General features: G+C 62.8%; 51 protein-coding genes, 1 tRNA gene and 3 pseudogenes (1 of these 55 running past the window's edge). 34 read left to right on the top strand and 21 right to left on the bottom strand.

Annotation, left to right across the window (positions count from 1 at the left end):
- On the bottom strand, window positions 1-413 hold the start of the coding sequence (gene parC / locus AC1D1N_RS28320; RefSeq protein WP_352589435.1) for a DNA topoisomerase IV subunit A. Its footprint begins 1,840 nt before the window's first position; 413 of the gene's 2,253 nt are visible here — the first part of the coding sequence; its start codon is at window positions 411-413; the stop codon falls past the left edge of the window.
- 404 nt (window positions 414-817) lie between these two features.
- Between parC and AC1D1N_RS28315 the strand changes: the two genes are divergently transcribed.
- Window positions 818-2,008, top strand: coding sequence for a hypothetical protein (locus AC1D1N_RS28315; protein WP_436259586.1), 1,191 nt, complete (start codon window positions 818-820; stop codon window positions 2,006-2,008).
- A gap of 117 nt (window positions 2,009-2,125) precedes the next feature.
- On the opposite strand, the gene aspS is transcribed toward AC1D1N_RS28315, so the two are convergent.
- The gene (aspS, locus tag AC1D1N_RS28310) at window positions 2,126-3,916 is read right to left on the bottom strand and encodes an aspartate--tRNA ligase (protein WP_477352627.1); all 1,791 of its coding nucleotides are present in this window, start codon (window positions 3,914-3,916) and stop codon (window positions 2,126-2,128) included.
- Window positions 3,917-4,140: 224 nt separating this feature from the next.
- Between aspS and AC1D1N_RS28305 the strand changes: the two genes are divergently transcribed.
- Complete coding sequence (locus tag AC1D1N_RS28305) at window positions 4,141-4,560, top strand: hemin receptor (protein WP_436259585.1); 420 nt, start codon at window positions 4,141-4,143, stop codon at window positions 4,558-4,560.
- A gap of 27 nt (window positions 4,561-4,587) precedes the next feature.
- Here AC1D1N_RS28305 and AC1D1N_RS28300 read toward each other — a convergent pair whose 3' ends face one another.
- A complete protein-coding gene (locus AC1D1N_RS28300; protein WP_436259584.1) occupies window positions 4,588-5,454 on the bottom strand; it encodes a LysR family transcriptional regulator in 867 nt (288 codons plus the stop codon).
- Between the two features lie 93 nt (window positions 5,455-5,547).
- Between AC1D1N_RS28300 and AC1D1N_RS28295 the strand changes: the two genes are divergently transcribed.
- Window positions 5,548-6,429 (top strand): DMT family transporter, encoded by an 882-nt coding sequence (locus AC1D1N_RS28295; protein ID WP_436259583.1) that lies wholly within the window; start codon window positions 5,548-5,550, stop codon window positions 6,427-6,429.
- Window positions 6,430-6,472: 43 nt separating this feature from the next.
- Here AC1D1N_RS28295 and AC1D1N_RS28290 read toward each other — a convergent pair whose 3' ends face one another.
- On the bottom strand, window positions 6,473-7,231 hold the full coding sequence (locus AC1D1N_RS28290; RefSeq protein WP_436259582.1) for a DeoR/GlpR family DNA-binding transcription regulator: 759 nt from the start codon (window positions 7,229-7,231) through the stop codon (window positions 6,473-6,475).
- A 113-nt stretch (window positions 7,232-7,344) separates the two neighbouring features.
- On the opposite strand from AC1D1N_RS28290, the gene AC1D1N_RS28285 reads away from it, so the two are divergent.
- The 3 genes from AC1D1N_RS28285 (at window position 7,345) to rnd (ending at window position 11,227) form a co-directional block, all read left to right on the top strand.
- Window positions 7,345-8,550 (top strand): MFS transporter, encoded by a 1,206-nt coding sequence (locus AC1D1N_RS28285; RefSeq protein ID WP_477352481.1) that lies wholly within the window; start codon window positions 7,345-7,347, stop codon window positions 8,548-8,550.
- Between the two features lie 206 nt (window positions 8,551-8,756).
- Window positions 8,757-10,001, top strand: a complete 1,245-nt coding sequence (locus AC1D1N_RS28280) for an MFS transporter (RefSeq protein WP_436259580.1) — start codon at window positions 8,757-8,759, stop codon at window positions 9,999-10,001.
- Between the two features lie 74 nt (window positions 10,002-10,075).
- Window positions 10,076-11,227, top strand: a complete 1,152-nt coding sequence (gene rnd, locus AC1D1N_RS28275) for a ribonuclease D (RefSeq protein WP_112563616.1) — start codon at window positions 10,076-10,078, stop codon at window positions 11,225-11,227.
- A gap of 14 nt (window positions 11,228-11,241) precedes the next feature.
- On the opposite strand, the gene AC1D1N_RS28270 is transcribed toward rnd, so the two are convergent.
- From AC1D1N_RS28270 to AC1D1N_RS28250, 5 genes are all read right to left on the bottom strand, one after another.
- Window positions 11,242-11,661 carry an MAPEG family protein gene (locus AC1D1N_RS28270; RefSeq protein ID WP_477352479.1) on the bottom strand — a complete coding sequence of 140 codons (420 nt, stop codon included), beginning with the start codon at window positions 11,659-11,661 and terminating at the stop codon, window positions 11,242-11,244.
- A 22-nt stretch (window positions 11,662-11,683) separates the two neighbouring features.
- Window positions 11,684-12,229, bottom strand: a complete 546-nt coding sequence (locus tag AC1D1N_RS28265) for a hypothetical protein (RefSeq protein WP_477352625.1) — start codon at window positions 12,227-12,229, stop codon at window positions 11,684-11,686.
- Window positions 12,230-12,284: 55 nt separating this feature from the next.
- On the bottom strand, window positions 12,285-13,787 hold the full coding sequence (gene guaB, locus AC1D1N_RS28260) for an IMP dehydrogenase (RefSeq protein ID WP_181060787.1): 1,503 nt from the start codon (window positions 13,785-13,787) through the stop codon (window positions 12,285-12,287).
- Between the two features lie 144 nt (window positions 13,788-13,931).
- Complete coding sequence (locus tag AC1D1N_RS28255) at window positions 13,932-14,387, bottom strand: PIN domain-containing protein (protein ID WP_477352477.1); 456 nt, start codon at window positions 14,385-14,387, stop codon at window positions 13,932-13,934.
- Complete coding sequence (locus AC1D1N_RS28250; RefSeq protein WP_477352623.1) at window positions 14,384-14,629, bottom strand: type II toxin-antitoxin system Phd/YefM family antitoxin; 246 nt, start codon at window positions 14,627-14,629, stop codon at window positions 14,384-14,386. The genes AC1D1N_RS28255 and AC1D1N_RS28250 overlap by 4 nt, the downstream gene beginning before the upstream one ends.
- 228 nt (window positions 14,630-14,857) lie before the next feature.
- Here AC1D1N_RS28250 and AC1D1N_RS28245 point away from each other — a divergent pair, with 228 nt between their 5' ends.
- Window positions 14,858-16,279 (top strand): MFS transporter, encoded by a 1,422-nt coding sequence (locus AC1D1N_RS28245; protein WP_477352475.1) that lies wholly within the window; start codon window positions 14,858-14,860, stop codon window positions 16,277-16,279.
- Between the two features lie 6 nt (window positions 16,280-16,285).
- Here AC1D1N_RS28245 and AC1D1N_RS28240 read toward each other — a convergent pair whose 3' ends face one another.
- Both AC1D1N_RS28240 and AC1D1N_RS28235 read right to left on the bottom strand, forming a co-directional pair.
- Entirely contained in the window at window positions 16,286-17,083 is a 798-nt protein-coding gene (locus AC1D1N_RS28240; protein WP_477352473.1) for an RlmE family RNA methyltransferase, read from the bottom strand.
- A complete protein-coding gene (locus tag AC1D1N_RS28235; protein WP_477352471.1) occupies window positions 17,080-18,420 on the bottom strand; it encodes a Ppx/GppA phosphatase family protein in 1,341 nt (446 codons plus the stop codon). Before AC1D1N_RS28235 ends, AC1D1N_RS28240 begins: the two co-directional genes overlap by 4 nt.
- 284 nt (window positions 18,421-18,704) lie before the next feature.
- Between AC1D1N_RS28235 and AC1D1N_RS28230 the strand changes: the two genes are divergently transcribed.
- Window positions 18,705-19,637, top strand: coding sequence for a lysylphosphatidylglycerol synthase domain-containing protein (locus AC1D1N_RS28230; protein WP_477352470.1), 933 nt, complete (start codon window positions 18,705-18,707; stop codon window positions 19,635-19,637).
- A gap of 135 nt (window positions 19,638-19,772) precedes the next feature.
- Window positions 19,773-19,846, top strand: a tRNA-Gln gene (locus AC1D1N_RS28225).
- 486 nt (window positions 19,847-20,332) lie between these two features.
- Here AC1D1N_RS28225 and AC1D1N_RS28220 read toward each other — a convergent pair.
- Window positions 20,333-21,109 (bottom strand): DpnI domain-containing protein, encoded by a 777-nt coding sequence (locus AC1D1N_RS28220; protein WP_112563543.1) that lies wholly within the window; start codon window positions 21,107-21,109, stop codon window positions 20,333-20,335.
- 354 nt (window positions 21,110-21,463) lie between these two features.
- Here AC1D1N_RS28220 and AC1D1N_RS28215 point away from each other — a divergent pair.
- A pseudogene (locus AC1D1N_RS28215) lies at window positions 21,464-21,763 on the top strand (hypothetical protein); the annotation flags it as partial.
- 321 nt (window positions 21,764-22,084) lie between these two features.
- On the top strand, window positions 22,085-22,615 hold the full coding sequence (locus AC1D1N_RS28210) for a J domain-containing protein (protein ID WP_112563544.1): 531 nt from the start codon (window positions 22,085-22,087) through the stop codon (window positions 22,613-22,615).
- 199 nt (window positions 22,616-22,814) lie between these two features.
- On the opposite strand, the gene AC1D1N_RS28205 is transcribed toward AC1D1N_RS28210, so the two are convergent.
- Window positions 22,815-23,963 carry a hypothetical protein gene (locus AC1D1N_RS28205; RefSeq protein ID WP_477352467.1) on the bottom strand — a complete coding sequence of 383 codons (1,149 nt, stop codon included), beginning with the start codon at window positions 23,961-23,963 and terminating at the stop codon, window positions 22,815-22,817.
- 191 nt (window positions 23,964-24,154) lie between these two features.
- Between AC1D1N_RS28205 and AC1D1N_RS28200 the strand changes: the two genes are divergently transcribed.
- The 7 genes from AC1D1N_RS28200 (at window position 24,155) to AC1D1N_RS28170 (ending at window position 33,185) form a co-directional block, all read left to right on the top strand.
- Window positions 24,155-24,784: a hypothetical protein gene (locus AC1D1N_RS28200; RefSeq protein WP_477352465.1), complete on the top strand. Its 630-nt coding sequence runs from the start codon at window positions 24,155-24,157 to the stop codon at window positions 24,782-24,784.
- Between the two features lie 95 nt (window positions 24,785-24,879).
- Window positions 24,880-25,176, top strand: a complete 297-nt coding sequence (locus AC1D1N_RS28195; RefSeq protein ID WP_477352463.1) for a hypothetical protein — start codon at window positions 24,880-24,882, stop codon at window positions 25,174-25,176.
- Between the two features lie 277 nt (window positions 25,177-25,453).
- A complete protein-coding gene (locus AC1D1N_RS28190) occupies window positions 25,454-25,957 on the top strand; it encodes a hypothetical protein (protein ID WP_477352461.1) in 504 nt (167 codons plus the stop codon).
- Between the two features lie 342 nt (window positions 25,958-26,299).
- The gene (locus AC1D1N_RS28185) at window positions 26,300-29,641 is read left to right on the top strand and encodes a M10 family metallopeptidase C-terminal domain-containing protein (RefSeq protein ID WP_477352459.1); all 3,342 of its coding nucleotides are present in this window, start codon (window positions 26,300-26,302) and stop codon (window positions 29,639-29,641) included.
- Window positions 29,642-29,714: 73 nt separating this feature from the next.
- Entirely contained in the window at window positions 29,715-30,107 is a 393-nt protein-coding gene (locus AC1D1N_RS28180) for a hypothetical protein (protein ID WP_477352457.1), read from the top strand.
- Window positions 30,108-30,141: 34 nt separating this feature from the next.
- Entirely contained in the window at window positions 30,142-31,878 is a 1,737-nt protein-coding gene (locus AC1D1N_RS28175; protein ID WP_477352455.1) for a type I secretion system permease/ATPase, read from the top strand.
- Window positions 31,875-33,185 carry an HlyD family type I secretion periplasmic adaptor subunit gene (locus AC1D1N_RS28170; protein ID WP_477352453.1) on the top strand — a complete coding sequence of 437 codons (1,311 nt, stop codon included), beginning with the start codon at window positions 31,875-31,877 and terminating at the stop codon, window positions 33,183-33,185. The genes AC1D1N_RS28175 and AC1D1N_RS28170 overlap by 4 nt, the downstream gene beginning before the upstream one ends.
- A 63-nt stretch (window positions 33,186-33,248) precedes the next feature.
- On the opposite strand, the pseudogene AC1D1N_RS28165 reads toward AC1D1N_RS28170, so the two are convergent.
- Window positions 33,249-33,470, bottom strand: a pseudogene (locus tag AC1D1N_RS28165) (aldehyde dehydrogenase family protein); the annotation flags it as partial.
- 163 nt (window positions 33,471-33,633) lie between these two features.
- Between AC1D1N_RS28165 and AC1D1N_RS28160 the strand changes: the two are divergent.
- Window positions 33,634-33,906, top strand: coding sequence for a hypothetical protein (locus AC1D1N_RS28160; protein WP_477352451.1), 273 nt, complete (start codon window positions 33,634-33,636; stop codon window positions 33,904-33,906).
- 76 nt (window positions 33,907-33,982) lie between these two features.
- On the opposite strand, the gene AC1D1N_RS28155 is transcribed toward AC1D1N_RS28160, so the two are convergent.
- From AC1D1N_RS28155 to AC1D1N_RS28145, 3 genes are all read right to left on the bottom strand, one after another.
- Window positions 33,983-35,416, bottom strand: coding sequence for an aldehyde dehydrogenase family protein (locus tag AC1D1N_RS28155; protein ID WP_477352449.1), 1,434 nt, complete (start codon window positions 35,414-35,416; stop codon window positions 33,983-33,985).
- Window positions 35,417-35,541: 125 nt separating this feature from the next.
- The gene (locus AC1D1N_RS28150) at window positions 35,542-35,925 is read right to left on the bottom strand and encodes an ACT domain-containing protein (protein WP_477352448.1); all 384 of its coding nucleotides are present in this window, start codon (window positions 35,923-35,925) and stop codon (window positions 35,542-35,544) included.
- Window positions 35,926-35,947: 22 nt separating this feature from the next.
- The gene (locus AC1D1N_RS28145; RefSeq protein ID WP_477352446.1) at window positions 35,948-36,409 is read right to left on the bottom strand and encodes a GNAT family N-acetyltransferase; all 462 of its coding nucleotides are present in this window, start codon (window positions 36,407-36,409) and stop codon (window positions 35,948-35,950) included.
- A 359-nt stretch (window positions 36,410-36,768) separates the two neighbouring features.
- On the opposite strand from AC1D1N_RS28145, the gene AC1D1N_RS28140 reads away from it, so the two are divergent.
- Window positions 36,769-37,845: a YeiH family protein gene (locus AC1D1N_RS28140; protein WP_477352444.1), complete on the top strand. Its 1,077-nt coding sequence runs from the start codon at window positions 36,769-36,771 to the stop codon at window positions 37,843-37,845.
- A 6-nt stretch (window positions 37,846-37,851) separates the two neighbouring features.
- On the opposite strand, the gene AC1D1N_RS28135 is transcribed toward AC1D1N_RS28140, so the two are convergent.
- Window positions 37,852-38,349 carry a GAF domain-containing protein gene (locus tag AC1D1N_RS28135; RefSeq protein ID WP_477352443.1) on the bottom strand — a complete coding sequence of 166 codons (498 nt, stop codon included), beginning with the start codon at window positions 38,347-38,349 and terminating at the stop codon, window positions 37,852-37,854.
- A 181-nt stretch (window positions 38,350-38,530) separates the two neighbouring features.
- Between AC1D1N_RS28135 and AC1D1N_RS28130 the strand changes: the two genes are divergently transcribed.
- The 6 genes from AC1D1N_RS28130 (at window position 38,531) to AC1D1N_RS28105 (ending at window position 46,495) form a co-directional block, all read left to right on the top strand.
- Window positions 38,531-39,427: a GlxA family transcriptional regulator gene (locus AC1D1N_RS28130; protein WP_477352621.1), complete on the top strand. Its 897-nt coding sequence runs from the start codon at window positions 38,531-38,533 to the stop codon at window positions 39,425-39,427.
- Window positions 39,428-39,531: 104 nt separating this feature from the next.
- Entirely contained in the window at window positions 39,532-40,836 is a 1,305-nt protein-coding gene (locus AC1D1N_RS28125) for a M24 family metallopeptidase (protein ID WP_477352441.1), read from the top strand.
- Window positions 40,837-41,173: 337 nt separating this feature from the next.
- On the top strand, window positions 41,174-41,851 hold the full coding sequence (locus tag AC1D1N_RS28120) for an isochorismatase family protein (RefSeq protein ID WP_477352439.1): 678 nt from the start codon (window positions 41,174-41,176) through the stop codon (window positions 41,849-41,851).
- An 8-nt stretch (window positions 41,852-41,859) separates the two neighbouring features.
- Complete coding sequence (locus AC1D1N_RS28115; RefSeq protein WP_477352437.1) at window positions 41,860-42,846, top strand: alpha/beta hydrolase; 987 nt, start codon at window positions 41,860-41,862, stop codon at window positions 42,844-42,846.
- Between the two features lie 197 nt (window positions 42,847-43,043).
- On the top strand, window positions 43,044-44,684 hold the full coding sequence (locus AC1D1N_RS28110) for an ABC transporter substrate-binding protein (RefSeq protein WP_477352435.1): 1,641 nt from the start codon (window positions 43,044-43,046) through the stop codon (window positions 44,682-44,684).
- A 125-nt stretch (window positions 44,685-44,809) separates the two neighbouring features.
- Window positions 44,810-46,495 carry a hypothetical protein gene (locus AC1D1N_RS28105; RefSeq protein WP_477352433.1) on the top strand — a complete coding sequence of 562 codons (1,686 nt, stop codon included), beginning with the start codon at window positions 44,810-44,812 and terminating at the stop codon, window positions 46,493-46,495.
- 27 nt (window positions 46,496-46,522) lie between these two features.
- Here AC1D1N_RS28105 and AC1D1N_RS28100 read toward each other — a convergent pair whose 3' ends face one another.
- A complete protein-coding gene (locus AC1D1N_RS28100) occupies window positions 46,523-47,305 on the bottom strand; it encodes a YciC family protein (RefSeq protein ID WP_477352431.1) in 783 nt (260 codons plus the stop codon).
- Window positions 47,306-47,594: 289 nt separating this feature from the next.
- Here AC1D1N_RS28100 and AC1D1N_RS28095 point away from each other — a divergent pair, with 289 nt between their 5' ends.
- Genes AC1D1N_RS28095 through AC1D1N_RS28070 form a run of 6 tightly spaced genes read left to right on the top strand, consistent with a single transcriptional unit; the run spans window position 47,595 to window position 53,542 of the window.
- On the top strand, window positions 47,595-48,227 hold the full coding sequence (locus AC1D1N_RS28095; protein ID WP_477352429.1) for a DUF4129 domain-containing protein: 633 nt from the start codon (window positions 47,595-47,597) through the stop codon (window positions 48,225-48,227).
- Complete coding sequence (locus tag AC1D1N_RS28090; RefSeq protein ID WP_477352427.1) at window positions 48,224-49,429, top strand: DUF4350 domain-containing protein; 1,206 nt, start codon at window positions 48,224-48,226, stop codon at window positions 49,427-49,429. Before AC1D1N_RS28095 ends, AC1D1N_RS28090 begins: the two co-directional genes overlap by 4 nt.
- Window positions 49,416-50,372 (top strand): AAA family ATPase, encoded by a 957-nt coding sequence (locus AC1D1N_RS28085; protein WP_112563586.1) that lies wholly within the window; start codon window positions 49,416-49,418, stop codon window positions 50,370-50,372. The genes AC1D1N_RS28090 and AC1D1N_RS28085 overlap by 14 nt, the downstream gene beginning before the upstream one ends.
- Entirely contained in the window at window positions 50,369-51,679 is a 1,311-nt protein-coding gene (locus AC1D1N_RS28080) for a DUF58 domain-containing protein (protein WP_203279009.1), read from the top strand. The genes AC1D1N_RS28085 and AC1D1N_RS28080 overlap by 4 nt, the downstream gene beginning before the upstream one ends.
- Window positions 51,676-52,695 carry a stage II sporulation protein M gene (locus AC1D1N_RS28075; RefSeq protein ID WP_477352425.1) on the top strand — a complete coding sequence of 340 codons (1,020 nt, stop codon included), beginning with the start codon at window positions 51,676-51,678 and terminating at the stop codon, window positions 52,693-52,695. Before AC1D1N_RS28080 ends, AC1D1N_RS28075 begins: the two co-directional genes overlap by 4 nt.
- Entirely contained in the window at window positions 52,682-53,542 is an 861-nt protein-coding gene (locus AC1D1N_RS28070) for an RDD family protein (RefSeq protein WP_477352423.1), read from the top strand. Before AC1D1N_RS28075 ends, AC1D1N_RS28070 begins: the two co-directional genes overlap by 14 nt.
- Before the next feature lie 247 nt (window positions 53,543-53,789).
- On the opposite strand, the gene AC1D1N_RS28065 is transcribed toward AC1D1N_RS28070, so the two are convergent.
- A complete protein-coding gene (locus tag AC1D1N_RS28065; protein ID WP_203279006.1) occupies window positions 53,790-54,476 on the bottom strand; it encodes a D-lyxose/D-mannose family sugar isomerase in 687 nt (228 codons plus the stop codon).
- A gap of 143 nt (window positions 54,477-54,619) precedes the next feature.
- On the opposite strand from AC1D1N_RS28065, the gene AC1D1N_RS28060 reads away from it, so the two are divergent.
- The gene (locus AC1D1N_RS28060; protein WP_477352421.1) at window positions 54,620-55,678 is read left to right on the top strand and encodes a D-TA family PLP-dependent enzyme; all 1,059 of its coding nucleotides are present in this window, start codon (window positions 54,620-54,622) and stop codon (window positions 55,676-55,678) included.
- A gap of 39 nt (window positions 55,679-55,717) precedes the next feature.
- Here the strand turns inward: AC1D1N_RS28060 and AC1D1N_RS28055 are convergent, their stop codons facing one another.
- A complete protein-coding gene (locus AC1D1N_RS28055) occupies window positions 55,718-56,470 on the bottom strand; it encodes a heme ABC transporter permease (protein ID WP_112563598.1) in 753 nt (250 codons plus the stop codon).
- A gap of 142 nt (window positions 56,471-56,612) precedes the next feature.
- Here AC1D1N_RS28055 and AC1D1N_RS28050 point away from each other — a divergent pair.
- Window positions 56,613-56,792: pseudogene (locus tag AC1D1N_RS28050) on the top strand (IS5/IS1182 family transposase); the annotation flags it as partial.

Below are 56,792 nucleotides of genomic sequence, written 5' to 3'. Positions count from 1 at the left end.
ACGTCGGTCATGCGCGCTTCGGTGTAGCGCATGGCGGCGGCGTTATCGCCGTCGATATTGCCGAAATTGCCCTGCCCGTCGACCAGCGGATAGCGCATGGAAAAGTCCTGCGCCAGGCGGACCAGCGCGTCGTAGATCGACTGGTCGCCATGCGGGTGGAACTTGCCCATCACCTCGCCGACAATGCGGGCGCATTTGGCAAAGCCCTGGTCGGGGTTGAGCCTGAGCAGCCGCATGGCGTGCATGATGCGGCGATGCACGGGCTTCAGCCCGTCGCGCACATCCGGCAGCGCCCGATGCATGATGGTCGACAGCGCATAGGCGAGATAACGCTCTTCCAGCGCCTTCTTCAGATCGACCGGTTCGATATGGTCACCACCGCCATCTTCAGGCGGCAAAAGCCTTTTTCCCATGCGGGTGGACTAGCCGAGCGGGTGATTCGCGGCAAGGCGGAGCTGCGGAAATCCGCAATTTGCGGCCCCCGGGCTGTGAAAGGCGGCTCAGTATCCGACGACGGGTGTGACGGACTTCATGTTCCAGCTTGCCGTCCCTGTGCAACAGCACCGGTAGCAGTGCTGTTGCCAACCAACATCAATCTGTTACACGCCCTCTCTAAGGCAGGAGACGGTATTCAGGGGAGCCCGACCTTCATGACATATTCACCGCATCGAGCGAAGGCTCCCGCTCCGGTTTGCCTTTCGCTGCGATTTTCGACAAATCTGCGGGATAGCGCCTTTTTCCCGTCCAGTTCGTCACGGAATGGTGATGGCGCAGAATTCAAGAAAACACTTTTCAGGACTCTCTCAGGGAACTCGCGATGACAATCCAACGCTCGACACTCAAGAAACTCGCTTTTTCGACCTTCTTGCTGACTCTGCCGCTCAATGCCGCCTTTGCGCAGGACGCGGCGGTTGCCGACCGGCTGAAGGCCGCACTTGCCGTCCAGGGCGTCGATATCACCTGGACCGGGGTTACCGGCGACAATTCCAGCATGGTCCTGCAGGGCGTGTCGGTCAAACCGGCGGCCGAAAAGGAAGCGCTGCCGATCGGCGACGTCAAGCTTGAAGGCGTGACCGAGGCCAATGGCGGTTTTGATGTCGCGACCATCACGACTTCGGCCTTCGAGCACAGCAAGGACGGTGTAACGCTTAACCTCACTCCCTTCGTGATTCATGACGCCAACATCCCGGCCGAGGGCGCTACGGGCCCGCTCGGCTCAATGATGATCTACAAGTCGGCCGAACTCGAAAACCTGACGGTCAAGGTTGCCGACAAGACTGCCTTCTCGGTGGATGGCGTTGCTGTCCAGATCACGCCCCCGGCCGACGGCAAGGCGATGGAATTTTCCGCAACCACGGAAAAGTTCAACGCCGACCTGACCCTGGTTGACGATGCAAAGTCCAAGGAAGCAATCAACGCCTTGGGCTACCAGAACATATCGGGCAACATCGAAATCGGCGGCACCTGGCAGCCGAGCGACGGCAAGATGGACCTGTCGAAATACGACATCTCGGTCGAGAATGCCGGCACGCTCGGCATGACCTTCGGCCTCGGCGGCTACACGGTCGACTTCGTCAAGTCGATGCAGGAGATGCAGAAGAAGATGGCGGCGCAGCCCGAAGGGGCCGACAACTCGGCGCAAGGCATGGCGTTGCTCGGCCTGTTGCAGCAGCTTTCCTTCAACAGCGCCTCGGTCCGCTTCGACGACGATTCGCTGACCGGCAAGGTGCTTGAGTATGTCGGCAAGCAGCAGGGCATGTCGGGCAAGGACATCGCCAACCAGGCCAAGGCGATCGTGCCGTTCGGCATGGCGCAGCTCAACAATCCCGAATTGACCGCCGAAGTGACGGCCGCTGTGAGCAAATACCTCGATGACCCGAAGAGCCTGGAGATTTCGGCCGAGCCGCCGGCAGCGGTGCCGTTCGCGCTGATCATGGCGGGTGCGATGTCCAACCCGCTCGACCTGCCGAAGACGCTCGGCGTCCATGTGACGGCCAACGAAGACTGATCGAGCGAAACGCTCAAAAGCAAAAAGCCCGGCAGCGATGCCGGGCTTTTTTGTTGGATTATCTATCCGAAAGAATCGGTTCCGGCGGTTTGTTAAAGAACCGCGGGAACTTCGCGATCAGGCGTCCTTCTTCACCGCCGCGACGCGCAGAGAGAGCTCGCGCAGTTGCTGGGGACTGGCTTCCGAAGGTGCGCTCATCAACAGGTCGTAGGCCTGCTGGTTCATCGGGAACATGGTAATCTCGCGCAGGTTCTTGGCGCCCACCAGAAGCATGACGACACGGTCGACGCCGGCCGCCATGCCGCCATGCGGCGGGGCGCCATACTGGAAGGCGCGATAGAGGCCGCCGAAGCGCTCCTCGACCGTGGCGCGATCCAGCCCGACCGTCTCGAACGCCTTGACCATGGTTTCGGGCAGATGGTTGCGGATACCGCCCGAGGCGATCTCGAAGCCGTTGCAGACCATGTCGTACTGGAAGGCCTTGATGCCGAGCAGGTCGTCGCCACCGAGCGCCTCGATACCGCCCTGCGGCATCGAGAACGGATTGTGGGCGAAATCGATCTTCTTTTCCTCCTCGTTCCATTCGAAGAACGGGAAGTCGACGATCCAGCAGAGTTCGAAGCGCTCGCGGTCGACGAGGTTCAACTCCTCGCCGGCGCGCGTGCGCGCGGCACCCGCGAAGGTGACGAACTTCTTCGGATCGCCGGCAACGAAGAAGGCGGCGTCGCCATCGGCAAGGCCGAGCTGCTGACGGATCGCCTCGGTGCGCTCCTCACCAATGTTCTTGGCCAGTGGACCGGCGCCTTCAAGCTTGTCGCCTTCCTTGCGCCAGAAGATGTAACCCAGCCCCGGCTGGCCCTCACCTTGCGCCCAGGAGTTCATGCGGTCGCAAAAGGCGCGGCTGCCGCCGGTCTTTGCCGGAATGCCCCACACTTCGGCCTTTGGATCGTTGGCCAGGATGTTGGCGAAAACCTTGAAGCCAGAGTCGCGGAAATGATCGGAGACGGCCTGCATCTCGATCGGGTTGCGCAGGTCCGGCTTGTCGGAACCGTATTTGCGCATCGCGACGTCATAGGGAATGCGCTGGAATTTCTGCGTCACCGGCTTGCCGTTGGCGAAGGTCTCGAAGACGCCCCGCACTACCGGTTCCATGGTCGACAGCACGTCGTCCTGCTCGACGAAGCTCATTTCGAGGTCGAGCTGGTAGAATTCGCCGGGTAGCCGGTCGGCGCGCGGATCCTCGTCGCGGAAGCAGGGCGCGATCTGGAAATAGCGGTCGAAGCCGGAGACCATGATCAGCTGCTTGTACTGCTGCGGCGCCTGCGGCAGCGCGTAGAAGGTGCCGGGATGGATGCGCGACGGCACCAGGAAGTCGCGCGCGCCTTCCGGCGACGAGGCCGTCAGGATCGGCGTCGAGAATTCGGTGAAGCCGACATCGGTCATGCGCTTGCGCATCTCGGCAATGATCTTGGTGCGCGCCACGATGTTCCTGTGCAGCGTCTCGCGGCGCAGGTCGAGAAAGCGGTATTTCAGGCGGATATCCTCGGGATAGTCCGGCTCGCCGAACACCGGCAGCGGCAATTCCTTGGCCGCCGACAGCACTTCGATCTCGCGGGCAAAAATTTCGATCTCGCCGGTCGGCAGGTTGGCATTTGTGGTGTCCGGCAGGCGCGCCTTGACCTCGCCGTCGACACGGATCACCCATTCGCCGCGCACCGTCTCGGCGACCTTGAAGGCGGGCGAATCCGGATCGGCGACAATCTGGGTCAGGCCGTAATGGTCACGCAGATCGATAAACAGCAGGCCGCCATGGTCGCGCACGCGATGCACCCAGCCCGACAGGCGAACCGAAGAGCCGACGTCGCTCTTTCTCAACTGGGCACAGGTGTGGCTGCGGTAACGATGCATGGTCATGTCAAAAAGTCCGGGGTGCTGGGTTGTGGCCCGAGCGTCAAAGCCCGGTCCAAAATTTGCGCGAAAAGCGCATGGGAGGCCTGATTTGTCAAGGCAAGCCGGGTTTGGGTCGTCTCTCTAACCGATCGTCAGCGTCGAAGTCTTTGCCAGGCTTGGCGCATTGCCGTCAGAAGTGTTTCTCGCGACAGTGCAGTCCTTGAGCAATCTGGGGATGCTTCATGCCAAAACGCACAGTCCCGCCGGGTGTCGGGCCACATAATGGCCGCGAGTTGGAACTGATGCTTCAAGGCGACAAACCAATGGCCCTATTCGGGGCCGAACCGGGTATGGACGCCGAAGATGTTGGTGACACGGGCTTTGCACCGTTTGTCGAAGAAGGCCGCATCCTGAAGTTCACCCACATTGATCCAAAAACGTCCGTGGAAGATCGCCGCTACTGCCTGCCGACAGAAGAATGGCGCTGCAAACTGAGCTTGTTGATCTCCAGAATGTGCCGCAGCGGAGAGGCCTTTGACATCTTCACATCGAATGATCTGGCGAGGCTTGAAGGCACTCTTCTTGGCTATTCGAAGGAAGATATTGAAGCGTTCATCGTACACGCTGCGTCGATGAAAACGCCGAATTCCAGCACGGTTTGAACGATTGCTTTTAAGCTGGCTCCCCAGCTAGGAGCCCAGGGCCGATTGCCCGAGGCGGTGTGCAAGATGATCGACGACCAATGCCGCGCTGGCGGAAGACGTTGCGGCGCGATGAAGGCGTATCTCCGCCCCGGGCAATGGCGGCACATAACGGCCGGGATTGATACCGCGCAGGCCAGGCGCCAGCATGCTGCCTTTGACCACGGTGATCGCCAGGCCCTGCTCGACGATTGCCTCCGTGGCGGCGAGGCTCGGGCTGACATAGGCCAGTCGCCATGGCCGGCCTGCTTTGTCGAGCGCCTCGATAGCCCAGGCGCGAAACAGGCAATCGGGATAGGACAGAGCGACGGGCAGCGGATCGAGCTCCTCGACGGCACGGGTGGACGCTGCAGCCCAGATCGCTCGTTCGCGGCATATCAGGTCACCCTCGGTGGTGCCCTCCGGATGCATTGCGATGACCGCGTCAAAGGATGAGCCGAGGCGTTTGAGCAGCAAGGCGGTGAGACCGATCTCCATGTCGACCTGCACGAGCGGAAATCGCTCGGCAATGTCGGCAAGCAGGCTTGGCAGGATTCTGGTGCCATAGTCTTCCATCACCCCGATGCGAACCTGCCCGGCCACACGCTGATTGGAAACACGCGCAATTGCCTGCTCGTTGAGGGCGAGGATGCGGCGCGCATCGGTCAGAAAGCCCTCCCCGGCGGCCGTCAGTTCGACGCGAGCGGTCGAGCGGCGAAACAGGGCGGTGTCGAGGCGCTTCTCGAGACGTTTCACCTGCAAGCTGACGGCGGCCTGGGTTCGATTGAGCTGCTCGGCGGCGCGCGTGAACGACAGCCGGTCGGCAACGACGACGAAGGCGCGCAGCAGTTCGGGGTCGAGGCTTGGAGTATTCATAGCCAAGTATTATCAAACTCATTGCGCTTATTCGATTCCTTTCGACCAGCCTGCCCGATATCGCTGGCGCTGAACTGGCAAGGTCGGGAAACAATGGAAATTCTGGGCGTGCTCGCGGCGATTCTGTCCAGCGCTCTCGGCGGCACTGCCGTCGGCGCAACACGATATCTCGCCGGCACGCTTGATCCGCTCACCATCGGCGCGGTGCGGTTCAGTGGTGGCTTTCTGGTCTTGGTCGCCGTGGCGCTCTGGCGGCGGGACACATGGCCGCCGAAGAGCGATTGGCTTGGTGCCGGCGCCTTGGGCCTGCTGTTCTTCGGTCTGTTTCCGGTGCTCTTCAATGGAGCCCTTCTCTACACGACGGCGGCGCGTGGTGCGCTGGCGCTTTCGACCCTGCCGCTGCTGACCATGCTTGCCGGAGCGGTGCTGCGGATAGAGCCGCCGACGATGCGCAAGATCGCCGGCGTCCTGATCGCCATGGCGGGGGTGGCCGCAGCACTCGGCACGAGCCTGGCGACGGCTCCCGCAAGTGCGTGGCGCGGCGACCTCATCATGGTCACGGCGGCGTTCTGCATGGCGCTCTACAGCGTGTGGTCCCGACCATTCCTGTCGCGCACCGCGCCGATCCCGTTCGTGGCGTTTGGCATGGGCGTCGGTGCGGTCTGCCTGTCGGCCCTTGCGGCTTCAAACGGCGGCCTCGCACGACTTGCGACGCTGAATGCACCGCAGTGGATTTCGAGCGGCTATCTGGCCATCGTCTGCGGCGCGTTCATTTTCTTTCTCTGGGCATTCGCACTGAGGCGCGCCGCGCCGACACTGGTTGCCGTCTCGGTTGCGGTCAATCCGGTAACGGCGTCGATCTTCGGCGTCGTCTTGCTGGGCGAACAGGTTAGCGCCAACCTGCTCGTCGGGCTCGCGGCGGTGCTGGCCGGAATAGCGATCGCTTCGGGAGCCACCAGAAGGTTCGGCCTGTGACGGTCAAGCCGCTCGCGTGAACAGCCAGCGCGCCGCGCTTCCTTTAAGCCAAATGGATCTCAGCGCCCTGACGCTCGAAATCGGCGAGGATCGCGGCCGGCGCGGTCCTTTCGACCACTAGATGGCGGATCGCCTCGGGCCCGGCGACCCGGTAGGGTGCGGCGGTGGCCAGCTTGTCATTGGTGACAGCGATGACGATGCCTGTGCTGTTCTTGGCCATGGCCCGCTTCACCTCGGCCTCCGCCGAATCGAAGGCCGTCACGCCGCGCGAGGCATCGAGACCGCAGGAGCCGAGAACAAACAGGTCCGCCCCAAGCTGCGCGACGGCGGCAAGCGTGTCGGCGCCGACGCAGGCGCCGAGGTGGCGGTCGAACCGCCCCCCCAGCACAATCAGCTCGATCAAGGCGTGGTCCGAGAGCGCCGAGGCAATTTCGAGCGAATTGGTGGCGACAGTCAGGTCGAGGTGGCGCGGGATGGCCCGGGCGATCGCGGCATTGGTCGAGCCGCTGTCGATGAACAGGGTCTGTCCGCGCGACAGCAATGCCACGGTCGCGCGGGCCAGCCGCGTCTTCTCTTCGACCGCATGGCTGGCGCGCAGGCCGACTGGTGCGGACGCGAAAGGTGCGGGCGCGACCGCGCCGCCATAGACGCGACGGCATTGCCCTGCCTTGGCGAGCTCCCTGAGGTCGCGGCGAACCGTGTCTTCCGAAACGCCGAAGCGGCTCGCCAGTTCGCCGGCCAGCACCCTGCCCTCGACGGCAAGGCGGTCGCGGATGATTTGATGCCGCTCATCGGTCAGCATTGCATGATCCTATTTTTCTTCATGCACGTTCTTGCACGATTTGCATGTTTGTGCAAGATACATAGCATACTAGGCGGCGACAACCGCCGGCTCTCCTCCTTGAAAGCACCGTCATGACCTTTGGCCTCAGCCTCGCTCCGCAACACCGGGTCTATGCCGGGTTTGCGATCTACTCGTTCGGCATGGGCAACATCTTTCCGCGGCTGCCCGACATCAAGCATGCCATGGGCATTGCGGACGGCACGCTCGGGCTCAGCCTGATCGGGACGCCGATCGGCACCTTGACCGCGCTGACGCTGGCTGCGCCGATCCTGGAGCGTGTCGGCTTCCGCCGCGCCTTGCTCGGGCTGGTTCCGCTTTTGTCGGTAGTCTATGCCCTTGCCGTGCATGCGCCTGGGCCGCTTGCGCTGTTCCTGATGCTGATTCCGGTAGGCCTGATGATCGGCAGCGTCGAGATCATCCTCAATGTCGAGGCCGACAGGACCGAATTCCTGCTCAAGCGCCGCATCATGAACCGCGCGCATTCGTTCTGGAGCATAGGCTTTTTCGGCGCCGGCCTGTTCGGCGCAGCACTTGCGCATCTCGGCATATCGCCGCAACTGCACCTGGCCTTGGTCGTACCGATGGTGGCGATAGGAATAGCGCTGTTTCTCGGCGGTTACGAACCGGCGCCGAGCCGCTTCGCCGGCAATGACGAGACGGCGCCAAGGTTGGCGCGGCCGACGCTGCCGATCCTCGTCCTCGTCGCGGTGACGCTGTCGGCGATGCTGATGGAAGGCGCCAGCATCGACTGGTCGGCGATCTACATGCGCACAGTCTTCGATGCAGGCCCGTTCGTCGCCGGCTTCACGGTGGCGCTGTTTGCATTCTCGCAAGCAAGCACGCGCTTCTTCGCCGACAGCTTTGTCGAGCGCCACTCGCCGAGCAGCGTGGCGCGGGTGCTGCTGGCGACGATGGCGGCAGGCGTGCTGCTCGTCTTCTTCTCGCCTGCCCCGCTCGTGTCGATGCTGGGCTTTGCAATGCTGGGCATCGGCAGCAGTGCGATCTTTCCGCTGGCGATCTCGGCGGCCGCCCAGCGAACGGACCGCTCCGCGGCAATCAATGTCGCGGCGCTGTCGCAGATCTCCTTCGTCGCCTTCCTGCTCGGTCCGCCGCTGCTCGGTTTCGTCTCCGACCATTGGGGCATCCGTTCGGCCTTCGGCATCGGCATCCCGTTTATCATCCTCAGCCTGCTGACAGCCGGCTCGCTTGGCCGAACGGCGGCCAGCCCTGTCGCGCCGGCAGCGGGCGAAGCGTTGGCGAGGGCTCACGAAGCTTGAACGGCCGTCGACCTTTGTAGGGCACGCACCTGTTGGCGGCGGGATAAGCCGCTGGCAATGGTCGCACCGATGGTTCAGAACTGTGGAGCCACCTGGACGAGTATGACGTTGAATCGTCATACTCATCCAGCTCTTTGTCGAAGCATGATCTTTTTCCGAAAACCGGTTCCCACTTTTCGGGATCATGCTCTAAGCATCGGTTCCGCATGTCTTCCATCCGCCCGCTGATCCCTCTCCTCATCGCCGCCGGCATCCTGCTTGGCGGCAACGGGCTGCAGGGCACGCTGATCGCGCTGCGTGGCGCACAGGAAGGGTTTTCCGCCTCCGACATCGGCCTGATGGGCACGTTCTATTTCGCCGGTTTTCTGCTCGGCTGCCTCGCCGTCACCCGTATCCTCAAGGCGGTCGGCCATGTCAGGACCTTTTCGGCGCTCGCCGCCACAGCTTCGGCCGGCACGCTGCTTCTGGTGCTGGTCATCGATCCGGTGATGTGGTGTGCCATCCGATTTGCCGGCGGCTTCTGCTTTGCCGGCCTGTTCACCGTCATGGAAGCCTGGCTGAATTCCGGCGTCGAAAACAAGGACCGCGCGCGGGTGCTCGCCATCTACCGCATGGTCGATATCGGCTCGGTGACCGGCGCGCAGTTCCTGATACCGATCTTCGGTCCCGGCGGCTTTGCGATCTTCGCCATCATGTCGATGATGATCACGCTGTCGCTGGTGCCGGTGTCGCTTGGCGACCGTTCCAACCCGACGCCGCCGGAAGACGTCAAGCTCGACCTCGCCCGCGTCTGGCGGATCTCGCCGCTCGGCTGCTTCGGCTGCATCTGCGTCGGCGTCACCAACAGCGCCTTCCGCACGCTGTCGCCGGTCTATGCCGAGCAGATCGGCATGTCGGTGGCCGATGTCGTCACCTTCGTCAGCGTCGGCATCTTTGGCGGCGCCCTCATCCAGTATCCGCTGGGCTATCTTTCCGACCGCTGGGACCGGCGCGCGGTGCTGTTGGTAACCACATGCGGCGCCCTGCTGGCGGCGCTGGCGCTGGCCTTCATCGCCGGAGCCAATCCGACCCTCAACCTGATCATCGTCTTCATCTTCGGCAGCTTTGCCATGCCGCTCTATTCGTTGTCGGCGGCGCATTCCAACGACCGCGCCGACAAGGGCGAGTTCGTGCTGATCAACGCCGCTTTGATGCTGTTCTATTCGTTCGGCGCCATTGGCGGCCCCTTCGCGGCGTCGACGGTGATGCAGTATTTCGGACCGGGCGCCCTGTTTGTATTCAGTGCTGCGGTCTATGGTACCCTCATCGCCGTCATCCTCTACCGCATGCAGGTGCGTGGCAGCGTGCCGGCGGGCAAGCGCAGCCGCTTCACGGCGCTGCTTCGCACATCGACTGTCTTCGCGCGGCTGGCGCGCAGGAATGGCGATTCCGACGGATCGACGGATACTTGACCGAAGGGCGGCTTGACGAAAGCGCCCACGGCTGAAATTGAAAGAGAACCTTACCCGTACTAAAAAGCGATTTGATGCACGTCATCACCACCCAAAATGAGCTCGAGTCCGTTCTCGCCGCTTTTGAAAAGTCGGATTTCGTCACCGTCGACACCGAATTCATCCGCGAAACGACGTTCTGGCCGATCCTGTGCCTGATCCAGATGGCGGCGCCCGGCGTCACCGCGCTGATCGACCCGCTGTCGCCCGATATCAACCTCGCCCCGTTCTTCCGGCTGATGGCCAACGAGGCGGTGGTCAAGGTGTTCCACGCCGCGCGCCAGGACATCGAAATCATCGTCCATCTCGGCGATCTGGTGCCGCATCCGGTGTTCGACACTCAGGTCGCGGCCATGGTCTGCGGCTTCGGCGACAGCGTCTCCTACGACCAGCTGGTGCAGCGCATCACCGGCGCCCGGCTCGACAAATCATCGCGTTTTACCGACTGGCGTCACCGGCCGCTGTCCGACAAGCAGCTCGACTACGCGCTGGCCGACGTTACTCATCTGATCGATGTCTATAAGCATCTCAGCGCCGAATTGGAGCGAGAAAACCGCGCCCATTGGCTGAACGAGGAAATGGAGGTGCTGACCTCGCGCGAGACCTACGATCCGCACCCCGAGGATGCCTGGAAGCGGTTGAAGATGCGGCTGCGCAAGCCGCAGGAGCTCGCGATCGTGCAGACGGTGGCGGCATGGCGTGAGCGCGAGGCGCGCGAGCGCGACGTGCCGCGCGGCAGGGTGCTCAAGGATGACGCCATATACGAGGTCGCCCAGCAGGCGCCGCGCGATGCGGCCGCGTTGAGCAAGCTGCGCACCACGCCGAAAGGTTGGGAACGGTCATCGACGGCAACCGCATTGCTCGGCGCGGTCAACACGGCGCTCGCTCTGCCCCGGGAAGAGATGCCGAAGCTGCCCAAGAGCTTTCAGCCTCCCGAGGGTTCGAGCGCGGCTGCAGAGCTGCTGAAAGTGCTGTTGCGGATCGTCGCCGAGAAGGAAGGCGTCGCCTCGAAAGTGCTGGCGTCCAGCGACGACATCGACCGCATCGCTGCCGAAGGCGAAGCCGCCGACGTGCCGGCGCTGCAGGGATGGCGGCGCGCCGTGTTCGGCGAGGCTGCATTGAAGCTGGTGCGCGGCGAAATCGGCATCAAGTTCGACAAGCGCAAGATCGCGGTGTTCGATCTGTAACCCTTCTTTGAGCCCTATACGGCTCCGAGCAGGTGCAGCGCGAACCAGATCCATGCCAGCAAGAGAATGATCGCGCCCACATAGAAGGCGCGGCTGCGAAACCGCAGATTATTGCTGGTCAGGTGGACCCAGGCATGGGCATAGCGGGAAATCACGAAAACCCACGTCAAGGCCAGGGTCAGGTAATTGACGCCATTGGTCGCGTGCAGCGCCAGGCACAGCACGTAGAAAAGCACCGGCAGTTCGAACTGGTTGATGAGATTGTTGGCGACGGTGACGCTGGACGCAGGCTCGGTCGTGCGCATCTTGTATTGACCGACCTTGGCCTCGCCCGATTTGACCGCACCGTAGCGGCGCCGGCCCATCACCACATAGACGACATAGACCAGCAGCACCTGCGCCAGCATCGGCCAGAAGATTGCTGTCTGGCTCATGGCGTTGCCCCTGCCTTGTCGCTCATGCCTGTGGACGCCGCTGGCTGGCGACGATGAAAGCCGCGATGACGGCCACAGGTAGCGCCAGAAGCGCGAATTTGGTGACGATCAGCGACGAGGCGAAAGACAGCGAATCCGGATTGGCTGACAGCGCATCGGACAAAAGCCGCGCCACGGCAATGTTCTGGGCATAGTCGGCGCAGGTGTAGGGCAGCACGACAACCAGCGCCAACAGCGACTGAACCTGCACCGGCAGGGCGCGAAAGGGTTTTAGCCGCCGCCCTGTGGCGAGGATCAGGCTGACCATGGTCACTGACAGCAGCGCCGGGAATAGAAGGTCGAAAGTCAAATAGTGCCAGACGAGGATGATCTCGCTGCCGCGCCGGCCGAGTGCGGTCAGCCAGGCCATGCCCTCATCCGGCGTGAAACCGCCAAGGCGCACATCGAGCGACGGCAGGCCGCCGCTCAACTGGCGGAAATAGAAGAACTCCAGCAGCGTCATGGCGATGAAAACCGCTATCGATGCAACGCATAGCGCGCCCGCGTGGCGCGCCAGCCGCAGCACAATCGTCGCCTGGTTGCGCCAGAGCACGTTCCGGTCTGGCTGCTGGTCTGGCTTCTGGTCAGGCTCCGCCGGGATAGTTCGGGCTTTCGCGGGTAATCGTGACGTCATGGGCGTGGCTTTCACGAAGTCCGGCGTTGGATATGCGCACAAAGGTGGCGCGCTCGCGGAAATCGGCAAGATCGCGGCCGCCGACATAACCCATAGCGGCTTTTAGCCCGCCCGCAAGCTGGTGCAGCACGCCAGACACAGGTCCTTTGTAAGGCACCTGCCCTTCAATGCCTTCCGGGACAAGTTTCAGCGTGTCGCGCACCTCGGCCTGGAAGTAGCGGTCGGCCGAGCCGCGCGCCATGGCGCCGACCGAACCCATGCCGCGATAGGCCTTGAAGGAGCGGCCCTGGTGCAGATAGACCTCGCCTGGGCTTTCGTCCGTGCCGGCGAGCAGCGAGCCGATCATGGCGGCGCTCGCCCCGGCGGCGAGCGCCTTGGCCAGGTCGCCCGAATATTTGATGCCGCCATCGGCGATGACCGACACACCGGATTTGTGCGCCGTCTCGACCGCCGACATGATCGCCGAAAGCTGCGGCACACCGACGCCGGCGACGATGCGGGTGGTGCAGATCGAACCCGGGCCGATGCCGACCTTGACGGCGTCGGCGCCGGCATCGATGAGTGCCTGCGTGCCTTCGGCGGTGGCGACGTTGCCGGCCAGGATGCGCACGGAATTCGAAAGCTTCTTGGCCCGGGTCACGGCATCCAGCACGCGCTGCGAATGGCCATGCGCGGTGTCGATGACCAGCAGGTCGACGCCAGCGTCGATCAACCGCTCGGCGCGCTCGAAGCCGTCATCGCCGACGCTGGTGGCGGCGGCGGCGCGCAGCCGGCCCTGCGCGTCCTTGGTGGCGTGCGGGTTGAGCTGCGACTTCTCGATGTCCTTGACGGTGATCAGGCCGACGCAATTGCCTTGCTTATCGACGACGACGAGCTTTTCGATGCGGTGCTGGTGCAGCAGCCGCTTGGCTTCGTCCTGGTCGACATTCTCCTTGACCGTGATCAGGTTCTCACGGGTCATCAATTCGTAGACTTTTTGCCCCGGGTCCGAGGCGAAGCGCACGTCGCGGTTGGTCAGGATGCCGACCAGGCGGCCGATCTTCTGCCCGCCGGTGCCGCCATTCTCGACCACCGGAATGCCCGAGATGGAATAGGTGCGCATCAGCGCCAGCGCGTCGGCAAGCGTGGCGTCGGGGCCGATGGTGACCGGATTGATGACCATGCCTGATTCGAATTTCTTGACCTGGCGCACCTGCTCGGCCTGTTCGGCCGGCGAGAAATTGCGGTGGATGACGCCGATGCCGCCGGCCTGCGCCATGGCGATGGCAAGCCTCGCCTCGGTGACGGTGTCCATGGCGGCCGACAGGATCGGCACGTTGAGGTCGATGTCGGTGGCGATGCGGGTGCGGATATCGGTCTCGCCGGGCATGACCTCGGAATGGCCGGGCTGCAACAGCACGTCGTCAAAGGTCAGCGCCAGCGCGCCGGTGGACGTTTCGATGATTTTTGCCATGGCCAGTCCTTCGAATACGAAAAAGCGCTGGGAGAATACAAAAAAGCGCTGGACCGCAATGGACAGCGCCGACTCGTTTCTTCCCTTTCAGGATTGGCGCTGGCTGGTAACACGTCGCGGCGCCGATGAAAAGCCGATGATTGCCTATTCGGCGGACTTGCCCAGCAGAGCATCGAGCAAGGCATGGCGCGGCGATGCGAAAGGATTGACAACCGTTACGCCGCCCCAGGTGAAGCCGTCCTGCAGGTCTTCCGACAGCAGCAGCCGGCAACCGGTTTGCGAGGCAACGGACAGGATAATTGCGTCCCAGATGCCGAAATGGTGATCGGTCGCGAGATCGGCCGCCACCGTCATCACCTCCGGTGTGGTGCCGACAACCGGAAACGCGTCGCGCCAGCTCAACAAGGCGTCACGGGCTTCCGCGCGCGACCTTCCGGCCTTACGTGTCAGAACGGCGAACAGCTCGCCGAGCACCTGGACCGGAATGAGGGCGGCCTCCTGCGCCATGTCGCGCAGCAGATCGAAAACGATGTCGCGCTTCTCGGCTCCGTTGATCCCCTCCGCATAGACAAGGATGTTGGTATCAAGCGCGACCTTCACCGCTCGTCCTCGTAAAGCTCGTCGCGGGTCCAGCGCCCGGCCTCTAATACAGGCTGGCGTTCGAGGCGCGACAGCAGCGCGGTGCGCGAGCGGGAAGTCACGGCGTCGGGCTGCCCTGCGGGCACGATCCGCGCAACGGGTCGTCCATGGCTGGTCACGACATAGCTTTGCCCTTCCCGAACACCGCGCAGGAGGAGCGAGAATTTGCGGTTGGCATCGGCTGCCGAAATGGCCTCTTCCATGATAAAGCCCATATAGTAGTTATATTCACTACAATAATGCGCCGCGTCGCCTTTCGCAAGAGCTATTCCTCTCTGCTTGCCTTGGAACGCTGCCATGCCCGCGCGAGCAGGCGGTCGCACAAAAGTGACAGCAAATTAATGCGACATCCGGGTAAGGGCGTGATAACCGCCTTTTCGTGTCGGCTTGCCCCGGTCGGCACGCACCTTTTGCCAGTTCGGACGCGTTCGTTGAACCGCATCATTCCGCTCATACTGGCGGTCGCTCTGTTCATGGAAAACATGGATTCGACCGTCATCGCGACATCGCTGCCGGCGATCGCCGTCGACATCCACACCAGCCCGATCGCGCTCAAGCTGGCGCTGACCGCCTATCTGGTGTCGCTGGCGATCTTCATCCCGATCAGCGGCTGGATGGCCGACCGGTTCGGCGCCAAGAACGTGTTTCGCGCCGCGATCGGCGTGTTCATCCTGGGCTCGGTCGCCTGCGCCATCTCCAATTCGCTGCCGGCCTTCGTCGTCTCGCGCTTCCTGCAAGGCATAGGCGGGGCCATGATGACGCCGGTCGGCCGCCTGGTGCTGGTGCGCGCGACGCCGAAAAGCGAACTGGTCGCCGCTATGTCGTGGTTGACTGTGCCGGCGCTGGTCGGGCCGCTTGTGGGACCACCGATCGGCGGCTTCATCACCACCTATTTCACCTGGCACTGGATTTTCCTGATCAACGTGCCGATCGGGCTGATCGGCATCTGGCTGGCGACGCGCTTCCTGCCGCAGACCGATGCCGTAGAAACGCCGCCGCTCGATTTTCCCGGCTTCGTGCTAAGCGGGCTCGCCGCGTCGGGCGTTGTCTTCGGCCTGTCCGTGGTCAGCCTGCCCTATCTGCCGCCGGCGATCGGCTTCATCACCGTGGCGGTCGGGCTGATTTCCGGCGCACTCTACCTCCTGCATGCGCGGCGCGCCAAAAACCCTCTGCTGGCGCTGGAACTGTTCCGCAACCAGGTGTTCCGCTCCTCGGTGCTCGGCGGCTCGCTGTTTCGCATCGGCATCGGCGCGGTGCCGTTCCTGTTGCCGCTGATGTTCCAGATCGGCTTCGGGCTGACGCCGTTCCAATCGGGCATGATCACCTTCGTCTCGGCCATCGGCGCCATCGGCATGAAGTTCGTCACGGCGCTGATCTTCCGGCTGGCCGGCTTCCGCCGCGTTTTGATCTGGGGCTCGCTGATCGCCGCCGCATCGATCGCCATATACGGCCTGTTCACGCCGGAGACGCCTTACGCGCTGATGCTGGCCATATTGCTGGTCGGCGGCTTCATCCGCTCGATGTTCTTTACCGGCGTCAACGCGCTTTCCTATGCCGAGGTGTCGGCCGAAGACACCAGCAAGGCGACGCCGATCACGGCGGTGTTCCAGCAGCTGTCGATCGCGCTCGGCGTGGCGCTGGCCGGCGGCATCCTGGAAGTCTCGACCTCGATCCATGGCGGCCCGCTGACGCTTGGCGATTTCCACATCGCCTTCTTCATCGTGGCGGCGGTGTCGGCGGCGGCGTCCGTATCATTCATGCGGCTGGCGCCGGATGCCGGCAACGCGGTGTCGGGACATGGCCGGCTGACGACGCCGAAGACGCTGGAGCCAGTGAGCACGGCGGGGAAGTAAGGCCTATCAGGCCTCGGCGTCCCCCGGCCCTCCGCCGTGGCTCCGGGCGCTCGAGCCCTTCGGAACGTCCACTGGACGTTCCGATCCACCTGACGGTGGACCGGCCTCTCGCCCTTTGAAATCCTTCGCCAGCAGATACAGCTCCACCGACTCATCGCGCGACGCCGGCGGCTTCACGTGGTGGACCGAGCGAAAGTTCTTCTTGAGCATGGAGAGCAGCTCATTCTCGGCGCCGCCCTGGAAGGTCTTGGCCAGAAAATGCCCGCCCGGCTTCAGCACCGACAGCGCGAAATCGGCGGCGACCTCGCACAGATGCATGGTGCGGATATGGTCGGTTCGCTTGTGGCCGGTGGTCGGCGCCGCCATGTCGGACAGCACGACATCAGGGTCGCCGCCCAGCGCTTCGGCGAGCTTTTGCGGCGCTTCGGGGTCGAGGAAATCCATGAGCAGCACTGGAGCGCCGGGCACGGCATCCATTTCGAGATAGTCGATGCCGATGACGTGCGGATTCTCCGCCGTCGATTTCGTCCTCGCGGCCGCCACCTGGCACCAGCCGCCGGGCGCAGCCCCGAGGTCGATGACCTTCATGCCGGGCTTCAAGAGATGATGCTTGTCGTCGATCTCGATCAGCTTGTAGGCCGCGCGCGAGCGGTAGCCGTCGGCCTTGGAGCGCTGGACATAGGGGTCGTTGATGTGGCGCTGCAGCCAGCGGCGCGACGATTCCTTCAGGCCGCTCTTTTTCTTGATCCGCGTCTTCAACACGCGGATGCTGGCAGAACCTGGTTTTTCCGGTTTCTTAGTCACTGTCGGCCACGCCCACTGTTGCGCCAGACGCCGTCATCGGCCATCAACTCGCTCAAAATGCCTTCGCGCAGACCACGGTCGGCGACGCGCAGCCGCTCCGACGGCCACACCGCGCGGATGGCTTCGAGGATAGCACAGCCGGCCAGCACCAGATCGGCGCGGTCGGCGCCGATGCAAGGGTTGGCGCAGCGCTGCTGGAAATCCCAGCCGACCAGCTTTTCGACCATGCGGTCGACGCTGTCACGGTCCATCCACAACCCGTCGACCCGGCGGCGGTCATAGCGTTCGAGGTCGAGATGGACCCCGGCCAGCGTTGTCACCGTTCCGGATGTGCCGAGCAAATGGAATTTCGGGCTGGCAAGCACATGGCTCAGCCGGTCGCGGCCGTCGAAGGACCTCAGCCGCACGGCGACATCCTCGACCATGGCGGCAAAGATTTGGCGCGTTACCGTGCGGCCGCCAAAACGCTCGGCGAGCGAGACGACGCCGACCGGCAGCGAGGTCCACGACACGATGTGGTTGGCAAGCCGCGGCGAGCGCTGGCCGGTGAGGTCGATCAGCGCGATTTCGGACGAGCCGCCGCCAATGTCGAACAGCACCACGCCTTGCGTGTCGCGCTCGACCAGCGAGCCGCAGCCCGACACCGCAAGGCGGGCCTCGGTCTGGCGGTCGATGATCTCGAGTTTCAGACCGGCCTCGCGCTCGACACGCTGCAGGAATTCGACGCCATTGTCGGCGGTGCGGCAGGCTTCGGTGGCGATCAGCCGCGCCTTCTTGATCTTGCGGTTGCGTAATTTATCGCCGCAGATTTTCAGCGCCTCGACGGCGCGGTCCATCGCCGCCTGGCTCAGGTGCCCGTTGGCGGTCAGCCCCTCGCCCAGCCTGACGATGCGCGAGAACGCGTCGATGACGCGGAACTGGCCATGACGCTGCGGCACCGCGACCAAAAGCCGGCAATTGTTGGTGCCGAGATCGAGCGCGGCAAACACCGGCAATTCCTGCATCGGCGGCCGCTGTATGGGCTGTTCGGGCCTGGGCTGCGGAGCCGGAGGCGCGGCCATGGGGCTTGGCGCGATGCTGACGGCCGGCGGGCCGGCCGCGACGAGATGCGCGGCCGTAGCGAGCTCATCGCGTGCAAAAACCTTGCGTCCGCGCCGGCGCTTGCGCCGCTTTCTCGCTTTGCCTCGCTGAGGCTGGGCGTCGCCGGCCTGTCCGTCACCGGACTGGGGCCCCGCATGGCGGGGCCGTCCGGCGGATGGGCTTGGCCCGCCTGACAGCGGCGAAGCCCTGGACACGCCCACTTCCGGCGCGCCTGCGCCGGTGTCGTGGTCTTCCACTTCGGGTCCTTCCGGCGCCGCGCGAACCGGGAAACCGGACGCAGCAGGCACCTAAATGTTTTAAGTTGCCGCCAGAGTAGCAGTGCGGGACCCGATCACCAAGAGCAGCGGGGCAAATTTTGCCGGCATCATGCAGCGGCAATGCCTGCGGCGTTGAATAGCGGGCCTGTCCGGTTGAATAGCCGGCTTCAATGAGGCATTTCTGAAATGAGGGCAATATTGGTGAATCGCGGATTTTTTCACGCCCGCCTGGGCGATGGGCAGCAACGCATGACGAGAACTCCATGAACTGGAGGCGCTATCTGTGGCCGGTCATCGGCATTGCAGCGGTGATCTTCTCGCTGCTGTTGCTGTGGCATGAGCTGCGCGGCATCTCGCTCGACGATGTCTGGGACGGCATCGTCGCCATCCCCACCCGCGGCTGGGTGCTGGCGGCGCTGAGTTCGGTGGTCGCCTACGCCTCGCTTGCCGGCTACGACCACATCGCGCTCTTGCATATCGGCAAGAAAGTGTCGTGGCTGTTTGTCACCTTCTGCTCCTTCACCACCTACGCGCTGTCGCACAATATTGGCGGCTCGGTGTTATCGGGCGCGGTGATCCGCTACCGCGCCTATGGCACCAGGGGACTGACCGGCCAGGATGTCGGCATATTGGTGGCGATCTGCTGGATCACATTCGTGCTTTCCAGCCTGCTGGTCGGCGGCCTGGTGCTGGTGTTCGAGCCTGCAATCATCGGCCGCTTTTCCGGCGCACCCCACCGCGGGCTGGCGATCGCCGCCGGCATCGCTTTGCTCATTCTGGTCGGCGCCTACATCTTCGGCAGCTGGCTGCACCTGAAGCCGTTGAAAATCGCCGGCTTCCAGCTGCATTACCCGGCGCTGCCGATCGTGGCGCGGCAATTGCTGATCGGCCCGATCGAGCTGCTGGCGGCGGCGGCAATCATCTTCTTTGCCCTGCCCGTGGCCGGCAATCCCGGCTATTTCGTCATCCTCGGCGTGTTCCTGGTGTCGTTCTCGGTGGCGCAGATCTCGCACGCGCCGGGCGGGCTCGGCGTGTTCGAGGTCGTGTTCCTCGCCGGCCTGTCGCAGATGGACCCGGTCGGCGTGCTGGCCGCGCTGTTGGTGTTCCGCCTGTTCTACCTGATCATCCCGCTGCTGATCGCGCTTGGCGTGGTGCTGTTCTTCGAGCATTCGCAATACAGCCGAGGCGAGACGTAGCGCCCTGCCCGTGCGCATCAACGGAACAAACCAAAAGCCCGCGATTGAAACGCAACGCAGGCTTGACTATTTTCCGGCGGCGGCTACAAGGCACGCGCGGCTGCTTCAGCGGCCCACCAGCGCGGCAGCGCCTGCTGGGGAATAGGTTAACGGTAGACCCACGGACTCTGACTCCGTTAGTCCTGGTTCGAATCCAGGTTCCCCAGCCAACGACGTCATAAGCCTTTCGCCTTTTCCTCAAACATTTTTGAATGGGATTTTGGGCGATCCACGGCGTTTCATGGGGCATCACCCGGGCCATCTCACCGCCGGGTCACGATCACCGACGCAGGATCGAAGGCGCGCAATCAACCAATACCAACATTCAATGTCGTTATTCGCGAACGACGCCTTAGTTCACTACAGTCTCGAGAAATTGCTTCGCTTGCGTGTTGCTGGCGAAGCGCCCGATCTCCTCGTAATCGGGGCGATCTTCTGCACTATCTGGGGACCTTAATACGACAAAAGCGGTCGCATCGGGTAAGATGAGCCACGTGAGGTCTTCACTTTCAATTGGCGCAGCATGACGAGCGCCGCAATTTGCACAGTCGTCATCGCACATGCATGACCATTCATCGACCCAATGTTCGCCGCAGCTATAGCATTTATAATGGTTTGCGTACCAAGACATTTAAACATGTCCCTCTGCTCGGCCTTCAACAGTTCTCTTTCCTCAAACGATATTGGCCGCGGGCCAGAAACTCGATATATCCGTTGTCTCTGAGGACCTGCAATTGCTGACGAATTTTTGGTCTCACATTTCTGTTGTTCGGGTACAGAGCGCTCAGTTTCCTTTCGAACGCGTAGATTTGCTCGATATCGAAATCAGTCGCGCCGATCATATCTACACATCTCATTATTTCAATTAGCCAACCGCGAGCATCTGCCTTTTCCTCACGCAAAAAAAGGGTGTGCTGCCATTTAGCGACGACGTCGTCTTTGGGGATCGGGATGCTGTTCCTAACCACAAATATTCGGCCCGCGTCCGGAATGCGGTTGAGCAAAATATTAGAGCCGACCCAACCCGCTCTCCTCGCTGTCGACGCCAGGGGGCTCCTCTTCTCGATGATGTCTGGTACGAAGAAATGCTTTGGGACAACGCAAACATGCCTTACTGCCTTTTGCGTCAGATCATAATTTAGCAATATCAAATTCGGGTTGGTCGCAGATGCCAATCTGTCGATTTTAGTAAAATAGGCTCCGTCCGCAACCTTAGCGCCAAATGCCTTCTTTTGGCTTTTCAGTTCAAATTGATCACTGCAAATGCGGCAGAAAAAGTCAGCAACAGGCAAATTGGCGGGGAACCTTTCTAGACTGGAGTTCCCACAATTAGGACAATAAATCCATTGGGAAGCCCACTGCTCGGTCCAAATTCTGGCTTGTTGTGACCCGCTGTCATATTTTACTTGTGTCTCTTCGAAGCCAAATTTCATTCGCGATTAAAACCATATGTTAGTGGTTGCCCAGAGCTTTAACTTACAATTTAGCAACTGACGATCAAGAATTTCTTGGTTGGGGAAGACCGTCTGCCTTTGTCTCCATGGACGATATCTACATTTTGTCGAGTCGCTCAAAGATAAACAAGCGTTCAATCCCCGTAGTAAATCTAGCTGGCCACTAGCTGCAGCGCTATTGAGAGCGCGCTCGCGAGCGCCCTTACTACCGCCGAGATCGACGAAGCGTTGCTTCGAGCATGTCCAACTGGCTGGTGCGTTCCAATGGCTAAGCTCTCCGCCTGATGATCACTGACCCCTGGGTTCATTTTCGAAAGGATCAAGCAGGGATGCGTGACGCTTTCCGATGACGAGTTCGTCATCGACAGGCTGGTGAAGTATTTCGGCAACCGGAGGGTCCGATGGCATGTCGAATTCCGTGGGCATCGCGTCGAGTTGACGACAGGGCAGATCAAGAAGCAGCCTACCTTCCGTAGGAAAATCCTCGAACAGGCTGGTGTGCTGCCGCCCCAGCGTGCCGGGGCCGACTACCGGGGATGGGCACTCGATCTGAGCAGGAACGCCATCGAGCTTCCCTGGCGGGACAGGCCTGTTTATGCCGGTTTTTCCGTCGACAAGCTAGCCAGCCACGGCGTTGCGATAGCGGACCACGCTTCGTGACGTCCATAGGCCGCTGTTGAAATCGATAGAAAAAATCACCGCCAAGAAGGCGGCGTTTATCCAATGAAACACCACCGGGCCGGTTTGGTCGCCTGCCGCTGATACTTAGGACAAGGCGAGCGCGTTTGTTGCTTTGCCGGCATAGGCATTGGGTCGGGACCAAAGTCCGGCTTGTGACTGGGCTCAAGCAAGCGCAACATCGCTGAGAAGCCGACGGCTGAGGGCCTGGATCGCAACAGACAAGGCGGCCCAGGCTCTCGGCTTTTCGGAGGCGATGTTTGAGGGAGCAGCGCATTGTTCGTCGATTACTACGAACTCTTGGAGATCAGCCCTAACGCCAACTCGGAGACTCTTGAGCGAATATTTCGCTATTTTGCGATGCGCTATCATCCCGACAATCAGCAAACCGGAAATGAAGCCCGCTTCAGTGAAATAGTGGAAGCACACAACGTCCTGAAAGATCCGGTCAAGCGCGCCCAATACGACGTCTCCTATCGAGAGCATGCCGGTCTGCGCCTTCAATTGGCCGAGGAAGCAAGCGACCCCAAAGGCGTCGAGAAGGACGCTGTGGTCCAGAACAAACTGCTTTCTCTGCTCTATGTGAAGCGCCGCCAGGATGTCAGCAACCCCGGCATTGGCGACGTCGAAATCGAACGGCTATTGGGATGTCCGCGAGAGCATCTCGAGTTCCATCTCTGGTACATGAAGGCGAAGGGATGGATCGCAAGAATTGAGAACGGGACAATCGCGATCACGGTTGAAGGCGTCGACCGCGCCGATTCCGAACTGCGTCGCGATACCAGCATTCGGCTCCTGGGATCGTAGAACATTGAACCGTTGACCTGAAGCAATTCCAGGAAAAGTGTGAGCGGTTTTCCCGGGAAAAGCGCATAGCGCTTTCCCTTGGGAATTGCGTCAAAACAAGGAGATAGAGCGTTTCGCCGTTTTCGTTAAACGGTGAAACGCCCTAGGCTACTGGGAGGTCCAGCGGTCAAAACCCTAACGCCAGCGCGTTTTGCGGCGCTCAAGCGTCCGCGCAGACGCCGAGCTCGCAAAGCCTGGCGTTGGCCTCCTCGACGCTCATTTCCACCGGCGAGATCGCCCTGTATTCGACCGGCTTGTCCTGCCAGTCCTTCGAAGTGAACGTCCGCCCGGCGAGCTTGAAGATGGCTCGAACCGCTACGCCTGACACGTGCGGCATGTCCGTCGAGCAGATGGCGAACGCGGTGTAGGCTGGCGTCAGCCCGCTGCGGGCCGCATCGCGCTCGACATCGCTGCGGCAGCGCGTCACGCCGATCCCGGAAAAATCGCTACGGCGCAGGACAACCAAGCCCTTGCCGGGGAGGCGCGCATAAACGCCGGTCTGGTCGAATGCCTGGCTCAGATAATACGTGCCGGTATCCCCGTTGAAATCGGGAAAGGTGATCCAGGCGTGCAGATATTGCCAGAAATAGATCATGGCCACGGCCGCGACGGCCAGCATGGCGGCACCGGCGCGCTGCTGCCACCGTGTCGGCTTCCAGCCGAAAATCCAGCCGCGCTCCCTGACCACGCGCGGCGTCGCCAGCAGCGGCGCGGACGGGTTGCCGCTGAATAGGCGCCAGCGCGTCTCCATTTCCTGCCACAACTCATCGGCGGGTACGGTCAGCAGGTCGTGGTGGAAGGCGACTTGCACCATCTCGTCCCTGGGAACGAAGTGGACGTTCCATCCGGGACCCCGCCCCCACCACGATTTGACCGGATTGTTGGCGTCGAAAAATTTCCGCGACACAAGCGCGGCCGTCACGTCGCGGAAGATATGACCCTTCGCCCCCCTGATGTCGATCAGTTCGAGACGGTGGATCTCGCTCCACGGAATGTGGAGTTCCTTGTTCTTCGCGATACGGAACAGGATGCCGGCTGGAGACAGCTCGAGCATCGGCTTTGGCGGGCTGTTGCGACGATGAAAGGCGAAGCCGATGTAGGCGAGGCTGGCAAAGATGATCAACAATGCGACCACCCTCGCCCCGTTGTCGTCGCTGCTGTTGCCGCCGCGTGCGAGAAACAGGACCAGGATGGCAAGAGCCATGAAACCCAGCGCCCAGGGGATCTTATTGAACAGATATTTTTCGATGCCGAAGGCCCGCGTCGCGGTGGCGTCGACCTCTTTGCTGTTCGCGCTGGTGTCGTTCATGGGATCGCGATCAAGGCTGTTCGTGCCCGATTACAGCACCGGGCGAAACTCTGCGTCAATGAGGTGTGTCACAGAACGAGCAGCCGCAAACCGGCTGCTCGGGGCGAGATTCCCGGAGCGAAAAAGATTGATGACGGCTGGTTTGTGCTACTGGCTAAGCTTCGTCAAAGGTTCCTGAACAAGGCCGCGTCATGCCCACCGATAGCCAGTTCATTCTCGAAAGCATCCGCCAAGGCTGCGTGACGCTTTCCGATGACGAGTTCGTCATCGACAGGCTGGTGAAGTATGTCGGCAATGGCAGGATCCGCTGGCACGTCGAATTGCGTGGGCATCGCGTCGAACTGACCACAGGCCAGATCAAGAAGCAGCCGACCTTCCGCAGGAAAATCCTCGAACAGGCCGGTGTGCTGCCGCCGCAGCGTGGCGGCGCCGACTACAGGCGATGGGCACTTGATCTCCGGAGGAATGCCATCGAGCTTCCCTGGCGCGACAGGCCGGTCGATGCCGGTTTCGCCATCGACCGGCTCACCAGCCACGGCGATGGACGCTGGACGGTGGAATACCAGGGCAAGGCGATCAAGTTCACGACGACCAAATTGCGCAGGCAAGTCAGTTTCCGCAAACGCATGCTGGCCAAGGCCAAGGTGCTGCCGCCCGAGTTGACCCCACCCGCCTATCGCAAGTGGATGGACTGGCTCATCCGAAACGCCACAGAGGCGGCACCACAGGCCGGCGAAACCTCGATGACAGAGAAGAGCTGGCTTGACGACCTGCCGGAGCTGGCCGGCTGGGAAGATGAAGCGCCGCAAGGGACCGACTAGGGCAGCGGCAGTGTCCCTATAAAGATTTATCCGCATTTTAACTAATGTAGACGATCCTTACGGATTGTGTTCTCCCGGCTTTTGGACAGAGCAGAATGGTCGACCTTGTGGATGAGGATGAGGTTCCAGCACCCAGCCGATCCGGCCGCTGGCGCGCAATAGCCATGGCGACACTCCAAATCGTCCCGCCGGTCATTTCGGTGGGATGCGCCATCATGGCCGGCTATTTCACCTATATGACTTCGCACAACAAGCCACCCGCAGACATGGCGGCGCTGGCCGTGTCGATCATGAAATCCGGTGATGCCTCTCCCGAACTGCGCGATTGGGCAGCGGACGTTCTGGGGATACAGACCGATATCGGAATGCCTGTCAAAACTGCCCAGCAATAAGAGCCTAGCTTGATTTTCCTGCCGCAGGAATTTGGTCGCCGCCCAAGCCGGCGGCCGGCGCCGCTCATCCAAGAGATTGCCTGAGGAGGCGCCGGCCAGGCGGGCATTGGGTACCCGCCGACACTACATTAGCACTGGCGCATGGATCTGAAATGGCGCGAACGCGGAAGGCTGGCAGGCGCGGCATTACAGCAATTTTTCCCAAGACCAGGGATCCGCAACGCTGCGATGGTTGTGGCGCGCCCAGCGTTTGGAGCGGCTTGCCCTGGAGACAATCATGACGACGTTTCTCACCGCTCTCGGATCTGAAGGTCCTCCAGCCGACCGGGCTAAAGAGATGGAGCTCTATGGATGGTTGATTGGCAGCTGGGACATGGAGACGGTCCACCACCGCAACGACGGCACAGTTCAGAAAATGGACGGCGAATGTCACTTTGGCTGGGTGCTGGAAGGCCGCGCCATTCAGGACATCTGGATCAGGCCCAGGCGCCCTTCCCCGTCCACCATGTGTGGCACAACATTGCGCGTCTTCGACCCCGGGATCGGTGGCTGGCATATCATCTGGAGCGATCCGCTCAACCAGGACTATTCGCGCCAGATCGGGCGGGCCGAGGGCAAGGATATTGTCCAGATCGGCACTGACTCGCGCGGTCTGCAGGCCCGATGGCGGTTCACCGAGATCACCGCCGACAGCTTTCACTGGATCGGCGAGGAGAGACGCGCGGAGAGCGACCCCTGGCGCGTGACGTATGAACATTTTGCGCGGCGGACGGGTTCCTGAAGCACGCCTGCGCTTTTTGCTGCCAGCTTCCGGCATCAGCCGGGCATCTAGTGTCCCAGCACCTTGGCCTTGCAGGCTGGCTAAGGTCGGGCAGGTTCTAACATAGATTAGCGCGAGCTTAACCAACGCCAAGCCAGTATCTCAAAATCCGCAGAGACAAGCGCGCCAATAATCTCTTATGTATTGAGCGCGAATAGCGGGTAGACAAGCGAAGATTCCAATAGCATTGTTGGCACTGGGACGGGGCTCGACCGGCAAGCGCTAACGATGCTTGTCGGTGGTTGGCAACAGCTAAACCGTACAGCCGTAATTGCCACGGTTGTAAGACAAGGAGTCCCAACGATGCCGAACCCAAGCCAGGCCAGCGATCAATGGTGGGTCAACGACCAGACGCCGGATAATCCCTATGGCAAAAGCGAAGATTACGGCGCCTTCCTCGACTACCTTGGAGCGCTGGACCGGTCGCTGACGCCGGCGATCGCGGCGGGCACGCTACGGATCAATGTCTCTGACCTCAATGACCATCCCGAATACAAGGCCGCCGCGATCGGCGCCTTGCAGATGTGGGCCAGTGTCACGCCTCTGAAGTTCGAAATCGTCGACAACGCACCCTACAACAGCGCGACCGACTGGATGCAGGTTGTCAGCCCCGAACTGGGCGAGGAGGACGACGGCAGCGCCTATTCCAACGACCGCTATGTCAGCATAGGTCAGCGTTTCCACGACACCGAGCACAACAAGACGGATATTGGCGGCTATGTGTTCGATTCCTTCATCCATGAATTCGGTCATGAGTTCGGCCTGAACCATCCCGGCCTCTACAATTACAGCGGTCCCGGCGGCGTCCAGATCAACTATCTGAATAACGCGACCTGGACCTACGACCGTCAGCAATACAGCGTCATGTCCTATTTCGACGGGATCGATGTCGGTGAACCCACCCGCTGGTCGGCATCAACGCCGATGATGGCCGACATCGAGGCGGTCATCCGCCGCTTTTTCTCGACCGTCGACGAGAACGGGGTGCGCACTTATCAGCATATCGACCTCAACACGGGTGACAACGTCTACGGCTTCGGCAGTACTGTGGATGGCTACCGGCTGACCTCCTCGGGCATGCAGCACGATATCGGTTTTGTCATCCATGACACCGGCGGAACCGACACGATCGACTTCTCCGGTTCGACAGCAGGCACGATCCTTGACCTGCGCGCCGGTCAGTTCTCCAGCGTCAACGGCCACAGCAACAATGTTTCGATCTTCGCCGGGCACAACGCCGATGGCACCGACTATTACATCGAGAACGGCATCGGCAGCAGCTATGACGACGTCCTGATCGGCAATGACGGAAACAACGTGCTGGATGGCCGCGGCGGCGGCGACCGCATGGCTGGCAATGGCGGCGACGACATCTATTTCGTCGACTCCCTCGACGACATCGTGCGCGAGGAAGCCAATGGAGGGAATGACACTGTCGTTCTGCTGTCCCGGAACTTGAATATCCGGAAAATCGCCAACGTCGAACACATCATCTACGCCGACGAGTCGACACTCCAACCGGGAGATGGCGGCAGCGAGACGCCTCCCATCATCGGCGACAACACGATGACCAGCGTCATCTTCGGCGACAACGGGAATAATACGCTCGACGGCGGCGCCGGCAACGACACGATCTTCGGTCAGGGCGGCGATGACCTCATCATCGGCGGCCGCGACTCGCTCGCCAGCCGCGACATCAACAACACCATCGATGTCGCCGACCTTGAAGACCAGACCGAGAGCGACGACGGCAATGACACGCTCTATGGCGGCGGCGGTAACGATACGATCCTCGGCGGCCAGGGTAACGATATTCTCGACGGCGGCGCCGGCGACGATACGCTGAGCGGCCAGGACGGCGTCGACATATTCAGGGGCGGCGCGGGCGTCGACACGGTCGACTTCAGCAAGGAGAGCCCCTTCCAACTGCTCGTCAACCTCGCCACGAACGTGGCCAGCGGCGGAACCGCCTCGGGCGATACGTTCTACAGCATCGAGAACCTGATCGGGTCCGATGACCGCATCGACCGTTTCATCGGTACGTCGGCGGCAAATCATTTCTGGGGCCGGGGCGGCGGCGACTATTTCAACGGCGGTGGCGGCAACGACATACTGGATGGCGGCAATGACGGCGACATCCTGTACGGTGAAGCCGGCAACGACACGATCATCGGCGGCGCCGGCCAGGACTATCTGGATGGCGGCGCCGGTATCGATACGGTCGTCTACGAAGGCAGTTCCTCGGGTGTGACGATCGACCTCGCCAATGGCACGGCCAACGGCGGTGACGGCGATGGCCCGGTGCAGATCGTCGGGCGCGGCACCGTTATCCGGCACGACATCCTCGTCGGTTTCGAAAATGCCGTCGGTTCATTCTTCGACGACCATCTCATCGGCAATGCCCAGGCCAACAAACTTTCCGGCGGCGCGGGCAACGACACGCTGACCGGCGGTGGCGGCGCCGACACATTGAATGGCGGCGCCGGCAGCGACACGGCGGACTACGCCGACGCGACCGGCGGGCTCAGCCTCAAGCTGGGTGGCGGCAAATCCGGCGGCGACACCTATATCTCGATCGAAAATCTGGCCGGTTCGGGCTTCAACGATCAGCTGACGGGCGACGGCTCGGCCAATGTGCTGACCGGCCAGGGCGGCGCCGACAAGATCGACGGCGGCGGCGGCGATGACACCCTGCTCGGCGATTTCGCCTATCAGGGCGATGCTCCGCCACGCCCGGGCATGGGCACCGGCTACGCCACGCTCGGACCGGAGGCGACGAACAATTCGCTCTCGACCGCCTTCGACATCTCGAACAACTTCTCGCTGGCCGCCGACCCCGACATCTTCGATTCGACGACCACGCTTCACACCACCGTCAACGCCACCGGAAACGGCCTGGGCGGATATTATAGCCTCAACCTGGCGGCCGGCACGATCATCACCATCGACATCGATGGAATTGCCGACCCCAATGTCCATGACAGCATCGTCAGGCTGCTGGACAGCGATGGCAATGTCGTCGCCCAGAACGACGACGGCGGCGACGACCCCGGCTCCACAAACGGCCGGGATTCGAGCACGAGCTTCATCGTTCAGGAAACCGGAACCTACTATATTTTGGAAGGCGAATGGTCGGCATCGGCTCCCGGCGATGGCTGGGTGGAATCCGTGCCCGAGGGCTCGACATATAAACTGAACGTATCGGTCGAATTCCCGCCGGCGCCAGCTCAGCCGGGCGTTGCGGGCGCCGATACGCTCAACGGCGGCGGCGGCAACGATCTGCTGGATGGCGGGCTGGCTGCCGACACGCTGACCGGCGGCGCGGGCGAGGACTATTTCCGCTTCTCGACAGAACTCGGGAACGGCAATATTGACTGGATCAAGGACCTCAAGGTCGCCGACGACACGATCCTGCTGGACAACCTCATCTTTGCCAGCGTTGGCGGCGACGGCGCCCTCGCCCTGGGCTCATTCTACAAGAGCGCAGCGGGTGCTGCTCATGATGCCGACGACCGCATCATCTACGATACCGACAATGGAATATTGTCTTACGACGCCGATGGTTCTGGACAAGAAGCAGCCATTCAATTTGCGCACCTGAACACAAATCTGGATCTTTCGGCTGCAGACTTCATTGTCATCTAACGCGTTACCAGGAGGGGGGCTTTCAGGCTTCCCTCCTGAAGCGCGTCGCCGCAGCGAAAAGGGAGAGGACGCAATGACCGACCGCCGCACACTATTGATGGCCGCAGGAGTTGCGGCTGTCGCCGCGGCCACCGGGGCAGCGGCTGCGCAATCGACGGATATTCGCGGCTCAGTCACTTTCGTGGGCGGCAAGGTCATCCCGGAAGGTCATCTGGAGATCTATCTCGAAGACCCCGCCATTCAGGACAGTGCGCGACGTCGCGCCGCGAAAACCAGCCTCAAAAGCGAGGGCGGCTCAAAGACGATAGAATTTTCCTTGCCCCTGCCCGCAAGCTTGACTGCTTCACCAACGCTGCAGGTCGTTGCGCGCCTGGAGCGTGCGGACGGCTGGCTGGTGGCGCGGGGCAGCGCCCAGTTCGAGGCGGGCTTGCCCGTCCATGTCACGCTCAAGGCAGTTACGTATTGAGGGACGCGATGCCATATTCCGATTGCGAGCTTGCATGCAGCTGACGCCGTCGCCGCTGCTTACGCTGGTCGGAATTCTGGCGTCGTTTCGACGTGCTTTTTCGGGCATTGTCCTGATGAGCGGGGTGGTCAACGTGCTGACCCTGACCGGCTCGTTCTTCATGCTGCAAGTCTATGACCGGGTCGTTCCGGGTCGCAGCGTGCCGACGCTGGTCGGGTTGGCGGTGCTGGCGGGAACACTGTTCGTGTTTCAGGGGGTGCTGGAGCTGATCCGCTCTCGCCTCATGGTGCGGCTGGGACAGGGGTTGGACGCAAAGCTGAGTCCGTCGGTCTATTCGGCGCTGATGCGCCTGCCGCTGCGCGCCAAGCCTTCCGGTGACGGACTGCAGCCCTTGCGGGATCTGGATCAGGTTCGCGCCTTTATCGGCAGTCCCGGGCCGACCGCGCTGTTCGACCTGCCATGGATGCCGCTCTATATCGGCATCTGTTTCATTTTTCATTTCTGGATCGGCGTTACCGCGCTTGCCGGCGCCGTCGTCCTGTTTGCACTGACGCTTCTGGCCGAATTCCGGACCCGCGGCCCGACAAGGATCGCCGGACAGCACGCAGCCGTCCGCAGCACATTGGCCGAGGCGACAAGGCGCAATGCCGAGGCCATGCAGGCTATGGGTTTTGGCGGGCGTATCGCCGAGCGATGGCATGCCGTCAACGCCGAGTACCTGAACGCCCATGCGGCAGCCAGCGATGTTGCGGGAACGCTTGGCACGATTTCCAAGATCCTGCGATTGATGCTGCAATCCGCCATGCTGGCGATCGGCGCTTATCTGGTCATCCAGCAAGAGGCGACCGGCGGCATCATGATCGCAAGCTCGATCATGATGGGCAGAGCGCTGGCTCCGATCGAACTGGCGATAGCGCATTGGAAGGGCTTCATTGCGGCGCGGCAAAGCTGGGCGCGCCTGAAGCAGCTGTTGTCCGCGCTGCCGGAAGGCGCGACCGGCGTGACCCTGCCTGCGCCTGTCAGCGGGTTGGCGGTTGAGAATGTCAGCGTCGCGCCGCCGGGCGAACGGACGCCGGTGGTGTGGGACGCCAATTTTTCACTGGCCAAGGGATCGGGCCTGGGGGTTATCGGCCCGAGCGCTTCCGGTAAATCGTCGCTGGTGCGGGCGCTTGCGGGTGTCTGGCTACCGGCGCGGGGCGCCGTGCGGCTTGACGGCGCCACGCTTGACCAGTGGCCGACCGACGAGCTGGGCAAACATATCGGCTATCTGCCGCAGGATGTGCAGCTGTTTGATGGAACGATTGCGCAAAACATCTCCCGCTTCGACCCGGATGCGCCGTCCGACATGGTGCTTGCGGCAGCCAGGGCCGCCGGTGTGCATGATCTCGTCGTGCATCTGGCCGACGGTTACGACACACGGGTTGGCGAAGCAGGCGCCTCGTTGTCGGCGGGGCAACGGCAGCGTATCGCCCTTGCGCGCTCGCTCTATGGCGATCCGTTCATGGTCATCCTGGACGAGCCTAATTCCAATCTCGATGCAGACGGTGAAGTGGCCCTGTCCGCCGCCATCCAGGGCATCAGGGACCGCGGTGGCATCGTTATCGTCGTCGCGCACCGATCCACTGTCCTGGCCAATGTCGATACGGTGCTGGTGATGGCCAATGGCCATGTGCAGGCCTTCGGTCCGAAGGATGAGGTGCTGAACAAGGTTTTCCGAACGGCAGCACCGCTCAAGGTCGTTGCCGCCACGGAGAGAGGCGTCCCGGCATGAGCGAGGACAGAGCCGCTTTGCATCATAGGCAGGTCCACCGCTATCTCGTGGCTGGGGTTGCTACCTGTCTGCTGCTCGTCGGCGGTGTCGGCGGCCTGGCGGCAGTGACCAAAATGTCGGGTGCGGTGATCGCAGCCGGCCGGCTGGTGGTCGATTCCAATGTAAAGAAGGTTCAGCACCCGACCGGCGGCGTGGTCGGCGAGATCAGGGTGCGTGAAGGCGACCGGGTCAAAGCGGGCGATATTCTGGTGCGCCTGGATGAGACGACAACGCGCGCCAACCTGGCGATCGTCTCAAAAGGTCTGGATGAGTTTTATGCACGGTTGGCGCGCCTGGAGGCAGAGCGTGACGGCAAGGACACGATCAGCTTCCCGGAGGTTTTGACATCGCGGCGCGACGAGGCTGGTGTCGCCGCATCGATGGCCGGAGAACAATCGCTGTTCGATTTCCGGCGCCAGGCGCGATCTGGCCAGCGATCGCAATTGCGCGAACGGATCGCCCAGTTGACGCAGGAGACTGCCGGCCTGACCGAGCAGCTGCAGGCCAAACGCCGCGAGATCGAGCTGATCCAGATCGAGCTGGAAGGCGTGCGGTCCCTATGGCATCGCAAGCTGATAGGAATCGAGCGCATGACGTCGCTGGAACGGGACGCGGTGCGGCTCGAAGGCGAGCATGGGCAGCTGACCGCGGGAATAGCCCAGGTGAAAGGCAAGGCCTCCGAGATCGAACTGCAGATCATCCAGATCGACCAGGATCTTCGCAGCGAGGTCGCGACCGATTTACGCGAGACGCAAGGAAAGATCTCCGAGTTCGTCGAACGCAAGGTAGCGGCCGAGGACCAGCTGAAGCGCATCGATCTGCGCAGCCCGCAGGATGGCGTGGTGCTGCAGTTGGCCGTGCATACGATCGGCGGGGTCATCACCCCCGGCGAACAGGTGATGCAGATCGTACCGGTAACGGACGACCTGACCGTTGAAGCGCATATTGCACCGCAGGATATCGACCAGGTGACGATGGGCCAGAATGCGATTTTGCGCCTGTCGGCCTTCAATCGGCAAACCACGCCGGAACTGACCGGGACGCTGTCGCGGATTTCGGCGGATCTCACCACCGAGGAGCGCACCGGAGCAGCCTTCTATGTCGCGCGGGTGACGCTGCCGAAAACCGAGGTCGCCAAGCTGCGCGGGCTGGCGCTGGCGCCGGGCATGCCGGCCGAAGTGTTCTTCCCGACGGGCGACCGGACGATGCTTTCCTATCTGGTGAAGCCGCTGTCGGACCAGATCCAGAAAGCTTTCCGGGAAGAATGAAGCCGCACTTTTGAGAGCTGAAGCATCCGGACCGGCTGGCTGCCGATCCCGAAGGGGTAGCCCCTACTCCGCCGCCTCGTAGCCCGCGATGCCCTTGATCTCGAGGAAATCCTCCAGCCCGTATTCGGCATTGTAGCCGCCGGACGGCAGGCCAGCGTCCGGGGTGGGGTAGTTGATGTAGGCGTTGTCGGTGCGCATGCGGGCGGCGACTTCGCGGGCTTTCTGGATGTCCTTGGTCTGGATGTAGGAGGCCAGCCCATAGACGGTGTCGTTGGCGGTGCCGATCTGCCCGCAACGTCTCCGCGCTCAATCGGTACGGCCATGCATATTAGCATTCAACGATATATTAATAAGTATGATCGAGCCTTTGCGTATCGGGACCAATTCCCGATCGACGATCCGGCACTATTTGTGTGCCGCGACGCTCGACCGATGCGGAGTAAAACGCATGAGTGTCGAAACCGCACTGGCGCAGCTATTGCGCATGATCCACGGCCGCGCCCTCAATTTGGCGGCGTTGCCCGATGATGAGAGAGTTACGCACTACGACAGCATCCGCCGGTCATGTTGCGGAGCCGCCGAGCATGTCGGCCAGAGTCCCGACGATGCAGCCATCACGGCAAACAGCATGGTTGAGTTTACGCGCGCCATGGTTGGCATAATCGAGACAAACCGCGGCTATGACAAGCGGCGGTCCATCTCCGGGCAGCGACCCGGTTGACGAGACTAGCGAGGGCGCGGCCGAGGCCGCGCCCCTTCGATTGCATTGGAGCTAGCGAGGGCCTTGTCTCCCTGCCCTACTCCGCTGCCTCGTAGCCCGCGATGCCCTTGATCTCGAGGAAATCCTCGAGCCCATACTCGGCATATTCGCGGCCGTTGCCGGATTGCTTGTAGCCGCCGAAAGGCAGGCCGGCGTCCCACTGGGGATAGTTGATGTAGACATTGCCGGTGCGCATGCGGGCGGCGACTTCGCGGGCTTTCTGGATGTCCTTGGCCTGGATGTAGGAGGCGAGGCCATAGACGGTGTCGTTGGCGGTGCCGATGGCTTCCTCCACGGTGTCATAAGGCATGATCGCCAGCACCGGTCCAAAAATTTCTTCCCTGGCGATGCGCATGTCCGGCGTGACGCCGGCGAAGACAGTCGGCCTGACATAGTAGCCGCGGTTGAGTTCGGCCGGACGGCCGGGGCCTCCGGCAACCAGCGTCGCACCCTCGTCTATGCCGGCCTGGATCAGGTCCTGGATCTTGTCGAACTGGGTCTGGCTGACCACCGGCCCGAGCTTGGAGCCGGCCGCATCGGCAGGGCCGACGGTGAACTTTTCCGCCGCCGTCTTGGCATAGCCGGCAGCCTCGTCGTGGCGGTCGCGCGGCACGAACATGCGCGTCGGCGCGTTGCAGGACTGGCCTGAGTTGCTGAAGCAGCCGGCGACGCCCTTGGCGACGGCCTTTTCCAGGTCGACATCTGGAAACAGGATGTTGGCCGACTTGCCGCCGAGCTCCTGATGCACGCGCTTGACCGTGTCGGCGGCGGCCTTGGCGACCAGTATGCCGGCGCGGGTCGAACCGGTGAACGACATCATGTCGATGTCGGGGTGGCTGGACAGCGCCTGGCCGACGCCCGGGCCGTCGCCATTGACGAGGTTGAAGACGCCCTTCGGCACGCCGGCCTCGTCGATGATCTCGGCAAAGATGATGGCGTCGAGCGGCGCTATCTCAGACGGCTTCAGCACCATGGTGCAGCCGGCGGCGAGCGCGGGACCGACCTTGCAGGTGATCTGGTTCAGCGGCCAGTTCCATGGCGTGATCAGGCCGACGACGCCGATCGGCTCCTTGACGATCAGGGACGAGCCCTTGACGTGGCGGAATTCGAAAGACTTCAGCACTTCGGCCATCTTCTGCAGATGCGCCAGGCCGACGCCGACCTGGCTGTCGAGCGCCATCCGGCGCGGCGCGCCCATCTCGCGTGACACAGCCAGCGCCAGATCGCCGCTGCGCTTCTTGTAGATCTCGATGACGCGGTTGAGGATGTCGAGGCGCTCCTCGGCCGACGTGAAGCCGAAGGTCTCGAAGGCCCGTTTTGCCGCGGCCACCGCCTTGTCGACATCAGCCTTGGAGCCAAGCGAAATCTGCGCGAAGGCATCTTCGTTCGAGGGGTCGATGACGTCGAGTGTGTTGGGCACAACAGGATCGACCCAAACGCCATCGATATAGAACTGCAGATTGTGTGACATGGTTTCTCCTGAGCGGGATATCTGATGTGATTGGGGGGCGATCGCCGGATCGTCGTATCGCGTCAGAGATAACGATGCGGCAAGAGCGATGTCAAACGCAAGGGCGGGGCGATTGAGCCAGGCGGCTACAGAAGCGTGTGCCCCGCCGCGACCAGAAGCCCCCTTGCCGCGGCTTCATCCTTCACTTTGACGAGCAGATGGTCGCCATCGAAGGTGGATACCAGAAAAATGCCGAGTTCGTTTTCCGACAATGGCTTTATCACCGACAGCAGGATGCCTGTTTCGTCGAAGGCAAAGGGACCCTGGAGTTTCAGGGCGACCCAATCCCTGTCGTGCTTCACCCCGTCCGGAACCCGATCCTGCAGGCAGACGACCGAAAGCTCGTCCTCGGTCCGGGTGATGCTGACGAAGCCCGGCCCGTCGGCCCAGCCGGGAATGCTCTCTTTTGCTTCAAGGCGCGAAACTGCGTACCGCCCCGAGAGCGGCTTCAACCGGACCCTGACTGCCATCCGATCCTCCCTGCTATCAGCATCACGCCAGCTTCTTGCTCATATAGACCGTCATACCGTCCATGAATGGCTCTTCGCGGTCGATCGTGTAGCCGTGCCTCCTGTAGAGCGACACATTGGCCTCGAAGGCGCCGTTGGTCAAAAGGCGCAGTTCGAAGCGGCCGGCCTCACGCGCCTTCTGCTCAGCCCGTTCGAGCAGCAGCCGGCCAATACCCCTGCCCTGCGCCTGCGGTGTGACGCAGACATTCTCGATCCAGAGATGATCGTCCTCCAGCATGGTCTCGATCATGCCGACTATGCGGTCGCCCTCGACGGCGAGATCGAACGGATGCTCGGCAACCGCCTTGTCATAGTCGGCGCGCATCGGCAGCGGCTCGCGGCCGATCACCGGCACCCATCTGGCATAGGCTGCGCGCACGATGTCCTTGATGGCGGCGGCGTCCGCCGGCTCGGCCGGCCGAAACCGGATGGAAGAATTAGTCATAGCAAGGCTCCAGACATGAAAACCCCGCCGGCTGATATTGCGGGCGGGGTTGGAAACGAACGAACCGGATTTACTGTGCCGGTCTTTGTCGTCGCGCAATCGTTTTGCCACTCCGCATGCTGCAGAGGCGACGTCGCTTGGCGATGGCGGGCGAGAAAACGGACATGCGCCACGCTGGAACAAGAAGTTCAGCCCGTCAAGATTTTGAGATTGGCCCAGCCTGTCGAATTCGGGTGGTGTTCCATCGTTAGCTCAAAAACCAATCGTTCGTAAAAATCGATCGTTCTAACCAGAACAATTCGTTGGAAAGATCGGTTTAGGAATGGCATTCCTCCGGCGTACTTGCCTGGAGAATTGCATTGTCTTCCGTCACCCACATCGCGAACGAAATTCCGAAAAGCCTGATACCGACCGATCTGGCCGTGGGCCGCAAGCGGCTCGATTCGGTGTGGAACGGCGTTATCCCCGGCATCGTGCTGGTGGCGATGATCACCGCCGTGGCGTTCTCGGCCCACAATGTCTCAGGCTTTGCCTTGTTCAGCCCGATGATCCTCGCCGTCGTCGCCGGCATGATCTATTCCAACGTGCTCGGCACCCCCGCCCATGCCAAGGCCGGCATCGGCTTCTCGCAAAAGCGCCTGCTGCGCTTTGCCATCGTGCTGCTCGGCTTCCAGCTGACGCTGGGCCAGGTCGTCTCCATCGGCGCCAGCGGCGTCGGCATTGTGGCGGCTACCCTTGGCGCGACCTTCGTCTTCACCATCACGCTCGGCCGGCTGCTCGGCGTCGACGCCAAGCTGGCGCAACTGATTGCCGCCGGCACCTCGATCTGCGGCGCCTCGGCGATCGTCGCCACCAACATCGTCACCGATGCGCGCGACGAAGACGTCACCTACGCCGTCGCCTCGATCACGCTGTTCGGCACCGTCGCCATGCTCGGCTTCCCGCTGCTGGCGCCGGTGCTCGGCCTTGACCAGCACGCATTCGGTCTGTGGGCAGGCGCCTCGATCCACGAGGTGGCGCAGGTCATCGGCGCAGGCTTCCAGAACGGCGCCCAGTCCGGCGAGATCGCCACCGTCGCCAAGCTGACCCGTGTTTCCATGCTGGCCCCGATGGTCATCGCGCTCGGCCTGATGGCGCGCCGCAAGACGAGCAGCGACCGGTCGGGCGATCAATCGGCGGCACGGCCGCCCATGCCGTGGTTCGTCGCCGCTTTCGTCGCCGTCGTGGCGCTGAACAGCCTGGTGACCGTGCCGGCCGACGTGAAGTCGGCAATGGCGCTGGGCACCACCATCATGCTGACCATGGGGCTCGCTGCCATGGGCATGCAAGCCAACATTTCGCAGTTGCGCTCGCGCGGCCTGCGGCCGCTGGCGCTTGCCTTCTCGGCCTTCCTGTTCATCGGCTGCTTCAGCCTGATGCTGGTGAAGTTCGCTTAAAGCCGCTCAATCCTCGAACGAGCTTGCCGCGACATAGATCGCGGCCAGCGCCTCGATGCCGGCCTGGTCTTCCTTGTCGAAGCGGCCGGGCGTCGGGCTGTCGAGGTCGATCAGGCCGAAGACGCCGTCATTGTCCCTGAGCAGCACGACCAGTTCCGAGCGCGAGGCGGCGTCGCAGGCGATGTGGCCGGCAAACTCGTGCACATCCTTGACCAGCATCGACATTTCGAGATCGATCGCGGTGCCGCACACGCCCTTGCCGACGGCGATGCGCACGCAGGCCGGCTTGCCCTGGAAGGGCCCGAGCACCAGTTCCTCGTCGGAGGCCAGGAAATAGAAGCCGGCCCAGTTGAGGTCGGGCACCATCTGGAAGATCAGCGCCGATGTGTTGGCGGCGTTGGCGACCGAGTCGCTCTCGCCCTCCAGCAGCGCCTTCAACTGGGTCGCCAGTTCGCGGTAGAAGGCTGGCTTGTCGGTGCTGTCGATGGTCTGGGCCGCAAACATGGTTCGTCTCCGTTGCCGGCGGACCAGGATGCCCGCTATATCCCTGTCTGCCACCAATGACGCGCATGGGAAATACACAATTGTGAATACCGTCCATGCCAGCAGAAGACAGGATCGGGTGCAGCCGGCAGCGCACGAAGGCCCCCTCACCTTCGCCGTGCTGGTCTTTCCCGGCTTTCCGATGATGGCGTTCAGTTCGGTAATCGAGCCGCTGCGCGCCGCCAATGTGCTGGCCAAGCGAGAGTGCTATCGCTGGGTGATCGTCGGCGCCGACAAGGGCACGGTCGAGGCGTCCAATGGGGTTGTCATACAACCGGGATTCTCAGCCTCTGGCGCACCGAAGGTCGACCGTATCGTTGTCTGCTCCGGCGGCAATGCCGACTTGCTTGTCGCCGACGATGCGGTTGCCTGGATGCGCAAGAGCCTGCGGGGCGGCGCCTATATCGGCGCGGTGGCCGATGCGGCGTTCTTCCTCGCCAGGGCCGGCTTGCTGGACGGTCATGCATGCACCTTGCACTGGACCAGCCAGGCGGCCTTCACCGAGGCATTCCCGGATATCGAACTTCGGCGCGATCTCTACGTCATCGACCGCAAGCGCTTCACCTCGGCCGGCGGCGTCGGTAGTCTCGACATGATGCTGGAGATCATCACCAACGATTATGGCGGCGAGCTTGCGGCTGGGGTCGCCGAATGGTTCGTGCACAGCCCTTTGCGCTCCAGTGTGGACCGCAAGCTGATGCCACTCAGGCTGCGCACCGGGGTCCAAAACGAGCTGGTGCTGTCGGCCATCGCCATCATGGAGGATGCGGTCGAGGAACGGCTCGGCATGACGGAACTGGCGGCAAGACTCGGCGTCTCCTCCGACAAGCTGGAGCGCAATTTCCGCAGCGAGCTCAGCATTTCGCCCAACAGCTACTACCGGCGGCTCAGGCTGCGGCGCGCTGCCGACCTTCTGGCGCATTCGACGCTGATGGTGCGCGACGTGGCGCTGGCCTGCGGCTTCGCTTCGATGTCGAGTTTTGCGAGGGCGTTTAGGGAGGAGCATGGGCATGCGCCGAAGGCCATGCGACGGCATTAGTGGTGCTTCGCTAACGCCAGCGGCATTGCGCACAACAGTTGCGGGATTCCGCACAGACTTTGCCTAGCGCACGGCTATGTTCGAGCCTTCAGGAGGCGCACCTAATGAGCATCGTCGTTTTCGATCCCGACAGCACCGAGGATGTCGACTTCAAGGACCGCATGCGCCATCCGGCTGCGGCTGACCCGGCCGGCGGCATGTGGCTGTCCGACACGGAGCCGTCCTACATCGATGCCGATGCGTTGCGAAAAGGCCGGCTTGCGAAGCTGCGCCAATGGATGCGCGAGGCGGGCTATGGCGGCGTGGTTCTGTTCGACCCTTACAACCAGCGCTACGCCACCGGCTCGCGCAACATGTTCGGTTATTTCCTGCGCAACTCGACCCGCTATTTCTTTATCCCGACCGAAGGCCCGATCGTGCTGTTCGAATATCCGCAGAGCTATCATGTCTCGATGGTGCTCGACACGATCGACGAGGCGCGTCCTTCCAAACTGGTGTGGTCTTCGGTGTCGGGCCGCGACGACGAGACCGCCGGCCCGTTCGCCGACGAGATCGCCGAGCTTTTGAAGAAGCACGGCGGCGGCTCGATGAAACTTGGGCTAGACCGCTGCAGCCATTTGCAGGCGCTGGCGCTGGAAAAGCGCGGCTGCGAGGTCAGGGATTGCCAGGGCGAAATCCTGGCGGTGCGTGCGGTCAAGACGCCTGAGGAAGTGAAATGCCTGCAGGTTTCGATGGCCGGCGCAGAGGCGGCTGTCTACGCCGTGCGCGAGGCGATCAAGCCCGGCGTCTCCGAAAACGAGCTGTTTGCCATCATGTATGGCGAGGTCATCCGGCAAGGCGGCGAGTTCATCGAGACGCGGTTGCTCACCTCGGGCCAGCGCACCAACCCGTGGTTCAACGAAGCCAGCGGCCGCAAGATCCGGCCGGGCGAATTGCTGGCGCTCGATACCGACACGATCGGCTGCTATGGCTACTATTCCGATTTCTCGCGCACCTTCCGCTGCGGGCCGGGCAAGCCGACCGACTACCAGAAATCGCTCTACCGCATGGCGCACGACCAGGTTCAGCACAATATTTCGATCGTCAAGCCGGGCCTGGCGTTTCGCGAGATCGCCGAAAAAGCGTGGAAAATCCCGGACCGTTTTGTCGACCAGCGCTATACCTCTGTGATGCACGGCGTCGGCATGCATGGCGAGACGCCATTCATTGCGCATGCCATGGACTATGAGACCTACGGCCGCGACGGTGTCATCGTGCCCGGCATGGTGGTCAGCGTGGAAAGCTATATCGGCGAGAAAGGCGGCCGTGAGGGCGTCAAGCTGGAGGACGAGATCCTGATCACCGACACCGGCACCGAGTTGTTGTCGCGCTTTCCCTATGAGGACGAGTTTCTGGAGAAACAGATTTGATCCCAATGCCCCCTACTGATGTTAGTGCGGTATCGCAAACCTTCGGGAATAGCCGAGGCACCCATGCCTTCGTCATCCTAGGGCGAAGCAAGGAGCGCAGCGACGCGGCGCAGACCCTAGGATCCATGCCGGGACTCCCGAGCGCCGCACCGGTGCGAATTCTGCTCCGCCGTGTTCCTTGGCCGATGTCACGGCATGGATCCTCGGGTCTCCGCGACGGAGCTTCGCTCCTGCTTCGCCCGTGGATGACGAAGGTGGGGAGGCACCGGCCAATCACCACCGTTTGCGCCAGTTCGCTGAACGAAGCGGCCTTGGCCACGACCCCAGGCGCAGCCGCATGAAACGCCCGATCTCGATCAAACGCGGCGCGGTGGCGGCGGTGTTCATCGACCTCCAGGAGGAGCATCGGCAAGACAAGCGCTATCTGGTCGAAGGCTATGGCGAGGTGCTGGCCAACGTCCAGCGCCTGCAGGCGGCGGCGCGGCGCAATTTCGTGCCGCTCTACCACTGGGCCTATATCGTCGACACCGCCAAGGCGCGGCCGTTCCATCCGCTCGATGCCGACGGCAAGTCGGCCTTTTCCGACAAGAGCGATCCGCTGACGGAAATCTGCCATGAGGTGGCGCCGACCAATGGCGAAGCCTTGCTGATCAAGGCGGAGGCCAGCGCCTTCCGTTCGGGGCCGGCGGCGCGCGACCTCAAATCCGGCGGGATCGAGTGGCTGATCGTCGCCGGCGTGTGGACCGAGGCCTGCGTCGACGCCACCGTGAAGGACGCGGTCGCATCCGGCTTTCGTGTGCTGCTGGTCAAGGATGCCTGCGGCAGCGGCAGTGCCGCCATGCACCAGACCGCCATCCTCAACCTCGCCAACCGGCTCTATGGCGGCGCCGTCACCAACACCATCGACGCCTGCCGGCTGATGGCGGGCGATACCGTCAGCGCATGGCAGGTCGAGGGCTCGGTGCCGCTGCGCTTCACCTTTGAAAACGCCGGCCGGCTCTACGGCGAACTCTGAGGCACAGGATGGGCACACTCCACCAGCTCAAGACAGCAGGGCGGGGAAAATACGCCACCATGCTCGACCCGGCGCTGTGGGATTACATCGACCTGGTCAACGACTGGTTCCCGCCCGAAATCGCCGAACTGCCGATTGCCGAGCAGAGGTCAGTGTACGACGCGATGTGCCGCGCCTTCCATCAGGGTTATCCCACAGGCGTCACCGCAAACGATGGCATCATTGCCGGCGATAAAGGGCACGCCATTCCCATCCGCCACTACCGTATGGCGGGCAAGCCGTTACGCGCACTCGTCGTCTATTATCATGGCGGCGGGTTTGTGCTGGGCGGGGTCGACAGTCATGACGACATCTGCGCCGAGATCTGCGCCAGCGCCGGCTTCGACGTCGTCTCGGCCGACTACCGGCTGGCGCCGGAACATCCGCATCCGGCTGCCTTCGAGGATGCGCTTGCCGCCTTCGAATGGGCGGCGCAGACGACCGACCTGCCGATCGTGCTCGTCGGCGAAAGCGCCGGCGGCAACCTTGCGGCCGCGGTCGCGCATGCGTCGCGCCGCCACCCACGCCATGCGGTCGGCCAGGTGCTGATCTATCCCAGCCTCGGCGGCGACGAGAACGCCGGCTCCTATGTCGAACATGCCAACGCGCCGCTGCTGGCGCTGCGCGACATCGAGACCTACCGCAACATTCGCTCAGGCCCGGCGCAGTCGCCCGATGACCCGACGTTTTCACCGCTGAGCGACAGCGATTTTTCCGGCCTGCCGCCGACAATCATCATTACCGCCGAGTGCGACCCGCTATCGTCGGACGGCCAGATCTATCGCGACCGCATCGTTGCCGCGGGCGGCCGCGCCTGGTGGTACGAGGAGCCGCGGCTGGTGCACAGTTTTCTGCGCGCCCGCAAAAGTGTTCCGCGCGCCGGCGAGGCGTTCGTATGCACCCTTGCGGCCATCGCCGCCGTCGCTGTGCTCGGCAATAACGACTGGCCGTACTGAGGCCGTTTCCTTCGCGCTGCGACTTCTGACTTGCCATGCCGCGACTGCGGAACAGTGCACAAGAATTGCGGAAAGGCGAACATTTCCCTGCGTAAGGTCGCCCTATCATTGTCTGCTCAGGCAACGGCGCCCCGGCGATCGCATCTCCCTCTCAAACAGAAGCGGTTTGTCGGGGCGCCCAACGAGAGGGAACGACGATGAAATTCATGCTGACCGACAGAAGATTGCATCCGAAGGCGAAACCCGTTGCCGACGATTTCAGGAAAGGCGGGATAAACCGCCGCGAATATCTCGCCATCATGGCCGGCTTCGGCGTCAGCGCGGCTGGTGCGCTCGCCCTGGGCGGTCTTGCCCCCTCGCCCGCCCGGGCCGAGGAGCCGAAGCGCGGCGGCACCTTGCGCGTCGCCATGAACGTCAAGGGTTTCAAGGATCCGCGCACCTTCGACGGCGTCGAAATGTCCAATGTCGCGCGCCACTGCAACGAATATCTGGTGCGCTGGAACCGCGACTTCACCTTTGAGCCGTGGCTGCTCGAAAGCTGGGAAACCAGCGACGACGCCAAAACAATCACGCTCCATGTGCGCAAGGGAATAGCCTGGTCGAACGGCGACACCTTCAACGCCGACGATGTCATCCACAATCTCACTCGCTGGTGCGACGCTTCCGTCGCCGGCAATTCGGTCGCCGCGCGCATGGGCGCGCTGGTCAATGCCGACACCAAGAAGCCGGTCGATGGCGGCATCGAGAAGATCGACGACTTCACCGTCAAGCTCAATCTGCCGAAGCCCGATATTTCGCTGATCGCCGGCATGGCCGACTATCCGGCGTTGATCATGCACCGCTCCTATGAGGGCGGCGACGACCCGATGAAGGCACTGGCGATCACCACCGGACCCTGTGAACTGGTCAGCTGGAATGCCGAGACCAGCGCGGAGGTCAAGCGCAAGGACAAGCCGTGGTGGAAAGGCGACTTCTACCTCGATGGCATCAAATGGGTCGATTATGGCTCCGACCCCAATGCCATGCTGTCGGCCTTCGAATCCGGCGAAATCGACACCGACCACGAAACCGCCTCCGACGCCGTGTCGCAGACCGAGCAGATGGGCCTGCTAAATTCCGAGATCGCCACCGGCTCGACCATCGTTGCCCGCTTCAATGTCGGCAACGCGCCCTATGACGACGTCAAGGTGCGCCGCGCCGCCCAGCTTGCCGTCGACAATTCCGCCGTGCTGGCGCTTGGTCTCGGTGGTCGCGGCAAGCCCGCCGACAACCATCATGTCGGCCCGATGCACCCGGAATACGCCGATATCGGCCCGGCCAAGCGCGACATGGACCAGGCGAAGAAACTGCTCGCCGAGGCCGGCAAGGCCGACCACGAATTCGAGCTGATCTCGGTCGACGTCGAATGGCAAAGGAGCACCGGCGACGCAATCGCCGCGCAGATGCGCGAGGCCGGGCTGAAGATCAAGCGCACCGTGCTGCCGGCGGCGACCTTCTGGAACGACTGGAGCAAATACCCCTTCTCCACCACCGAATGGCTCGGCCGCCCGCTTGGGGTCCAGGTGCTGGCGCTCGCCTACAAATCGGGCGCCGCCTGGAACGAAAGCGCTTACGCCAACAAAGAGTTCGACGAGCTTCTCGACAAGGCGCTGGCAACGCCGGACGCCGCCCAGCGCAAGGAGATCATGGCCAGGATCGAGCAGAATCTGCGCGATGCCGGCATCATCATCCAGCCCTACTGGCGCTCGGTCTACCGCACCTATCGCAAGGGCGTGCAAGGCTGCGAACAGCACCAGTCGCTCGAGCAGCACTTTGAAAAAGTGTGGCTGGAAAGCTGATCCCTCCCAGGACTGTTGGGCCGGCGCGGTTCGAATGAGTCGCGCCGGCCGAATGCCGTTTGCCATGCGCATGATTTTTGGCACAGATTGCGCCTGACCGACTTTCGGCTCAGAGCGAATCAGGCATGGACCATTTCGACCTCGGCACCTATCGCCGCCCCATCTCCACCTCTTCGGCCGAGACGCAGCGCTGGTTCGATATCGGGCTGAACTGGTGCTACGGCTTCAACCATGAGGAAGGCATAAAGTGCTTCGAGAAGGCGCTGGAGACCGACCCTGATTGCGCCTTTGTGCATTGGGGCATCGCCTATGCCGCCGGGCCTTTTTACAACCTCACCTGGAAGGAGCACGGCAAGGACGAGGCAAACCGTGCGGCCAAGCGCTGCTTCGATCATGTGCAGCTCGCGCGGGCAGGTTCTGCAAGCGCCAGCCCCGTCGAGCAGCGGCTGATCGAGGCGCTGGCTGCCCGTTTCCAGCAGCCGCATGGCGTGGCCCCAGTGGAATTCGAACAATGGGACAATGCCTATGCCGCCGCGATGCGGCAGGTTTATCGCGACTTTCCCGACGATCATGATGTGATGGCGCTCACCGTCGAGGCGCTGATGATGCGCACCGTTCGGCGGCTATGGGATCTGAAAACAGGGAGACCGGCGCCCAATTCGGATGTGCTGGAAGCACTGGAAGTCTGTGAGCGTTCGATCCGGCTGTCGGACGAAGCCGGCACTGCGCCGCACCCGGCGATCCTGCATCTGCACATCCATCTCCTGGAAATGTCGACGCAGCCGGAGCGCGGCATTCGCTCGGCCGACCGGCTCGGCACAATGTGCCCCGATGCCGGCCACATGAACCACATGCCAGGCCACATCCACGTTCTGTGCGGCGAATACGAGAAGGCGAAGCTCGCCAGCGAAAAGGCGGTGCGCGCCAACGACCTCTACCTCGCCTATACCAGTGAGCCGACTTACTATCTGCTCGGCTGCTGCCACGATCTGCATCTGATGATGTTCACCTGCATGTTCCTTGGCCAGTACCAGCCGGCGCTGTGGGCGGCCGACAAGGTGCGCAGCCTGGTCGCGCGCGACGTGGTCGCCATCCAGGACCGGCCGAAGCTGACGCAGACGGTTGAAGGCTATCACGCCATGCGCGCGCATGTGCAGGTGCGCTTCGGCCGCTGGCAGGAGATCATCGACGAGCCGATGGTGGCGGAGCTGGAACTCTACGTGCTGACGGCCGCCATGCAGCACTACGCCAAGGGCGTCGCGCATGCCACGCTCAAGCAATTTTCGGCGGCCGAGCGCGAACGCGAGAACTTCCGCAGGCATGTCGAGGCCATTCCCGCCGAGCGGCGCTTCCTCAGCAATCCGACACGGGCCTCGCTGGCTGTCGGTGCAGCCCTTCTCGATGGCGAGCTTGCCTATCACCAGGGCCGCCATGACGACGCCTACGCTCACCTGCGCGATGCGGTCGAGCTCGACGACAATCTATCCTACACCGAGCCTTGGGCCTGGATGCATCCGCCGCGCCATGCGCTGGCCGCCCTGCTGCTCGACCAGGGCCACGCTGAAGAGGCCGAGCAGGTCTATCGCGACGATCTGGGCTTGAGCGGCAGGGTGCAACGCTGCGCCCAGCATCCCGACAATGTCTGGGCGCTGCACGGGCTGGTCGAATGCCTGAAACGGCGCGGCGAGAGCGTGGAGATGCCAGAGTTGCAGGCGAAGCTTGCCGCTGCGCTGGCGAAGGCGGATGTGGCGATCACCTCGTCATGCCTGTGCCGGACGAGTGTGCGAGCGGAGCATAGCTGTTGCCATTGAAGCCCAGCCGACCGCAGCGGCGTCGCCTTACGAGAAGATCTCCGCCAGCTCGTCGACGCTGGTGCCTTCCTTGACCTGGCGCAGCTCGACATAGCTGACCGCAGCGGCAACCGACAGCAGCATCGACATCACGCTTTGCACCAGCCCCGCCACGATGGCCGCGACAATGCCGTGAAACAGGTAGACGACCACGCCAACCGCCCCCTGGATGACCATGGCGATGATGATCAGGACCAGAAACAGGCCGAACAGCGACCAGCGGCTGCCCTTGGTCAGGGCGCGGCTGCGCGACATCGAACCAAACACGCCAAGCCGCTCCTGGATCAGAACCGGCACCGAAACCGACCAGCCGAGCCAAAGGATGATGCCGGGCACGATCAAGGCGATCATGGCCAGGCCGGATGCAAGCGAGACAAGGAAGCCTATGGCGAGCGTGGGCAGCAGGAAGCGAATGGCAATCTGAAGGCAGTCGCCAATATTCGGCCGCTTGCCGTTGAGATCCTCGATGGTGGCGCGCACAAGCGCAGACTGAAGCAGCAGTCCGAAAATGGCGCTTACGAAAAAGGCGACAAATGTGACCCAGGAATTGCGCAGCGCGAAGGTGGGATCGGCCGCGGCGCCAGGATCGACTTCAAGGAGCGCTTGCATGCGCGAGTCGGTCCACAGTTGGATCAGGATGGTCGGCAGGCCTGCGAAAAGAAAAGCCAGTCCGACGCAAAGGACGACATTGCGACCGATAACGGAGAAGCTGTTGTTGAAGACCCTGCCGATCTGAAATTTCTCAGGCCGTGCAAATGTTGCCGAAGTCATGATGCGCCCCCTGTTTCGCCGCCGAATATTGTCCGGCGATCGCAGTAGTAAATTTGCCAAGATTGGCGAGCGGCGTCTAGAGCATGATGCCGAAAAGTGTGAAGCGGTTTTCTCGGACAAACGGAAAAACCGTTTGTCCAGGCATCAAGCTCTATCTATTTGATTTAGAGCCGGATTCAGATTTCAGGTCGAAATCGACCTGAAATCATCCGGCTCTGGCCCACTTGCAAATGTTGCGCTGCATTGTCAGTGTCGGCCCGCGAACCGCGGGTTGCATGGGGGCGAAAAGGTGACTGCTGCACAGCCGGACGCTGCGCAAGCCGAATGGCTGGCCAAACTGCACAAGCAGTTGCTGTCGGACGATTCGATCCAGTTCGACCTGCCGGCCTATGTGCAGCCCCAGCCCCCCGAGTGGCTGAAGCCGTTTGGCGAGTTCCTGAAATGGCTTGGCCCCTACATGATCTACCTGTTCTGGGGCGCTGTGATCACAGGTGCCGCGATCATCCTGTTGCTGATTTTGCTCGAGGTGAAAGGCGTTGCCTGGCGCCTGCCCTGGCGGCGCAAGAAGAGCGTGACCGAGGCTGAGGCGACGTGGCGTCCCGACGTCGGTGCGGCCCAGATCCTGTTGTCGGAAGCCGATGCGCTGGCTGCCCGCGGCGAGTATGACGAAGCGGTGCATCTTTTGCTTCGCCGCAGTGTCACCGACATTGCCGGGCGCCTGCCCGACTTCCTGCGTCCGTCGCTGACCGCGCGCGACATCGCCAGCGCGGCTTCGATCCCGACACGGGCGCGCAGCGCCTTCACCCAGATCGCGCGCATCGTCGAGGCGGCGCTGTTCGCGCGCCGGCCGGTCGGACCCGAGGGCTGGCAGGAGGCACGCGGCGCCTATGAGCGATTCGTCTTCAGGGATGCCTGGGTGTGAGCGCTTCGACCGCGGACATCGCCCAGCAGGAACCGTTCAGCCGAAGGACGCTGTTCTGGGGGATTTTTGCCAGCCTGCTCGCGGCGGCGGGCTTCTTCCTGTTGTCCACCTATGCCCCCGACTTCCGTCAGCCCAACGTCGGCGGCGCGACGCCACTGTCTAAGAGCGGCATCGGCTATGCGGGCCTGGCGAAATGGCTGAAGCTGACCGGCGAAGCCCCCGATATGGCGCGGTCCGACAGCGATCTTGAGACCGAAATGCTGCTGGTCGTCACCATCTCACCCGACAGCGATCCGGATGCACTCGCCAACATCATCAAGCTTCGCAAGGGTATGGATACGCTGTTCGTGCTGCCCAAATGGGCGACCTTGCCGCTGTTCCAGCATGAGGGCTGGGAGATGAAGATCGAGCGGCTGCCGGCCGTCGTGGTGAACGACTGGCTCGGCCGCATCGCCAAGGCCAAGCTCGGCGGGGGCGAGATCACGGTCAAACAAATCGACGTCTCAGGGCAGACGGTCAACGTTCCCGACCAGTTGCAATGGGTGGCCGACGAAACCCCGCTGATTGCCGCCGGCAATGGCAAGGCGGTGCTGACCGAGGTGGAAGACGAGCGGTTCTACATCCTGACCGACCCCGACCTGATCAACAATGCCGCGCTCAAGGATCCCGACAAGGCAGCGGCGGCGCTGAAGCTGATCGAGTTCCTGCAGTCCGAAGAGGGTCCGGTGATGTTCGACCTGACGCTGCACGGTTTCGGGCGAAAATACGACCTCGCCAAGCTTCTGGTCGAGCCGCCATTCCTGGCGCTGACGCTGACCATTCTGGCGGCGGCGGCGCTGGCGTTCCTGCATGGCCTTGGCCGGTTCGGGCCGCCGCGGGCCGATCAGCGCGCCATTGCCTTCGGCAAGCGCGCGCTGGTCGACACCACGGCGATGCTGTTGCGCCGCGCCGGCCGGCTGGAGGAACTGGGCGACCGCTATGGCGCGTTGGCGCGGGTGCGCGCCGGCGCTTTGCTCGGCGCACCGCATGGTTTGCAGGGCGAAGCGCTCGACCGCTGGCTCGATTCCCGCGATAAGGACGAACCCGGCGGGTTCACGACCCGCCTGCAAGCCGCCGACGCGGCAAAGACCCTGACACAAATGCATGAGGCAGCCGAAAAGCTGCATGACTGGACGGCAAGGAGGCTCGGTGAACGTCGATGATGTGAAGGCCCTGGCGACACAGATCAGGGAAGAGGTGGCCAAGGCCATCACCGGGCAACACGATACGGTCGATCTGATGCTGACGGCATTGTTCGCTGGCGGGCATATATTGCTCGAGGGACCACCGGGCACGGCCAAGACGATGACGGCGCGCTGCTTTGCCCAGGCGCTGGGCGTCGCCTATGGCCGCATCCAGTTCACTCCCGACCTGATGCCCGGCGACATCGTCGGCTCCAACATCTACAATTTCCAGACCGGGCAATTCACGCTGACGCACGGTCCAATCTTCTGCGACCTGCTGCTTGCAGACGAAATCAACCGCACACCGCCAAAGACCCAGGCCGCCCTTCTGGAGGCGATGCAGGAGCATGCCGTCACCTTTGACGGCACCACCCATTCGCTCGGCCAGAATTTCATGGTGGTGGCGACGCAGAACCCGATCGAACACCAGGGCGTCTATCCCCTGCCCGAGGCCCAGCTCGACCGCTTTCTGTTCAAGCACCGGGTGAGCTACCCCGACGCGCAAGAGGAAAAGGCGATCATCATCCACCACGGCGGCGGCACCGCCTCGCACGATATCAAGCAGTACGGCATCACCGCCCAGGCCGACCGCAAGACGCTGGAAAAGGCGCTGGCGACGGTCGGCGAGGTCACGCTGGTCGACGATGTCGTCGACTATATCGCCAGGCTGGTGCGGGCGACGCGCGCCAGCCCCGATCTGGAGGTTGGCGCCAGCCCACGCGCGGGCGCCATGCTGGCGAGAGCCGCACGCGCCCGGGCAGCGCTCGACGGCCGTGCCTATGTCATCCCCGACGACGTCAAGGCGCTTGCCGTGCCGGCGCTGCGCCATCGCGTGATCCTGTCGCCGGCGGCGCAGATCGACGGCCGCCTGGTCGAGCAGATCGTCACCGACCTTGTCGACCAGACGGAAGCGCCACGTTGATCTATCCGAGCGGCCGGGCAGTCTGGGCAGGTGCGGCAGGTGCGATACCGGCCTTCCTGATCGCGCTCGCGCTGCCGTCGCTGTGGTATCTCGGCCTGCTGTGGATCTGCGTGCTGCTTGCTTTCCTGGCTGTGGACGCGGCCGCCGGGCGCGGACGCGCTTCCCTGGACGCCACCATCCATGCACCGCCGCAAGTCAGCGTCGGCGGCCAGTTCACCGTCAATGTCACCGCAAGGCTCAGCGGACGTCCGCGCGCGGTGCAGGCGCGTCTCGGCCATGATGAGCGGCTGGAGCCGCTGGGCGGCACCGGCGGCGCATTGACTGCTGAGGCCGGCAGCGCATCGCTCGACCTCAAATTCCAGGCGCTGCGGCGCGGCATGGCCAGGTTCGATCGCCTGTGGGTGCGCTGGCGCGGGCCGTTCGGTCTGGTCTGGAATCAGGTCGTCCTGCCGATGGACAACAAGGTCGCGGTGCTGCCTGACATCCGCAGCGCCCGCGACGAGGCGATCACGCTTCTGCAGCGCCAGTCGCTGCCAGACGGCCATGCGCAACGCCGCGCCGGCCAGGGCCGCGAATTCGAGGCACTGAAAGACTACCAGCCCGGCATGGGCCGGCGCATGATCGACTGGAAGCGCAGCGCCCGCCACGGCAGGCTTCTGGCGCGCGAGTTCCGCATCGAGGAGAACAACAACATCGTGCTTGCCATCGATAGCGGCCGGCTGATGTGCGAGCCCGTCGACGGCGTGCCGAAGGTCGACCGCGCCGTCACTGCCGCCTTGCTGACGGCGTTCATTGCGCTGAAGGGCGGCGACATGATCAGCCTGTTCGGCTTCGATGCGCGGCCGCGTGTTTCCAGCGGCGCCGTGCGCGGCTCGGCCAGCTTCGCCATGATCCAGAAGCGGGCGGCGGAGATCGACTATTCCACCGAAGAGACCAATTTCACTTTGGCGCTGACCACGCTTGCGGCGCGGCTCGACCGGCGTTCGCTGGTGATCATCTTCACCGATTTCGTCGATCCGATCAGCGCCGAACTGATGCTGCGCACCGTCGGCCGGCTCACCGAACGGCATCTGGTGCTGTTCATGATGATGAAGGATGTCGAGCTGGAGACACTGGCCGACATGCCACCGGACACTCCGGAGGACGTGGCGCGCTCGGTCGTCGCCGGTGGGCTGTTGCGCGAAAGGCAGGTCGTCATCGGCAGGCTGCGGCTGCTCGGCGCACATGTCATCGAGGCCGACCATCAAAGGCTGGGGCCGGCGCTGGTTGAGCGCTATCTCGAGCTCAAGCAGGAGGATCTGTTGTGAACGCGCTGGTCGGCAAGGATGCCGTGCGCCAGTCGCTGGCGAGCTTCCGTTCGGAACGCGAGGCCGACTGGAAGGCGTTCGAGGCGCTGCTCGCCCGGGTCGAGAAACGCGCGCCGCGCACGCTGTCGGAAGATGAGCTTTTGTCGCTGCCGCTGCTCTACCGCTCGGCGCTGTCCTCGCTCTCGGTGGCGCGGGCGACGTCGCTCGACAATGCGCTGGTCGGCTATCTCGAAGCGCTCTGCCTGCGCGGCTATTTCTATCTCTATGGCGCACGCCGCAGCTTGCGGCAGCGCATCGGCGATTTCTTCCTGCATGACTGGCCGCATGCCATTCGCGATTTGTGGCGCGAAACCTTGCTGTCGGTCGTCCTGACCTTTGTCGGCTTCGGCGCCGGCTACTGGCTGGTGGCGAAAGACAAGGGCTGGTTCGATGCCATCATTCCGCCGAGTCTCGCCGGCGGGCGCAACCCGGACGCCTCAGTCGAAGTGCTGCGCCAGGTGCTCTACGATGGCGCCGACAGCAACTTCCTGTCGGGCTTCGCCGCCTATCTGTTCACGCACAATGTCCAGGTGGCGATCCTGGCCTTCGCGCTCGGCTTTGCCTTCGCGGTGCCGAGCGTGCTGCTGATCCTGATGAATGGCTGCCTGCTCGGCGCGATGTTCCAGATCTATGTCGCCAAGGGGCTTGGCATCGAACTGGGCGGATGGCTGTCCATCCACGGCACCACCGAGATGTTTGCGATCGCGCTGGCGGGCGCTGCCGGCATGCGCATCGGCACGCGCATCGCCTTCCCCGGCGAACTGACCCGGATGACGGCCGCGGCCGATGCCGGGCGCGTGGCGGCAACCACCATGGTCGGGGTGACGATCATGCTTTTGTGTGCCGGCCTGCTCGAAGGCATCGGCAGGCAGGTGATCACCAGCGACGTGACGCGCTATGCCATTGGCGGCGGCATGCTGACACTGTGGCTTTGCTATTTCTATTTGTTCAGGGTGGTGCGGCATGGCGACCGCTAGGCGCGCTGCCGTCTCGACGATACGGCCGCTGATCACGCCGGAAGGCGTCGATCTCAGGATCAAGCTCGCCGATGCCGGCACACGCGCCGCCGCCTTCCTGCTCGACTTTGTCATCATCATCGTCACCGCAATCGTGATCACGATCATCGCGCTGTTCGGGCTGGCCGGCCTCAACGGCGAAGGGGCGCAGCCGCTGTTCATCGTCTGGATCATCCTGATCTTCTTCCTGCGCAACGCCTATTTCATCGCCTTCGAGGCCGGCCGCCGCGCCGCCACGCCCGGCAAACGGATGCTCGGCATCCGGGTGGCGTCGCGCAGCGGCGCCGGCCTTTCGGTCGACCAGGTCATCGCCCGCAATCTGATGCGCGAGATCGAGATCTTCCTACCGCTGTCAATCATCCTTGGCCGCAGCGAGATGGGGCTGGCCGACACGCTGTCGACGATCTTCGGACTGGTCTGGGCGCTGCTGTTTGCCTTGTTCCCGCTGTTCAACCGCGACCGCATGCGGATCGGCGACCTGCTGGCCGGAACCTGGGTGGTCGAGGCGCCGAAACTGGCGCTGGTCGAGGACCTTTCGCAACGCCAGAACGCACGTGCCTTCCGCTTCACCCAGGCGCAGCTCGACGCCTATGGCATTGCCGAATTGCATAAGCTGGAAGAGGTGCTGCGCCGCGACGACTATTTCGCGCTGAAGGCCGTGGCCGAAACGATCGGGCGCAAGATCGGCATGATGATCGAGCCGGTCGATTCCAGGGCCTTCCTCACCGCCTATTACGGCGAGCTGCGGGCACAACTCGAACGCAAGCTTCTGCTGGGAACGCGCAAGGCGGACAAGTATCAGCGGTAGGAAGGCACTCTAAGTGCCTGGTAACAATCACGGAACGCCAGCGCTGCCCCTCATCCGCCTGCCGGCACCTTCTCCCCGTATAGTGACGGGGAGAAGAGAGCTGGCCGCAGCGCCGCGCCTATTCTGCACAGCTGGATATTGGCGAAACCATCCGCGACAGCATCTTTCTCCCCGTCGCTATACGGAGAGAAATGCCCGGCAGGGCAATGAGGGGCAGCACCAGCCGATGAAATGGAGTGCCTCTCGCCTACCCCACCCACTTCTCATAGTCGGACACCAGCAGGTGCAGCGGCGCGACGTCCTCGTCGATGTTCGAAAAACGGCCGATCGGCTCGCGGAAGACGTTGTCGGTGAGATCGTCATTGACGGTCGAGACCTCGCCGATCAGCACATCCCTGCCCTCGGCCCAGAAGGCGTGCCAGACGCCGGGCATCAGCGTCACACTCTGGCCCGGGTCGAGCTTCAACAGCCCGCCTGCCGGCAGCCTGTGGATGGTGCCGTCGACAGGCACCGAGACTTCGGCCTTCGGATCGATGCCGCCGTCGCGGTCGTGCATGAACAGTTCGAGCACCAGCTTGCCGCCGCCGCGGTTGATGATGTCCTCCGCCTTGATGTTGTGGCGGTGCATCGGCGACAGCTGATCTTTGCGCGAGATCATGATCTTCTCGGCATAGAGCATGCCCATGCCCTTCTTCATGTCGGCATAGACGCCGTTGCGCACGGTGAACAGGAACAGGCCGAGCTCGTCGAATTTCTCCTGGCCGTAATCGGTGATGTCCCAGCCAAGCCGCGAGGTGAAAATGGCCGCGGAGTCCGCCTTGCGCGCCTTCATCTCCTCCGGCGACCAGTAGGCGAAGGGCGGCATGATGTAGCCGAACGAGCGGATGAAGGCGTCGGCATCGCGGATGATGTCGTTGACGGTGGAGCGTTTCATGGTCGTGATCCCTTGGCGTCGCGTTCCTGCCTAAAGCGCATAGCCGAACTGCCCTGCGGTGTCGACGCAAACTGCATGCTGGCCTCATGACATCCGGGTCGATCGGGGCCATAAGTCCAGCCAAATTTCCCAAGGTGACATTCATGCAAGGCATAGACGACCTCGATACGCCGGCGATCCTCATCGATGTGGCCCGCGCCGAAGCCAACATCGCACGAGCGCAGGTGCATGCCGACCGCCACGGGCTGAAGCTCAGGCCGCACATCAAGACCCACAAGCTGCCCTATTGGGCGAAGAAACAGGTGGCGGCGGGAGCGGTCGGCATCACCTGCCAGAAGATCGGCGAGGCTGAGGTGATGGCCGATGCCGGGCTCTCCGATATTTTTCTACCCTATAACATCCTCGGCCGCGCCAAGCTGGAGCGGCTCAAGGCGCTGCATGGCCGCGTGACGCTGTCGGTGACGGCGGACAGCCGTGAAACGCTGGAAGGGCTCGCCGCCACCTTCACCGATGCCGGGCATCCCCTGCCCGTTCTGGTCGAATGCGACACCGGCATGGGCCGCTGCGGCGTACAGAGCGCCGCCGAGGCCCTGGCGCTGGCAAAAGTGATCGATCAAGCCAAGGGGCTCACCTTCGGCGGGCTGATGACCTACCCCGCGGCAGGCCGCGCCGCCGAGGCCGAATCCTGGCTGGCCGGCGCCAAGCAGACGCTTAGCGCGTCGGGTCTCGCCTGTGAACGCATCTCCAGCGGCGGCACACCGGACATGTGGCGCTCCGGCGAGGACAGCGTCGTCACCGAATACCGCCCCGGCACCTACATCTATCTCGACCGCTACCAGGTCGCCAAAGGCGTCGGCACGCTCGACGATTGCGCGCTGACGGTGCTCGCCACGGTGGTCAGCCACCCGACGCCGGCCCGCGCCATTCTGGACAGCGGCAGCAAGGCGCTGTCCAGCGACACGCTGGGATTGGCCGAGTTTGGCGAGTTGCTCGACATGCCCGGCGCGCGAGTCACCGGCTTGAGCGAGGAGCACGGCACGGTCACGCTTGGAAATGGCGCGAGCCTTCGCATCGGCGAGCGCGTGCGCGTGGTGCCGGACCATTGCTGCGTGGTGACGAACCTGTTCGACCAGGTGCATCTCATCGACGGCGACAAGGTGCTGGAGACGCTGCCTGTCGTGGCGCGTGGGCGGATGGGGTGAATGGCGCTTCCCTTCCCCCTTGTGGGAGAAGGGGGGAGCTCAGTTAGCCTGCCGCGCCGCTACCCTGCGCATGGCGATCACCCGGCGGCGGCGGATTTCGGTGCGCATCGCCGTCAAATGCAGGGCGAAGAACAGCACGGTGAAGCCGAGCGCCATCACCAGCAGCGGCCACAGCAGACTGGGATCGATGGTCGGCCCGCCAAGCCGGAACACTGAAGCCGGCTGGTGCAGCGTGTTCCACCAGTCGACCGAGAATTTGATGATCGGGATGTTGATGAAGCCGACCAGAGTGATGATGGCGGCAGCCCAGGCGGCGCGGCTGGCGTCATCCAGCGCGCGCGTCAGCGCGATGATGCCGAGATACATCAGGAAGAGGACGAACACAGACGTCAAGCGCGCGTCCCACACCCACCAGGTGCCCCACATCGGCTTGCCCCAGATGGAGCCGGTGATGAGCGCAAGCGCGGTGAAAGTGGCGCCGATCGGGGCTGCCGATTTCAGCGCGACGTCGGCCAGCGGATGGCGCCAGACCAGCGTGCCGAGCGCGGCGACCGCCATGACCGTGTAGCACATCATGGCGAGCCAGGCGAAAGGCACGTGGATGTACATGATGCGCACCGTGATGCCCTGCTGGAAATCCTCAGGCGCGGCAAAGCTCATATAGAGGCCAACGGCGAGCAGGATCGCGGCGATCGACGCCAGCCACGGCACCAGCCTGTCGGCCAGCCCGACAAAGCGCGTCGGGTTGGCAAGATCCATCCAGCCTGCAAGGCGTGAAGTCGTGTCGCTCATGCGGACCTAAATAGACCGACGGGGCGCTTGGGGCAATCGAGGGAGTGTCGCAGGGGCGGCGCCCCTTCCCCCTTCTCCCCCTGTGGGACTGTTGCAAAATTGGATGGATGTGATTCCCTGTTTTTGAAACGGGGATTTTGCGATGACGACGAAGCCGAGCGGTCAGTTCAGTTTTGTGGAGGCTCTGCTGCCACAGGGTCTTGGTCGGAGTGGTCGGCTGGACCGGCTGTCGTCGCTGGTGAAGTGGTATCGCTTCGAGAAGATCCTTGCGCGGCTGCGCTCGCCGGCGGGGCCAGGGCGGCCTGCGTACAATTCGCTGGTG

The sequence above is a fragment of the Mesorhizobium sp. P2_B5 genome, assembly GCF_056404775.1.
This window is presented reverse-complemented; position numbering and strand designations above follow the sequence as displayed.

Bases quoted from the DNA above. Each gene is read 5' to 3' on its own strand.
- AC1D1N_RS28195 (WP_477352463.1), top strand. From the start codon at position 24,880: ATGGTCGACCTTGTGGATGAGGATGAGGTTCCAGCACCCAGCCGATCC.
- AC1D1N_RS28055 (WP_112563598.1), bottom strand. From the start codon at position 56,470: ATGAGCGACACGACTTCACGCCTTGCAGGCTGGATGGATCTTGCCAAC.
- AC1D1N_RS28115 (WP_477352437.1), top strand. From the start codon at position 41,860: ATGGGCACACTCCACCAGCTCAAGACAGCAGGGCGGGGAAAATACGCC.
- AC1D1N_RS28100 (WP_477352431.1), bottom strand. From the start codon at position 47,305: ATGACTTCGGCAACATTTGCACGGCCTGAGAAATTTCAGATCGGCAGG.
- AC1D1N_RS28285 (WP_477352481.1), top strand. From the start codon at position 7,345: ATGACCTTTGGCCTCAGCCTCGCTCCGCAACACCGGGTCTATGCCGGG.
- AC1D1N_RS28125 (WP_477352441.1), top strand. From the start codon at position 39,532: ATGAGCATCGTCGTTTTCGATCCCGACAGCACCGAGGATGTCGACTTC.
- AC1D1N_RS28070 (WP_477352423.1), top strand. From the start codon at position 52,682: ATGGCGACCGCTAGGCGCGCTGCCGTCTCGACGATACGGCCGCTGATC.
- AC1D1N_RS28220 (WP_112563543.1), bottom strand. From the start codon at position 21,109: ATGAAATTTGGCTTCGAAGAGACACAAGTAAAATATGACAGCGGGTCA.
- AC1D1N_RS28290 (WP_436259582.1), bottom strand. From the start codon at position 7,231: ATGCTGACCGATGAGCGGCATCAAATCATCCGCGACCGCCTTGCCGTC.
- AC1D1N_RS28250 (WP_477352623.1), bottom strand. From the start codon at position 14,629: ATGGAAGAGGCCATTTCGGCAGCCGATGCCAACCGCAAATTCTCGCTC.
- AC1D1N_RS28270 (WP_477352479.1), bottom strand. From the start codon at position 11,661: ATGAGCCAGACAGCAATCTTCTGGCCGATGCTGGCGCAGGTGCTGCTG.
- AC1D1N_RS28065 (WP_203279006.1), bottom strand. From the start codon at position 54,476: ATGAAACGCTCCACCGTCAACGACATCATCCGCGATGCCGACGCCTTC.
- AC1D1N_RS28105 (WP_477352433.1), top strand. From the start codon at position 44,810: ATGGACCATTTCGACCTCGGCACCTATCGCCGCCCCATCTCCACCTCT.
- AC1D1N_RS28060 (WP_477352421.1), top strand. From the start codon at position 54,620: ATGCAAGGCATAGACGACCTCGATACGCCGGCGATCCTCATCGATGTG.
- AC1D1N_RS28295 (WP_436259583.1), top strand. From the start codon at position 5,548: ATGGAAATTCTGGGCGTGCTCGCGGCGATTCTGTCCAGCGCTCTCGGC.
- AC1D1N_RS28315 (WP_436259586.1), top strand. From the start codon at position 818: ATGACAATCCAACGCTCGACACTCAAGAAACTCGCTTTTTCGACCTTC.
- aspS (WP_477352627.1), bottom strand. From the start codon at position 3,916: ATGCATCGTTACCGCAGCCACACCTGTGCCCAGTTGAGAAAGAGCGAC.
- AC1D1N_RS28175 (WP_477352455.1), top strand. From the start codon at position 30,142: ATGCAGCTGACGCCGTCGCCGCTGCTTACGCTGGTCGGAATTCTGGCG.
- AC1D1N_RS28205 (WP_477352467.1), bottom strand. From the start codon at position 23,963: ATGAACGACACCAGCGCGAACAGCAAAGAGGTCGACGCCACCGCGACG.
- AC1D1N_RS28190 (WP_477352461.1), top strand. From the start codon at position 25,454: ATGACGACGTTTCTCACCGCTCTCGGATCTGAAGGTCCTCCAGCCGAC.
- AC1D1N_RS28110 (WP_477352435.1), top strand. From the start codon at position 43,044: ATGAAATTCATGCTGACCGACAGAAGATTGCATCCGAAGGCGAAACCC.
- AC1D1N_RS28230 (WP_477352470.1), top strand. From the start codon at position 18,705: ATGAACTGGAGGCGCTATCTGTGGCCGGTCATCGGCATTGCAGCGGTG.
- AC1D1N_RS28155 (WP_477352449.1), bottom strand. From the start codon at position 35,416: ATGTCACACAATCTGCAGTTCTATATCGATGGCGTTTGGGTCGATCCT.
- AC1D1N_RS28305 (WP_436259585.1), top strand. From the start codon at position 4,141: ATGCCAAAACGCACAGTCCCGCCGGGTGTCGGGCCACATAATGGCCGC.
- AC1D1N_RS28170 (WP_477352453.1), top strand. From the start codon at position 31,875: ATGAGCGAGGACAGAGCCGCTTTGCATCATAGGCAGGTCCACCGCTAT.
- AC1D1N_RS28120 (WP_477352439.1), top strand. From the start codon at position 41,174: ATGAAACGCCCGATCTCGATCAAACGCGGCGCGGTGGCGGCGGTGTTC.
- AC1D1N_RS28145 (WP_477352446.1), bottom strand. From the start codon at position 36,409: ATGACTAATTCTTCCATCCGGTTTCGGCCGGCCGAGCCGGCGGACGCC.
- AC1D1N_RS28150 (WP_477352448.1), bottom strand. From the start codon at position 35,925: ATGGCAGTCAGGGTCCGGTTGAAGCCGCTCTCGGGGCGGTACGCAGTT.
- rnd (WP_112563616.1), top strand. From the start codon at position 10,076: ATGCACGTCATCACCACCCAAAATGAGCTCGAGTCCGTTCTCGCCGCT.
- AC1D1N_RS28130 (WP_477352621.1), top strand. From the start codon at position 38,531: ATGATGGCGTTCAGTTCGGTAATCGAGCCGCTGCGCGCCGCCAATGTG.
- AC1D1N_RS28300 (WP_436259584.1), bottom strand. From the start codon at position 5,454: ATGAATACTCCAAGCCTCGACCCCGAACTGCTGCGCGCCTTCGTCGTC.
- AC1D1N_RS28135 (WP_477352443.1), bottom strand. From the start codon at position 38,349: ATGTTTGCGGCCCAGACCATCGACAGCACCGACAAGCCAGCCTTCTAC.
- AC1D1N_RS28200 (WP_477352465.1), top strand. From the start codon at position 24,155: ATGCCCACCGATAGCCAGTTCATTCTCGAAAGCATCCGCCAAGGCTGC.
- AC1D1N_RS28185 (WP_477352459.1), top strand. From the start codon at position 26,300: ATGCCGAACCCAAGCCAGGCCAGCGATCAATGGTGGGTCAACGACCAG.
- guaB (WP_181060787.1), bottom strand. From the start codon at position 13,787: ATGGCAAAAATCATCGAAACGTCCACCGGCGCGCTGGCGCTGACCTTT.
- AC1D1N_RS28160 (WP_477352451.1), top strand. From the start codon at position 33,634: ATGAGTGTCGAAACCGCACTGGCGCAGCTATTGCGCATGATCCACGGC.
- AC1D1N_RS28180 (WP_477352457.1), top strand. From the start codon at position 29,715: ATGACCGACCGCCGCACACTATTGATGGCCGCAGGAGTTGCGGCTGTC.
- AC1D1N_RS28280 (WP_436259580.1), top strand. From the start codon at position 8,757: ATGTCTTCCATCCGCCCGCTGATCCCTCTCCTCATCGCCGCCGGCATC.